Raw genomic sequence first — 57671 nt, 5'->3', positions numbered from 1 at the left:
ACGTCGTGGACCACAAGGGGCAGCCGACGATCCGCCGGCGTGGCGACTGGGTGCCGGTGGCCCGCCAGCGCGGCATCGAGCAGGCCGTACGCGCCTTCCTCGACGCCGTACGCGACGGCAGGACGGTCAGTGCCCGCGACGCCCTTCGGACTCACGAGCTGTGCGAGCGCGTGGTGCGCGAAGCACTGGCCCAGGCCTCCTGAGCGCCCCCATGCCCTCGGCGGCGCTGAGCGCGGCCAGGACGGTCAGGGCGCCGTACAACGGCCAGTCGCCGTACCGGACATAGCCCGTGGTCGACCGCGACAGCGGAACCTCGTAGACGGCCGCGGCGCTCCGGTCGGTACCCAACTGCGTGCCGATCCGGCTGCCGTCCGGCCCGTACACGGCGCTGACGCCGGTCAGCGTCGCGTGCACCATCGGGCGGCCGGACTCGGCCGCGCGCACCGCCGCCAGCGAGGCGTGCTGGGCGGGCGCCCAGCTGTCCTGGAACGTCGAGGTCGCCGACTGGGCGATCAGCACCTGGGCGCCCTCACGGGTCAGACGACGGCTCATGTCGGGGAACGCCGACTCGAAGCAGACCACCGGACCGATCCGCAGCGGGAGACGGCCCTCCTCGGCCGGCAGGGTCATCACCACCGGTTCCGTGCCGCGGCGCCGGTCCTCGGGGGCCGCCTTGCCGACCGAGGTCACCCAGCCGAGGACCGGGCGCAGCGGGATGTACTCGCCGAACGGCACGAGCCGCATCTTGTCGTACCGGTCGCCGGTCGGCCCCCGTTCCCCGATCAGCACGCTGCTCTTGAAGATGCCCGGCCGGTCGGCGCGCCGCGCGTCCACGTTGACGAGGATCGGCGCGTCCACGGCACGCGACAGGGCGGCCAGCCGGGCCGCGAGGTCGGGACGGGTGGTCAGATCCGCGCCGACGCTGCTCTCGCCCCAGACCACCAGGTCGAGGTCCCGGCCGACGAGCTCCCGGGTGAGTTCCTCACCGCGGGCGAACCTCCGCTCGGCGCCGCCCTCCCCGCCGTACACCCCCGGCTGGACGACGGCGATCCGCGCCGTGCCCTGCTCACGTGGTGGTGCGACACCCCACCACACCGTGCCGAGAGTGAGTGCGCACACCACGAGGCCGACCAGCGCCGTGAGCCGTACGGCGGCCGCCGACACCACAAGGAGTGCCACGGCCGTGTTGACCGCCACCACCAGCAGGGACGCCAGCCACACGCCTCCCACGGAGGCGAGCCGCAGAACGGGCGCGACCTGCCACTGACTCGCGCCGAGGAGACCCCAGGGCCCGCCCAAGCCCTCCCAGGAACGGGCGAGTTCGATGAGCAGCCAGCCGGAGGGCACGACGAGCATCGCGGCGGCGGCGCGCGGGCCGGACGGCTCGTTCCCGAGCATCGCCCGCACCAGCCAGCCCCACGGCAGCCACAACAGCCCGAGCAGCGCGGAGAGGACGAGAATGAAGACGTGCAGGTTCGGCATCAGCCACTGGTGGACGGCCAACATGAACCCGATGCCGCCCAGCCAGCCCTCCAGGGCCGCGCGGCGCGCGGTGGGCGCGGTGCGGAGCAGCAGCAGCCAGGGGACGAGCGCGACATAGGCGAACCACCACAGCGCGGGGGCGGGGAACGCGAGCGCGGGCAGGGCACCTGCGGCGACCGCGAGCACGGCGCGGGCGGCGCGGTGGGGCGTCGCGCCGGTGGTGTGCGCGGCGTCGCTGCCGCCACGGCCGAACGGGTTCCGCATGCCGCGTCGCCTCCAGATGTCGCCTCCAGTGTGCGCCGTACGACCGATGGAGCCGTACGACCGCTACAGGCGGCGCCATTTCTCCTCGACGACCACGGACCGCAGCCGCCAGCCGGCATCCGTCCGGTGCAGGGAGAACGTATAACGGCCGCCGCAGACGAAGTCCTCGCCCGACGCGAAACGCATCGGGTTCACATAGTCGGCACGGACGTCCGCGCTGTCGCCCGGGTAGCCGCCGAGGTCCTGGATACGGACCCGCCGGTTCACGATGAGGTGCTGGCGCACCGGGAAGAGCCGCATCGTCTCGGCGAGCCAGTCGGCGACCTCGGCCACCGGGCCCTCGACACCGCCGGAACCGCGGTAGTCGGCCCGGCCGTCGCGGGTGAACAGCGCCCGGTAGCCCGCCCAGTCGGAGTCGTCCACGGCCACCGCGTACCCGGTGACGAGGTCGTCGATGGCCAGCCGGTCCATCACGGTCGCGAGATCCACGCGCTGCGTCATCGCTTCAGTGTCGGGCAGCGGAGGCGGGGCGCCAAGAGCCGTGCGGCGTAGGCGTGGTCGGATACCGGTCATACTTCTCGGCGTCGGCGTCCCGTGAATCGCGCGGCCGTGCGGGCTACGCGGCCTCCCAGCGGTGCGGGCGGCCGCCGCGCCACTCCACCAGGTGCGGATCGTCGAGGATCATGTCGGCGTCCTCGAGTCCGGCTCGGCGCAGGAACTCGACGAGGTCGGTGTCGTTGTGCGCAAGGCCCACGATCTGTCCGCGGACGGTGACGCGCCGCCCGCCGCCGGGGGACGGGCGGTGCACGACGATCGGTGCTTGCCAGGCCATGGTTCCAGGGTGCGACGGGCACCCGAAGATCGCCCGGCGGCGGTCGTCCGGGGTCAGCCCGCGGACTCGCCCGCGTGGGGGCTGAGGGCGTCCGTGCCGACCAGGACGAAGAGCAGGATGCCGAGCGCGATCCGGTAGATCACGAAGGGCATGAAGCTCTTGGTGGTAATGAAGCGCATGAACCAGGCGATGACCGCGTAGCCGACGCCGAAGGCGATGATCGTCGCGAAGATCGTCGGACCCCACGACACATGGCCGCCCTCGGTCGCGTCCTTCAGCTCGAAGAGCCCCGAGGCCAGTACGGCGGGGATGGCGAGCAGGAACGAGTAGCGGGCCGCCGCCTCGCGGGTGTACCCCATCAGCAGGCCGCCGGAGATCGTCGCGCCCGAGCGGGAGACGCCCGGGATCAGCGCCATCGCCTGGCAGACGCCGAAGATCAGGCCGTCCTTCACGCCGAGGTCCTTGAGCGTCTTGCGCTCGCGGGCCGCGCGGTGCCGGCCGCCGGCCTCGTCGCGGGCGGCGAGCCGGTCCGCGACGCCCAGGACGATGCCCATCACGATGAGGGTCGTGGCGATCAGCCGCAGATCGCGGAAGGGGCCCTCGATGTGGTCCTTCAGCGTCACGCCGAGCACACCGATCGGGATCGAGCCGACGATGACCAGCCAGCCCATCTGGGCGTCGTGGTCGCTCCGCATCGACTTGTCGCCGAGCGAGCGGAACCAGGCCGAGACGATCCGCGCGATGTCCTTGCGGAAATAGATCAGGACGGCGGTCTCCGTGCCGATCTGGGTGATCGCGGTGAAGGCCGCGCCCGGGTCCTCCCAGCCCGCGAACGCGGCGGTGAGCCGGAGGTGCGCGCTGGAGGAGATGGGAAGGAACTCCGTCAGCCCCTGGACGAGTCCGAGGATGAATGATTCGAACCAACTCATGGGGCTAGGGCCGTCCCGAATGTGCTCGTGCCGTCAGAAAGGGGCGGTCGGATCTCGGATCGGAGATCAACCGCCGGTCGCTGCGCAGCGTACCGTCCCGACGTGACGGCCCCGATCTCAGGTCTCCGCAGGACCCTTCGTCGTCCAGCCGGCCGACCGCACATGGTGGGTCAGGCTCGCGGGGGCCGCCTCGTCGCCGCAGTGCGCGCACACGACGCGGGGGCTGAGCACCTCGCCGCAGCTGTGCTCCAGGATCACGGGGCGGTCCTCGGCGTTGAGATGACGGTCGCCCCAGGCCATCAGCGTCAGCAGGACGGGCTGCAGTTCCTCGCCGGCGGGAGTGGCCCGGTACTCGTGGCGCACCGGACGCTCGCTGTACGGCACCTTCTCGAGGATCCCGGCCTCCACGAGCCGCTTCAGGCGCGCGGTGAGGATGTCGCGCGGGGCGCCGGTGTTGCGGGCGATCCGGTCGAAGCGACGCACGCCGAGTGAGATCTCGCGCAGCACGAGCAGGGAGTACTTCTCGCCGACGAGGGCGAGCGCGTCGGCGATCGAGCAGGGGCGGGGGGCGGCCTTCATGCGCCCCAGCCTAAGGCAGGGACGAGGGGAGAGTTTGAAAACCCAACCGACTGGGCTATGTTACTCGCAGGTGTTGGTCCAGATATCCAACTCACCAGGTGAGCGAGGAGCCGTCATCATGCGCGACGCCGTCATCGTCGAAGCAGTCCGTACGCCTATAGGCAAGGGGAAGCCCGGCGGGGCCCTGTCGCAGGTCCACCCCGTCGCCCTGCTCTCCCACACCCTCAGCGCCCTGATCGAGCGCAGTGGCATCGACCCCGCCCTCGTCGACGACGTCATCGGCGGCACGGTCGACCAGGTCGGCGAGCAGGCCATGAACACCACCCGGTACGCCTGGCTCGGCGCCGGCTTCCCCGAGTCCGTGCCCGCCACCACCGTCGACCGGCAGTGCGGCTCCTCGCAGCAGGCCGTGCACTTCGCGGCCCAGGGGGTGCTCTCGGGGGCGTACGACATCGCCGTCGCCTGCGGGGTCGAGTCGATGAGCCGGGTCCCTATGTGGTCGAACGTCCCGCCCGGGGCCGACCCCTTCGGTCCGGGTGTCGCCGAGCGGTACCCCGAGGGCCTGGTGCCGCAGGGCATCAGCGCGGAGCTGATCGCGGCGAAGTGGTCGATCGGGCGCGAGGCCATGGACGAGTTCGCCGCCGCCTCGCACGCCAAGGCCGCGATGGCCTGGGAGGCCGGGCTGTTCGACGCCGAGGTCGTCGCGTACGGAGACGTCCGCCGTGACGAGTCGGTGCGGCCCTCGACCACGACCGAGATCCTCGCGGGGCTGCGGCCTGCCTTCCAGGACCCCGGCTTCGCCGAGCGCTTCCCGCAGATCGACTGGTCGGTGACGGCGGGCAACAGCAGCCCGACCAACGACGGCGCCTCCGCCGTCCTCGTCATGGCGGCCGAGACCGCCGAGCGTCTTGGCCTCCGCCCGCTCGCCCGGCTGCACAGCTTCGCGGTGACCGGTTCCGACCCGCTGCTCATGCTGACCGGCGTCATCCCCGCGACGGAGAAGGTGCTGCGCCGGGCCGGGCTCGGCCTCTCCGACATCGATCTCTTCGAGATCAACGAGGCGTTCGCGAGTGTCGTGCTCGCCTGGCAGCAGGAGACCGGCGCGGACCCGGCCAGGGTCAACGTCCACGGCGGCGCCATCGCCCTCGGCCACCCGCTCGGCGCGAGCGGCACCCGCCTGACGACCACCCTGGTCCACGCCCTGCACGCCCGGGGCGCGCGCTACGGCCTCCAGGCGATGTGCGAGGCGGGCGGCCTCGCGAACGCGATGATCGTCGAGGCGCTCTGAGGGCGGTGAGGGCGGGCCGCGGCGCCTGGAGCACCTCCGGCGCCCCGGCCTGTGCCCCGCGGGTGCCCGTGGACGGCCTGTGGCCCGAGGTGCCTGCGGACGGACCGTGGACTCCGCCTTCGCTAGTGCTGCTGCAAGGTTCCCGCGCCCGACAGGGGGCGCGGCTCGTCCTGTTGGTCCGCCGCCGCGGGCTTCGCCCGTAGGCCGTGGCGCTTGTGCCAGGCCACGGCTGCCGCGGCCAGGCCCGAGACGACGATGAAGCCCGTCGAGATGAGGAACGCGGGCGAGGTCGGCGACGCGGCCTCGCTGCCCGCCACCACGTACGCCGCCGTGTTCGGGATCGACCCGAGCCCTGTGGCCAGCAGGAACGGCGCGTACCCCATGCGGGAGACCGCCGCGCAGTAGTTGGCCGCCGCGAACGGCACCCCGGGGAAGAGCCGGATCGCCAGGATCGAGCGGAAGCCGTGCCGGCTCAGCTGCCCGTCCGCCGCCTTCAGCCAGCGGCCCCTGAGCAAGGGCCGCAGCGCGTCCTGCCCCAGCAGCCGCCCGAGCGTGAACGCGATGCCCGCCCCCAGGACCGTCCCGGCCAGGGCCGCCGCCACTCCCGCCTGCGTGCCGAAGAGCGCACCCGCCGCCAGGTTCAGGATCGGCCGCGGCACGAAGGCCGCGGTGAACACCCCGTACGCAAGCCCGAACAGCACCACCGCGCCCGCGCCGCTCGCCTGCGGCGGCCAGCCGGCGGCGAGCAGCCGCTGGGGCTCGTACAGCACCATGGTCGTCGCCGCGGCGAGCAGGAGCGCGGCGAGCAGGGACAGGCGCGACCAGGGCGACAGCAGAGCCCGGGAGCAGCGCAGAGCGAGGGAGCCCGGCGGCCGGGTGACGGGGTCGAGCATCCGGGGAGAGTAACCGACGCACCGGTGTGATCGCCGTAATGTCCGTCATCCGCCGTACTGCCATCCGATGAACAGTGATCCGCCGTACCGTGAGCCGTATGACGTCCGCGCCGCCGCCCGTCCCCGCCAGCCCACTCGCCGACACCGTGCTCGCCCGCCTCACCGAGGTCTACCCGGCGGCCGGCGACCCCTTCCGGGCCCAGGAGATGGTCGCGTACATGAAGGGCATCGCCCCCTTCCTCGGCATCCGCACCCCCGCGCGGCGCGCACTGTCCCGTGCCGTCCTGGACGGCACCCCACGCCCCGACGAGGCCGACTGCACCGCCGTCGCCCTGCGCTGCTTCGCCCTCCCCGAGCGCGAGTACCACTACTTCGCCGTCGACTACCTGCGCCGCCACGTCGGCCGCTGCTCGTCCGGCTTCCTGCCCGTCGCGCGGCACCTCGTCACCACCGACTCCTGGTGGGACACCGTCGACCATCTCGCCGCCCATGTGGTCGGCGGGCTCGTCGCCGCCGATCCGGCGCTCGCCGGGCGGATGGACGAGTGGATCGAGGACGACGACCCGTGGCTCGCGCGCACCGCGCTGCTGCACCAACTCCGGTTCAAGGGCACCACCGACACCGAGCGGCTGTTCGCGTACTGCCTGCGCCGCGCCGGGGACACCGACTTCTTCCTCCGCAAGGCCATCGGCTGGGCCCTGCGCGAGTACGCCAAGACCGGCCCGGACGAGGTGCGCGCGTTCGTCGACCACAACCGGGAACGCCTCTCGCCCCTTTCGGTGCGCGAGGCGCTCAAGAACCTCTGAACTCTCGCTCACGAGAAAATCGTTCGACGTCCGGCACGCCGCGGCGGATGATCGTGGGCATGTTCCGGTACGCCTTCCTCGCAGCACGGCCCGCAGTCGCGGCCGCGCCGAAGGCTGCCGTCCTCGACCTCGCTCCCACCGCCGCATTCGACGGCGCCCGAAGCTGACCCTCCCCGGATCGTCCGGCGGACCCCGTAGGGGGAGGGTCGGTCCGGCCCCGGGGTCCCCTCACACGCTTCGAGCTCAAGGAACGAGCGAACCATGCCCAAGACGGCATACGTGCGCACCAAGCCGCACCTGAACATCGGCACCATGGGCCACGTCGACCACGGCAAGACCACCCTCACCGCCGCCATCACCAAGGTCCTCAGCGAGCGCGGGACCGGCACCTTCGTGCCCTTCGACCGCATCGACCGCGCCCCTGAGGAGGCCCAGCGCGGCATCACCATCAACATCGCGCACGTCGAGTACGAGACCGGCACCCGCCACTACGCCCATGTCGACATGCCCGGCCACGCCGACTACGTCAAGAACATGGTCACCGGCGCCGCCCAGCTCGACGGGGCGATCCTCGTCGTCTCGGCGCTCGACGGGATCATGCCGCAGACCGCCGAGCACGTGCTCCTCGCCCGGCAGGTGGGCGTGGACCACATCGTCGTCGCGCTCAACAAGGCCGACGCCGGGGACGACGAGCTGACCGACCTGGTCGAGCTGGAGGTACGGGAGCTGCTGACCGCGCACGGCTACGGCGGCGACAGCGTCCCCGTCGTCCGGGTCTCCGGACTCAAGGCCCTGGAGGGGGACACCCGGTGGACCGCGGCGATCGAGGCGCTCCTCGACGCCGTGGACACGTACGTACCGATGCCGGTGCGCTATGTGGACGCGCCGTTCCTGATGTCCGTCGAGAACGTGCTCACCATCACCGGCCGCGGCACCGTCGTCACGGGCGCCATCGAGCGGGGCACGGTCCGGGTCGGCGACCGCGTGGAGGTCCTGGGGGCCGAGACCGAGACGGTCGTCACCGGGGTCGAGACCTTCGGCAAGCCCATGGAGTCCGCCGAGGCCGGCGACAACGTGGCGCTGCTGCTGCGCGGGGTCCCGCGTGACGCGGTCCGCCGCGGGCACGTGGTGGCGGCGCCCGGCAGCGTCGTGCCGAGCCGGCGCTTCACCGCGCAGGTGTACGTCCTGTCGGGCGCGGAGGGCGGTCGCACCACCCCCGTCTCCACCGGCTACCGGCCGCAGTTCTACATCCGCACCGCGGACGTCGTCGGCGACGTCGACCTCGGTGCGGCGGCCGTCGCCCGCCCCGGCGACACGGTCACCATGACCGTCGAGCTCGGCCGTGACGTACCGCTGGAGCCCGGTCTCGGCTTCGCGATCCGCGAGGGCGGCCGTACGGTCGGCGCCGGCACGGTCACGACGGTGGACTGAGCACCGGCTCCTCCTGTCGTGGAGCTCCTCGGGCCGGGGCTCCTCGGGGGCTCGGGGTTCCTCGGGCCGGGGCTCCTCGGGCCGGGCGGAGGTCGCCGCGGAAGCGGCGGCCTCCGTGTGGGCACAATGAGAGCGTGAACGAGGCCAACGAGCAGATCCCCGTCGTCCGCGACGTCGACGGAGGCACCGCCCGGCTCATGCCGGACATCGACCGGGAACGGGCCTGGCTGCTCACGGTCGACGGCGCACCGCAGTCGTACGTCGACCTGGACGAGCCGACGCACCTCGAGTTCGAGTACGCGCGCCGGCTCGCCCATGTCGTCGACGGCCTCGCCGACGAGGGCGCGCCGCTGTCCGTGCTGCACCTCGGCGGCGGGGCGCTCACCCTGCCCCGGTACGTCGCGGCCACCCGCCCCGGTTCGCGCCAGGACGTCGTGGAGGCCGACCAGGGGCTGCTCGGCCTGGTCGCCGAGCACCTTCCGCTGCCGGAGGGCTCCGGGGTCACCGTGCACGGGGCCGATGCCCGCGCATGGCTGGAGAGCGCGCCCGCCGCTTCCGTGGACGTGCTGATCGCCGATGTCTTCGGAGGCTCGCGGGTCCCCGCGCACCTGACTTCCGTGGAGTACGCGCGCGAGGCCCGGCGCGTGCTGAAGCCGGGCGGGACCTACGCCGCCAACCTGGCCGACGGCGCCCCGTTCGCCTTCCTCCGTTCCCAACTGGCCACCCTGGCGACCGTCTTCCCCGAGCTGGCGCTGATCGCCGAACCGGCCGTGCTGCGCGGCCGCCGCTTCGGCAACGCCGTCCTCGTCGCCTCCGACCGGGACATCGACACGGCCCGTCTTGCCCGGCGCACGGCCGCGGACGCGTTCCCCGCGCGCGTGGAGTACGGGGAGACCCTCACGCGCTTCACCGGGGACGCCCGTCCGGTGGGCGACGCGGACGCGGTGCCCTCTCCCGTACCGCCGGACGGGGCGTTCAGCATCGGGTGACGGTCAGCGGACCGTACCGGCGCTCGCGTCCTGCTCCGACCGTACGGAGGGACCGGACGCGACCTCCTTCGTACGGCGCGTCAGGTTCCGTACGTCGGGGACGAGCAGGACCAGTGCGGTCACGACGACGATCAGCGTCGCCGAACCCCACAGCGCCTGACTCCGGCCGAAGAGGCTCTCCGCCGGGCCCGCGAGGGCCGTGGACAGCGGGAGCATGGCCGTCGAGCCGAACCAGTCGTACGCCGCGACGCGGGACAGCTTCTCCTCCGGGATCTCCTGGTGCAGCGTCGTCATCCACGCCACACCGAACACCTCGATGGCCACGCCGCTGACGAACATGGCGGCCGAGAGCCCGACGACGTCGAGCGGCACCGCGAGCGCAGCCGAGGGGAGGGCGATCGGGAAGACGCCCAGGGTGCCGACGAGCAGCATCCTGCGCGGCTTCCAGCGCATCATCAGCAGCGCGCCGGAGAGCGTGCCCACACCGAACGCGGCGAGCGCCAGCCCCCAGGGCCGGGCGCCGCCGAGCTCGTCCCGGGCGACCAGCGGTCCGTACACGGACTCGGCCGCGCCGACGAGGGCGACCACGATGGAGAACTGGGCCACGATCGACCACAGCCAGGGCCGCCCGATGAACTCGTGCCAGCCCTCGCGCAGATCGGAGAGCAGCCCGCCGCCCGCCGTGCGCTCGGCGATGTGGCTGACGTCGAGGAAGGCCCGGAGCGCGCCGGCGACGGCGAACGCGGCGGCGTCGACGGCGAGGACCCAGCCGGGGCCGACGGCGGCGATCATCGCCCCGCCGAGCGCGGCCCCGCCGATCCCGGCGCCGTGCATCGCCATCCGGAAGAGGGCGAAGGCGCGGCTGACCTGTTCGCCGCTGACGCTGGACATCAGCATGCCCTCGGCCGCCGGGCTGAAGAAGGCCTGGCCCGTTCCGCACAGCGCCGTCAGCAGCATCATCTGCCACAGCTGCGGGTCGCCCGCGAGGACGAGGACGGCGAAGACGGCCTGCGAGAGGCAGTTCAGGGCGTTGGCGGCCACCATCACCCGGTGCCGGGGTATCCGGTCGGCGACGGCGCCGCCGATGAGCAGGAAGAGGACGAGCGGGAGGGTGCGGGCCGCCGCCACCAGGCCCACGTCGCCGCCGTCGCCGCCGGACTCGATCACCGCGAACGCCGCCGCGATCAGGGCACCGTGGGTGCCGAGGTTGGTGACGATCGCGGCGGCGGTCAGCAGCAGGTAGTTGCGGCCGGCCCATTCGGGGCGGCGGGAGCGCGGCGGGGTGGGGGAGGAGGCGGCGGGAGTACTCACCCCGGGACTATCCCTGGCGCCGCCGCCTCCCGCCAACCCGATGACCCGTCAGGACGAGGCCGGGGCCAGCCGTACCGTCGAGAGGATCTGCTGGATCGTCGCGTCCGGCAGCTCGTCCTTCACGCCGTCGGCCCCGTAGAGCACGAAGCTCGAGAAATCGCCCTGGGCGTTCTTGAAGGAGAAGGCGAGGGACTTGCCGTCCGACTCGCACGCGTTCCGCTTCTTGATCCCCGGGGCGGTGGCCGTCGCGACGCTGCCGGTGAGGCCGGACTTGGTGGTGTACGGCACGGCCTTGGTGATCTTGATGGTGCCCTTGGGCATGTGCTGGGCGTAGCCCGCCCACACCCAGTTGCCGGCCTCGTTGTACGCCGCCTCGGCGGTGTCCTTGGCGCCCTGGCCGCCCTTGGTGCCGGCGCTGCTCAGGCCCCAGTGCTCCTCGGAGCCGTCCTTGTTGGTGTCGAACGTGCACCACTTGCTCTTGTACCGCGTGGGGCTCGACATGGTGACGACCGGAGAGCCGTCGCCCTTCTTCTCGTCCTCGAAGAAGGTGACCGTGCCGGGCTTCAGGACCTCCCACTCGGGCGGTACGTCGAACAGCGTCCCGTACTTCGGGTTGTGGACGACCTTCCAGCCCGGGATCGTCGGCTGCTGCGCGGCGTCGTCGCGCGGGTTGTCGATCGGCGGGGAGGACGCGGCGGAGCCGGAGCTGGAAGCGGAGACGGAGGGCTTCGGGTCGTCGCCCGCCTTGGTGCCCTTGTCGTCGTCCTTGCCGAGGACCAGGAAACCGGTGACGCCGGCGGCGACGACCACGGCGGTCGCGGCGACGATGGCGATCAGGGTCGTCTGCTTCTTCTTGCCGTCACCAGGTCCGCCCGGCCCGCCCTGCGGCGCTCCCGGCATCGCGTACTGCGGAACGGTCGGCTGCTGGTACGGGTTGGGCTGCTGGTAGCCCGGCTGCGCCGGCTGCTGGGGGTAACCCGGCTGCGTGGGCGGCTGCGGCGGCTGCTGCGGGTACCCGGGCTGCTGCTGGTAGCCGGGTTGTTGATAGGGGTTCGGCTGCTGGTACCCCGACTGCTGGTAGGGGTTCTGGTTCTGGTCCTGCGGGTTCTGCTCGCCCCCGGGCGGCTGCTGTCCTGGCCACATGGCCAGTAACCATAGAGGTGTGGCGAGAACGCTGCCACGCCCGCCCCCGCGCGGGCGGGGTGGCGCAGGGATGGCCATCCCTGCTACTCGCGGGTAACATCGCTGCATGAGCGCAGACCAGATGTCCGTCGGCGAGATGCTCGCCGCCACGGTTCCCATGGCCAGGACCCTCAACCTCGAGTTCCTGGAGACCACTTCCGAGCGTGCCGTCGTCCGGCTGCCGGACCAGGCCGACTACCACAACCACGTCGGCGGCCCGCACGCCGGAGCCATGTTCACCCTGGCCGAGTCGGCCAGCGGCGCGATCGTCCTGGCAGCCTTCGGCGACCAGCTGAACCGCGCGGTGCCGCTCGCGGTCACCGCCGAGATCGGCTACAAGAAGCTGGCCATGGGCGTCGTCACCGCCACCGCCACCCTGGGCCGCCCGGCCGCCGAGGTCGTCGCGGAACTGGACGCGGGCGATCGCCCGGAGTTCCCCGTCCACATCGCGATCACGCGCGAGGACGGCGCGGTGACGGGCGAGATGACGGTCCTCTGGACGCTCCGCCCGAACGGCCAGGGGAAGTAGCGGGCCGCTGAGCCGCCGGCGGCCGGGGTTGGGGCGCTCCCGGTCACCGGCGGCTTTCGGCTGCCGGCGGCTCTTCCTGGCGCTGTCCTCCCGGCGGCTCCGGTCGCCGGCGGCTCGTCCTGGCGCTTTTCTCCCCCCAGCTCCGGTCGCTGGCGGCTCGTCCTGGCGTCTTCGGTCCCGCGGCCGCGGTCCCGGGCGTTCCCGGCCCGGGCCACGTCCCGGGCGTTCCCGGCCCGGGCCACGTCCCGGGCGTTCCGTCCCGGCCGCCCCGTCGCCGGGCGTTCCGTTCCGGCCGGCCCCGTTCCGGGGTTTCTGTGCCGCGGCCGCGAGCGGCGGGTGCTTAGCCGATGGCGACGACGCGTGCCCAGGCGGGCGGGGAGTCCGGGACGTAGTCGGGGTTCTCCTCGTTGTTCGACCGGGCCGACCCCGCGCGGGAGAAGAGGCCCACCACCGTCCGGCACGGTGGTGGAGTGCTCGGCCAGGGGGTCTGGCCGTCGGTCAGGGCCACGATCACGTCCGGGCGGGGATGGGTGCGCAGGGCCCGGGCGAACCCCGTGCGCAGATTCGTACCCCCGCCGCCGACCAGCGGGATTCCCTCCGCACGGCACAGCGGGTGCGCGACCCGGGCCGCCGCGTCGCACGGCAGCACGGTGACCAGGTCGCGACGGCCGCCCACGGCGCGGGAGATCGCGGCGACCTCGAGCAGCGCGCTGCCCAGCTCGGCATCGCTGACCGAGCCCGAGGTGTCGATGATCACGGAGACCCGAGGCGGCCTGCGCCGCAGGCTCGGGAGCACGACCCCGGGCAGCCCGGTCGAGCGCCGGGACGGACGGCCGTACGTGTAGTCGTCGCCCGCGCCCGGTCCCGACGCCGCTGAGCGGACCGCCGCTCCCAGCAACTCCCGCCAGGGCTGCGGCGAGTGGAACGCCTCCTCCGCCCACCGCCGCCACCCCTTCGGGGCGCTCCCCGGACGGCCGGCGATGCCCTGGGCCACGCGGAACCGCACCGTGTCCCGCTCCTGTTCGCTCAGGCCGTGCGCGCCGTCCGGTCCCAGGTCCCACTCCCGTTCCCGGCCGTCGGCGCCACTGCCGCAGTCCAGCCAGGCGAGGTCCTGTGTCCACGGGCCGAGCCGGAAGTGCCGTAGGTAGTCCTCCATGAGCATGCCCGCGGGCAGACTCAAGGACCCTGGCACGACAGCCCCTTCGGGCAGGACCAGGCCGTCGCCGAACACGTCGTCGTTGATCTCCATGTCCGCGGCGATGTTCATCCGCAGCCGCTCCCCGGGGCCCGTCAGGCCGCGCTCCCGCGCGACCCGGTCGCCCCGTCCGTGGTGGTCGCGCAGCAGGTGCGACACCTCGTGCACCCACACCCCCGCCAGCTCCTCGACCGGGGTACGGTCCACGAACCCGGGCGAGACGTAGCACCGCCAGTGCCGGTCGACCGCCATGGTCGGCACCTGCCGCGACTCCACCGTGTGCAGGGCGAACAGCGCCGTCGCCAGGTAGGGCCGGGCCCGGGCGGCGTGCAGTCGGGCCGAGAAGAGCTTGTCGAGATCCAGCGTCCCCGGCGCACCGGAGGTCATCGGTGGCCCTGCGCGGCCGCAGCGGTCATGGCGGCCGCCCGGGCCGCCGCGTCGTCCGCGCGCCGGGACAGGGAGACCACGCCCGCGAGCCGCTCGATCGACGCCGGAACGTCCCAGTCCCCCTGCCGCAGCGAGGCGAGCGTCGTCGCCGGGACGACCACCAGGTCCGGGGCCCCGGTCTCGAGCGCCCGCACCAGGAGCGCCCAGGCCGCGTCCCAGCGCGCCTTGTCCGGCCGCCCGCGGACCGCCGCCACCACTCCGTCCAGTACGGCCTGGCGCAGATCCCCTCGCTCGGGCAGCTCCGCGGCCGCCGGGTCGGCGAGCAGCACCTCGGGGTCGGGGAGCTCCATCCGGTCCAGGCTCGCCAGGAGTTCGAGGCCCGGACCGTCACCCACGGTGCCCCGGACCAGTTGGGACAGTACGTCGCGGGAGGAGCCGGCCGCGGTCGCGAAGGCGATCAGACGGAGGGTCATGTCCCAGCTACGGGGCGACGGCCACGGGCCGCCCCGCCGCGTCTCGTTGCTCGGCAGCCGGTGCACGAGCGTGGGGCGGGCGGAGAGGAGGCCGCACACCGCGCGGCGGGCGTACTCCACGGCAGCCGGCAGCTTCTCCGGGTCCAGCCGGGGCAGGGTTGCCCGGGGCCAGGTCCCGCCGAGACCGCGGACCACGACCTCCTGGTCGTGGGTCCATTGGAGATGGACGAACCGGTTGGCCAGGGGCGGGCTCAGCTCCCAGCCGTCGGCCGCCGAGGAACGCGGGTTGGCGGCGGCCACGATCCGTACCCCCGGCGGCAGTTGGAGCGCGCCGATCCGCCGCTCCAGGACCAGGCGGAGCAGCGCGGCCTGCACGGACGGCGGCGCGGTGGACAGCTCGTCCAGGAACAGCAGGCCACGGCCGGCCCGGACCAGTCGCACCGCCCAGTCCGGCGGGGCCATCGGGACGCCCTGTTCGGCGGGATCGTCGCCGACGATCGGCAGCCCCGAGAAGTCGGACGGCTCGTGCACGCTGGCGATGACCGTGGTCAGCGGGAGGTCCAGCTCCTCGGCGAGCTGGGTGAGGGCCGCGGTCTTGCCGATCCCCGGCTCACCCCAAAGGATCACCGGCAGGTCGGCCGCCACGGCCAGGGTCAGGGCCTCCAGTTGGGTGTCGGGGCGCGGTTCGGTGGTGGTGTCGCTCAGCAGGGCCAGCAGCGCGCCGGCGACATCGAGCTGGGGAGTGTGGGCAGGGGCGTATGTGGGCATGGTGATCACCTTTGGGTTCGTGGTCAGACATGGGTGCGGCAGAGCGCCGGGGCGGGAGCCCCGAGTTGGGAGCCCGGCGACGAGAGCCTCGGGTCGGCAGCCCGGCGACGAGAGCCTCGGTCGGGAGCGCCGGGTCGAGCGCCTCGGGTCGGAGCGTCAGTGCGCGAGGCGCGGGCGTGAGCGGTGGTCGCGGGGCCTGGCCGGGGCCGGGCAGACGCGGTCGGGCCCGGGGCCGGCGAGGCCCGCCCGGAACAGGCCGTAGGCGATCCGCCGTTGCGCGGTCGCCTCAAGGGCGTCCCGGAGCGGGCCGCCCCGCAGCGTCGCGTCCGGCCCGAGCAGGCCTTCGACGACGGCCAGCGCTCCGGTGATGTCACCGTGGTGGAGTCGTTCGCGGACGCCGACGAGGCAGTCCGGGCGGCGGTGCGCCTCGTCGATCGCCTGCAGGCAGGGGAGCGGGGTACCGCTCAGCGCCACGAGCAGCTCCTCCCGGCGGATCTCGTCCGCGCCGTGGTCCAGCGGAACCAGTACGCCGTCGACCAGACCGATCCGGTGCCGGGCTCCCCGGCACTCCACGAGACGTGGTCCGGCGACCTGGTCCTCCCGCGGGGAGACCGGACCGGGAGGCGCGTGATCCGGTACGAGTGCTGCGGCGACCAGCGGGTGCAGCCGGTCGGCCTCGATCGCGCCGGTACGGATCAGGTCCAGATCGGGCAGCACCCAAGTCGCCGCGTCCGGCAGGACCGGCACCCCGGGGCCGCCGGGGCCCGGGGAGGCCGAGGCGATCCGCCACCCGGGCGGCGCGCCGGGGCCGACCGGATCCCCGTCCGGGGCCAGGTCGAGGCGCACGTCCAGGATCAGTCGGTGCCGGGGCCCGATGCGTACGGTCACAGGGCCACCGGACCTGCCCTCGGCCTGGAGCAGGTGCCCCGCCTCGGCCGCCCATCGGTCGACGGCACAGCGGTAGCCCTCCGGCACCGGCAGGTCGGGCGCACGCGTCGGTGGCCCGTCGGCCTCCGAGCGGACCCGCAGCTCGTCGGTCCTGCGCGCGTCCCACAGGTGGCGGTGCAGGTCGAGACGGAACCGCCGGCTGGGACGGGGGTGCGGATGGCGGCGGGCCGCGGCCGCCTCGCGAGGAGACCCGTCCCAGAGCGCGAGGCTGATCCGCTGACCGCCGTCCGCCCAGGCCGGGGGAGTCCGGACCACGAGATGCAGCGTGCCCGTACGCCCGGGCTCCGCGGTGCCGTTGCGGGCCGACGTGTCGCCTCGGGCCACCGTGTCGTACCGGGCCACGGTGTCGCCCGGGGCCACCGCGTCGTACTGGGCCACCGTGTCGCCCCGGGCCACCGTGTCGCCCGGAGCCACCGTGTCGCCCGGAGCCACCGTGTCGCCCCGAGCCACGGTGTCTCCCCCGGCCACCGCGTCGTACCGAGCCAACGGAATCGTCAGCCCCGGCCGCAGCAGCCCGTACGGAGCGATCCTCGGCATGTGCCAGCGCAGCAGGTCAGGAGCCAGATGGCGGAGATCACGCCGGATCCGCCCGGCGAGTTCCCTGCCGTGGGTCCGCGCCACGGAACGGAGGTCGAGATCGACATCGACGCGCGCGGCGGCGCAAGCCCCGGCCCAGTCCCCGGCACGGCGGCGGGCGGTCGCGGTCTCGATCATGGAGGGCGGCACGGCGAACTCGCGCACGCGCGGCCAGAAGGACAGGAAGGAAGGGTGGGAATCCCCGTACGCAGTGTGAGTGGACATCAGCACTCACCTTGCGCGGACGGGACCCCCCAACACGGAATGTAGTGAGTTGTCATCGCGGCGGAGCGTATCGCCTCGGCTCCCGGGCCGACCAGTCATTTACGTCCCCGGCAGTCGGCCGGGCGTCGGGGCGGGACCAGGTAGGCTGCCCCGGCGTGCGCGACGCGGCGCGCGCCTCGACACGGGAGGAATCCGCGTTGCACGTCCAGGAGTGGCTGGAGACGATTCCGCCGGTCGCGATCTACGCGCTGGTGGGTGTGGTGATCGGGCTCGAGAGCCTGGGGATCCCGCTGCCGGGCGAGATCGTGCTCGTCAGCTCGGCCCTGCTCGCCTCGCAGCACGGTGACATCAATCCGTACGTCCTCGGCGCCTGCGCCACCGCCGGTGCCATCATCGGCGACTCGATCGGTTACGCGATCGGTCGCAAGGGCGGGCGGCCGTTGCTGGCCTGGCTGGGCAGGAAGTTCCCCAAGCACTTCGGCGAGGCCAACATCGCGCTGGCGGAGCACTCCTTCGAGAAGTGGGGCATGTGGGCCGTCTTCTTCGGCCGCTTCGTCGCCCTGCTGCGGATCTTCGCCGGACCGCTCGCGGGCGTGCTGCGGATGCCGTACTGGAAGTTCCTCATTGCCAACGTCTTCGGCGGCATCCTCTGGGCGGGCGGTACGACCGCCGTCATCTACTCGGTGGGCATCGTCGCCGAGGCATGGCTCAAGCGCTTCTCGTGGCTGGGTCTGGTGCTCGCCGTCCTGATCGGTGTGGCCTCGATGCTGATCCTCAAGAACCGCGCCAAGAAGGCCGCGGCCAAGACGGAGGCGGCCGCCGAACCCGCCGCGGAGCAGACGCCGGTGCCGGTGGCCGACTGATCCGGAGCGCTCGGACAGGCAACGGAAGGGCGCGGTGGCCGAACGGCCGCCGCGCCCTTCTGCGTACCCCGTGCGCCGCTCAGTCCTTGAACGCCTCGGCGTGGCCCCTCGCCAGGTGGAGGTACATCTCCGCGTTGAGGCGGATGCCCGCCTGCTCCTCCTCGGTCAGCGGGCGCCGGACCTTGGCCGGGACGCCCGCCACCAGCGAACCCGGCGGGATCTCCATCCCCTGCGGGACGAGCGCCTGCGCGGCGATGAGCGAGCCGGCGCCCACCCGGGCCCCGTTGAGGACCGTGGCGCCCATGCCGACCAGGACGTCGTCCTCGATCGTGCAGCCGTGGACGGTCGCATTGTGGCCGACCGTCACGCGGTCGCCGATCGTGACCGGGAAACCGGGGTCGACGTGGACGGTGCAGTTGTCCTGGATGTTGGAGTCCTCGCCGACGACGACGGGACCGCAGTCCGCCCGCAGCACGGCGTGGTACCAGACGCTGGCACGGGCGCCGAGCGTGACGTCGCCGAGCACGACGGAGGTCGGGGCCGTGAACGCCGTCGGATCGACCCGCGGCTCCTTGCCGCCCACGCTCTTGATCAACGCCTCTGTCATCGTCCGCTCCTGATCCCTCATGCTTGCGTCACGCCTGCACGGCACCCTAGCCCCGGTTCATGGCGGACATCACAGGGCACCCCCGGTGATCAGGTACGACGGTGCCGACTACCGTGTGCGGGTGCCCAGGAACAGAAACACGTTCTCCTCTCTCACCGCCTGGCGGCGCCGCGTCATCGCCCGGGCCGTGCAGGGCGGGTGGCGCTGGATGCAGGAGGCCGGGGCCGTGACCGCCGACCGCCCCGGGCGGCTGCGCTTCCGGCGCCTCGGCGCGGGCACCCGGCTCGCGTTCCCGCAGGGCACCGTCTTCGGTGAGCAGTGGATCGAGATCGGCGAGTGCTGCATCATCGCCGAGCAGGTCACCCTCACCGCCGGAATGCTGCCCGGACTCGACCTCGGCCCCGACACCGTCCTGACCCTGGGCGACGGCGTCGTCCTGGGCCGCGGGAGCCACGTGATCGCCGACAGCCGGGTGACCATCGGCTCGGACACGTACTGCGGGCCGTACGTCTACATCACCTCGACCAACCACAGTTACGACGATCCGGACGAGCCGGTCGGCAGGCAGTGGCCGCGCTCCGAGCCGGTCGAGATAGGCCGGGGCTGCTGGCTGGGCACGGGCGCCGTGATCCTGCCGGGGGCCCGGCTCGGCCGCAACGTGGTGGTCGCGGCGGGCGCCGTCGTACGGGGCGAGGTGCCGGACCACTCGGTGGTGGCCGGTGCGCCGGCGAAGGTCGTACGCAGCTGGGACACCGAGCGGGGCTGGCAGCCGCCCCTGCGGACGCCGGCCCCCGTGCCGATCCCGGACGGCCTGACGGCCGAGCAGCTCGCCGGACTCGCGCAGCTGGACCTGGCCGAGGGCTGAGCCGGGGGCCCGCGGCCATCAGCCTGTCGCGAGCTGCTGAGGGCTGAGCCGGGGAGCCCACGGCCGTCATCCCGTCGCGAGCCCGCGGCGGTCAGCCCCGTCGCGAGCCCGCGGCGGGTCAGCCCATCGCGAGCCGCCGAGGGCTGAGCCGGGGGCCCGCGGCCGTCAGCCCGTCACGAGCAGCACCATGCGGCCAGCGACCCTCAGCCCGTCGCGAGCAGCACCGTGCCGAAAAGGGCGAGGCCGGCGCCCGCTGCCTGGACCGCGCGCAGCCGCTCCTTCAGCACCCCGCGCGCCGCCAGTGCCGTGACGACCGGGTAGAGGTTGGCCAGGACCGCGGCGACCGTCACCGGACCGTTCTGCGCCGCGATCGAGTACGTACCGTTGGCGGCGACGTCCGCGAGGCCGACGAAGGCGAGCGCCGGAAGGGCCGCCCACACGACCTTCATCCCGCCGCCGTCCGCGGGCAGCGCCCGGCCACCCCGCCGCACCGAGACGTACAGCGCGCCGCCGCCCACCGCCACGTTGGTCACCCGCTGCACGAACAGGGCGAGGAACAGGCCGGTGAGGGTCGAGGACGCCTCGGCGATCAGCGCCATCACCGAGCCGAAGCCGAGGGCCGCGACCAGGGTGAGGAGCACCGCCTGACGCTGGACGGGCGCGCCGCGCAGCTCGGGCCCGCCGGCGAGGACGACGCCGACGATCGCCACGCCGATCCCGGCGAACTGGAGCAGCCCCGGCCGGTCGCCGATGAGCAGGCCCACCGAGACCGGCACGACGACGCCGAGCGAGCCGAGCGGGGAGACCACGCCCATCGGGCCGAGCGCCAGGGCCTTGTAGAAGCAGAGCATCGCGACCGGACCGACCACGCCGGCCGCGACCGCGTACCAGAGCTCGGGACCGGCTTCGTGCCAGCCACCGGTGGCGATCACGATCGCGCCGAGGACGACGACCGCGACGATCTGCGAGGCCACGACCACAGTGAGGGCGGGCATGCGCCGGGTGAGCAGCCCGCCTCCGAAGTCGGCCAGGCCCCAGAGCAGGGCGGTGGCCAGGGCGAACAGCGCAGTCATGGGTCCTCACAGGGTGGTGGTCTCGCAGTACAGTGCGGTGTACAGCTGAGTACACCGCGGTAGACCCCACCGTAGTTCAGTCTGTTGAACTCTGTCATCCAAAATATTGGACGGAATGTGTCGGACCTCGATCAGCTCACGCAGTCGCTCGCGCGGAACCTGAAGCGGTGGCGCAATGAACGCGGTTTCACGCTGGACGCGCTCGCCGCCCGGGCCGGTGTCAGCCGCGGCATGATCATCCAGATCGAGCAGGCCCGGACGAACCCCAGCGTCGGTACCACCGTGAAGCTCGCGGACGCCCTCGGAGTCTCGATCACCACCCTGCTCGACTACGAGCAGGGCCCCCACGTCCGCCTCGTACCGCCGAGCCAGGCCGTCCGCATGTGGTCCACCTCCACCGGCAGCCACACGACCCTGCTGGCCGGCACCGAGGCGCGCGGTCCGCTGGAGCTCTGGGCCTGGGCGCTGATGCCGGGCGACGGCAGCGACTCCGATCCGCACCCCGACGGCACGACCGAGCTGCTGCACGTCACGACCGGGGAGCTCACCCTCGTCGTCGAGGGCGAGGAGCACCACATTCCGGCCGGCACGTCCGCCGTCTTCGAGGCCAACGTGCCGCATGCCTACCGCAACGACGGTACGGAGCCGGTCGAGATGACGATGGCCGTGTCCATCCCGCCCGTACGCTGAGACGTCCAAACCCGGGCAGGGGGCGGCTTGTTAACGTGGCCGGTATGCGTGCACCCATCGGAGACTTCGACAACGCCGTTCCCGCCCCCGAGTGCCTGGACCAGCTCACGGAACCGGTCGCCGCGGCCGTACGCGCCTGGCAGGGCACCATCCCGGCCGATCAGCTGCTGTACGTCGACACGGATCCGGAGATCGCCGACACGGCCGCCTTCGTGGAGAACCACGGCCGTGAACTCCTCGAGCAGTCGGCGAACTGCGTGATCGTCGCCGGGAAGCGGGGCGAGGTGACAACCCTGGCGGCCTGCGTGGTGCGCTCGGACACCCGGGTCGACGTCAATGGTGTCGTCCGCAGGCAGCTGGGCTCCCGCAAGGCGAGTTTCGCGCAGATGGAGACCGCGACCAGGGAGAGCGGAATGGAGTACGGCGGCATCACTCCGCTCGGACTCCCGGCCGACTGGCCCGTCCTCGTGGACGCCACCGTCGTCGACACCCCGTGGGTCCTCATCGGAAGCGGCCGGCGGCGGGGCAAGCTGATCGTGCCGGGAAAAACCTTCGCCCAGCTGCCCGGCGCCGTCGTCCTGGAAGGCCTGGGCGTCGCCTGAGGCTGGTCCGACAAGCCCCGGGGCGTCAGCTGAGCCGGGGGATCTCGATCGCGGGGCAGCGGTCCATGACCATGTCGAGGCCGGCTGCGCGCGTGCGCTCCTGTGCCGCCTCGTCGATCACTTCGAGCTGGAACCAGACCGCTCTGGCACCGATGGCGACGGCCTCGTCGGCGATGGGGCCGGCGAGGTGGCTGTTGACGAAGACATCGACGACATCCACCTTGAACGGAATGGCCGAGAGGGAGGGGTAACCCTTCTCGCCGTGTACCGTCTCGGCCTTCGGGTGCACGGGCACGATCCGTTTGCCGTACTGCTGCAGAACACGCGCGACGCCATAGGCGGCGCGGCGCTGGTTGGAAGACAGCCCGACGATGGCCCAGGTGTCGCCGAGCTCTGTGAGAATCCTGCGGACCGCTGCCGAGTCGTCGTACACCGCTGCCCCCTGTGAGTCGTTGTGTCATGGGGGAGAACGGGCACAGGACGCAGGAAATTCCGTCCGGTAGCCCTGGACTGTGAGACAGGCGCGGGGCGGCGGGCGGAGGAACCCGGAGTCTGCTGGCGCGTTGCGAGTCAGCGAGCGGTGGGTGGAGCGGCGGCGGCGCAAGCGGCGCGAGCGCGGCAGGGGGGGGGGGGGGGGGGGGGGGGGGGGGGGGGGGGGGGGGGGGGGGGGGGGGGGGGGGGGGGGGGGGGGGGGGGGGGGGGGGGGGGGGGGGGGGGGGGGGGGGGGGGGGGGGGGGGGGGGGGGGGGGGGAGGAGGGGAGGGGGGGGGGGGTGTTGGGGAGGTACCCCCCCCCCCCCCCCCCCCCCCCCCCCCCCCCCCCCCCCCCCCCCCCCCCCCCCCCCCCCCCCCCCCCCCCCCCCCCCCCCCCCCCCCCCCACCGGGCGTCATGTCACGTTGCGGGGACGCCGACGTCATTGAGCGTCTTGCACTCGGTGACGTTGTCCGCGGTGCCGGGCTTGGCCACGGCGCGGATGGTGGTGAAGTTGTTCAGGTAGGCGCTGTAGGAGGCGGAGTCCTCGATCTTCAGCAGGGCCTCGTCGTTGGTGGTGAGCGCCGGGGAGGTGTAGTTGTGGCTGCCTGTCCAGATGAGCTGGGCCTCGCGGCCGTTGTACCAGCCGTCGATCAGCAGGTACTTGGAGTGGACGATCTGCGACTGGGTGTTGGCATCGCCGTCGTCATTGAGGTTGTGGCAGCGCATCTGCGGGCCACCGGTGAAGTGGAGGGCGTTCCAGGTGCCGTCGTCGGTCCGCGTGTAGACGATGTCGACGGCGCAGCCGGCACGCTGCAGGGCGGCGAGCTTGTCGGCGACGGCTTGGCGGGTGAGCTGATACATGGCGACGCGGACCACGCTCTGGTGGGTGCCGGAGATGTCGGTCCAGGAGCAGCTGAGGTTGTCGAGGATGCCGACGATCGTGTCGTTGGCGGCGTCTCCGCCGGGGCGCGGGAAGAAGTATGCCTTGTAGGGGCCGGAGCTGGAGTAGGCGTAGGTCCATCCCGCCGGATTCTTGGCGGCCAGCTGCTTGAAGTACCAGTCGTACGCGTTGTAGAGGCCGAGGTTGTCCGCGACCACGGAGGCGCTGTTCCACAGCTTGTCGTAGCTCGACGGCGTGAGGTTCGACGACGTCTGCACCACCACATTGGTCGCCCCGTTCACACTGGAGAAGAGTGCGAACTTGTTGTGCATGATGCCGGCCACGGTCTGATCGCCCAGGCATGAGTGGCCCGCGGGACAGAGTGTGATGAAGGAGCTCTGGGTGGTGTCGGTCCCCAGCGCGTTCTTGAGGGTGTTGTAGGACACCAGGTCGGCCTTCGCGTGGCTGACAGCGCTCTCGTCCTCGATGACCTGGACGTTGACCCGCCGGTTGGGGTCGGTGTGCGCGTTCGCGAGTGCGTTGGCGACGGTCTGCGACCACAGGTGGAACATCGCGATCTTGATCGTGGAGTCCGGGTTCGCCGTGTCGATGAGGCCGACGATCCGGTCGCGGATGGCGTTCCGCTCGGCGCTGCTCGTGGAGGTGGGCGTGTTGAAGACAGCGCCGCTCGCGATCGCCGCCGTGGGCGTTGCGGCAGCGAAGTTCAACGACAGCACGGAGATTGCGAGCAGCAGGGGCAGCAGGACCGCGACCGCGCGGCGCCGGGGCGTGCTGGGTATGTGAGGTATTCGCATGGGCCTTTCTCCGGAAGCTGCTCGCCGACACGCCGGGTACCAGCGGGCTACTGCACGTGAACACTTGTCCGACGCGGACGGGATCATGCCACGGCTGTCAAGCGTCGAGGAAGCTCGGCTGTGGTGGAGGACACAGTTCCGTTTCATTCGTGGGGAGCTTGGAACTGTTCGCCAGATCTGTCGGATTTCGAGAGTTGAGCAAGGCATGGCCAGCCCCTACGGTGCACCTCCGCTGGGTTCTTCCAACAGGAGCGCGTTGTCCAACGCACCCACATGGGCAGTGCGCTGACGAACCAACAAGGACTGTCGGTCCCGCCCTGCGTCGAATCGGACGCGCCCGTTCCGTATCAGCCCTTATTGGGGAGTTCTTGGTGACGTCTCGTAGGCGCGCCCCGCGCAGCAGCTGGGCGCTGGTCGTTTCCGGCTGTCTTATGGCCGGCTTGCTGGCAGGGGCCAGTGTGCTGCCGGATTCCCGGCACGATCTTCCAAGTGTGTCCGCCCGTGAAGGGATGCAGCCTCGCCTGCCGGAGGCCGAGCACTCGGTCCAGCTGGCACGGCCGGTCTTCCCCGAACCCGCCCGGGCCCATGTCGATCTGACCCGGTCCACGAAGGGCAAGGCCCTTGCGGTGGCCCCCTCCGGGGCCGTGATCGACACGGCCAAGGACAGCGCGAGGGCATCGAGCGCGGTGGTGTCGGTGGCTCCGGCTCCGGTACGCCACCCGTCCCCCACCTCGGCACCGCCGGTGTCCGAGGTCGATGTGCGGGTCCTCGACCAGAACCAGGTCAAGGCCGCCGGCGGCGTCGGTGTCGCGGTGCGCCTGACGCGCACCGACGGAGTCGCGGCGCCGGGTGCGCTGCGCCTCTCCATCGACTACGACAACTTCCGCCACCTCCATGGCGGTGAATTCGCCTCGCGTCTGCGGCTGGTGAAGCTGCCGGCGTGTGCGCTCACCACCCCGCGGGCCAAGGGCTGTTCCGAGCGCACCTCCATACCGGTGGCCAACGACGTCAAGAAGGGGACGCTGACCGCGACCGTGGACGCCGACCCGGCCTCGTCGGCGGAGGGGGAGGCGGATACCGGCGGGATGAGGACGAACTCCCTGGACCGGACGCCGATGGCCGCGGCCACCACCGGAGGCACCGTCTACGCCCTGACCTCGGGCTCGTCCTCGGACAGCGGCGACTTCCGGGCCACCCAGCTCAGCCCGTCCGGCTCCTGGGATGTCTCCACCGGTTCGGGCGCGTTCACCTACTCCCTGCCGATCCAGCTCCCCAAGCCCCCGATGGGCACAGCGCCGTCGCTGGCGTTGGGGTACAACTCCCAGGAGGTCGACGGCCGTACCTCGGCGACGAACAACCAGGGCTCCTGGGCGGGCATGGGCTGGAACCTGGGCGTCGGTTTCATCGAGCGCAAGTACCGCAACTGCTCCGAGGACGGTCTCGCCGGCCAGAGCATCTACGACCTGTGCTGGGATTCGCCGAACTCCACCGTGGAGCCGGACGGCGCGGTCTACACGATCAACCTCAACGGTGTGACGTCGCAGCTCATCCAGGACCGCACCGGTGACGGCTCCTACCACGTCCAGGACGACCCGGGCTGGCGCGTGCAGCACATCACCTCCGGCGGCCATGGCTCGGTGGACTCCTACTGGGTGGTCTCCGCTCAGGACGGCACCCGTTACTACTTCGGCTGGGGCCGCTCCGAGCGCACCCTCAACGCCACCAACTCCATCTCGACCGTCCCCGTGGTCAGCAACAACGCGGGCGAGCCGTGCTGGAGCGGCAGCATCGAGACCTCGGTGTGCACCATGGGCTGGCGCTGGGGCCAGGACCGTACGGTCGACCCGAGCGAGGTCGAGACGTCGTACTTCTACGACAAGGAGAAGAACTGGTACCGCTCGACCGTCGGTGCCGACAAGGCCCGTGAGTACGACGCGTCGTCCTACCTGTCGCGGGTCGAGTACGGCTGGGCCTCGCAGATCACCGACGCGAAGCTGCCGGCCCGGGTGGTGTTCCAGCATGTGAACCGGTGCACGGAGCGCACCTCCGAGCCGGACCCGCTGGCCAACCCGGTGACCACGGACTGCCCGTCGATCTCCAGTTCACCATCCTCGTACCCGGACGTACCCACCGACCTGATCTGCGACGGGTCGGCGGATCCCACGAACGCCTGCGCGGGCAAGACGTACTACCCCACGTTCTTCCACCGGGACATGCTCTGGGACATCAAGACCCAGATCTGGGACGACGCGACCGCCACGTGGCTGTCGGTGATGCAGTACCAGATGAAGTACGCGTTCACCAACGGCACCGGCGCGGGCAACACCATGCTGTGGCTGGACTACGTCCAGCGGAAGGCGTACGGCAACGACCCCAACGTCACCCTGCCGACCATCGACTTCCATGGCGTCGACAAGGACAACCTGGTCGGCGCGAGCACCCTGCAGTTCCGCCGTATCGACCGGATCTACGGCGACCTCGGCGCGGTCACCGATGTGACCTACGGTCGGCCCAACCCGTGCGACAGCGCTCCGGCCAGTCAGTCCTCCAACACCAAGGACTGCTACTGGCAGAAGTGGATCCCCGAGGGCCAGACCGACGAACGCACCGGCTGGTTCCACAAGTACCTGGTCACGAAGGTCCAGGCCGACCCGGGCGTGGGCGTCGGAGCCGGTCATGACGGTGACCCGGTGATGACGACCACGTACGACTACAAGGGCGGCGCCGGCTGGCGGTTCACCAACGACCCGCTGGTCCCGGACGCCGACGAGACGTGGTCCGACTGGCGCGGTTACGGCGAGGTCACCATCTCCAAGGGGGCAGGCGACAACGCCTCCTCCGTCCACCACTGGCTCTACCGGGGCCTGGACGGTGACCGCACGTCCAAGACGGATCCCACGCTGAAGCGTTCGGTGACCATCACGGACACCTTCGGCGGCAACCACACCGACTCGGCCTGGCTGGCCGGCCGCGAGCTGGAGACCAGCACCCGCGACCACAACGGTGAGCCGCAGGAACGGACCGTCCACGACTACTGGGTGTACACGACGGCCAGGTACGACGGCCTCCCGGACGCCCGGTTCGTCCGGGAGAACAAGACCACCACGCACACCAAGGTCTCCACCACCATCGACTCGATCGAGTCCACGTGGCGCGAGCACATCGTGACGAACGACTTCGACACCGCCGAGGCGGCCAGCACCACCTTCGGCCTGCCCATGCGCAGGCACGACTGGGGTCAGACCGGTGTGTCCGACAACCAGTGCACGGTCTACGGCCGCGCCTACAACCGCAGCAAGATCGGCACCACCCCCATCGAGCGGTTCATGGCGCTGGAGGACCACACCCGGCACTACGCCGCGGGGTGCACCACCACCAACCTCGAGTCCTACAAGGACGCCGAGACCATCATCCTCTTCGACGGTGCGACCTCGCTCGCCGCGAACGTCCCCATCGACGGCAAGCCGACCGAGGTCCGCTCCTACACCGCCGAAGGCCAGTACCGCTACGTCAAGCACGGTTACGACAAGGCCGGCCGGATCGTCTCCGACTCCGACTCGCTGGGGAACACCACCACCACGACCTACCTGCCGAACAACACCTGGCCGACCGACGGCGTCGTGACGACCACCGCCGACCCCGACGGCACGGGACCGCTCACCCCGCAGACCATCACCAACTTCTACTCCCGCTTCTGGGGAGAGCTCTGGAAGACGGTGGACGCCAGCAACAGGACGACGAAGATCGACCTGGACGGGGCGGGCCGGACCGAGGCGGTGTGGCTGCCGTCCGAGTACGGCGGTGCGAACCCCTCGATGAAGTTCAGCTACAGCCTGCCCACCTCCACCAAGAGCGACGGTGTCCCGAGGGTGGTGGACCGGGCGCCCAAGGTGACGAGCCAGACCCTCCAGTCGGGCTCCACCTACTCCACCAGCACCGAGTTCATCGACGGTCTCGGCCGTACCCGGGAGAGCCAGACCCCTTCCCCCGACAACTCCGGGCTCACCGTGGTCTCCACCCGGTACGACTCCTCGGGCAATGTCACGGGTACCTCGTCGCCCTTCTACCACTCCAACACGCAGCCCCTGCCCGCCGACGGCATGGTCAAGCCGACCGTCTCGGACCTGCCCTCCTACAACGACGTGATCGTGGACTGGGCCGGTCGCACCTCCGAGTCCCGGATCCTGGTCAACGGCCAGGCGCAGAAGGCCGGCCGCACCACGATCCGCTACTCCGGGGCCGACCACACCGCCACCTTCCCGGCGCTCGGCCAGCCCACCGAGACGTACACCGATGTCTACGGGCATCCCACCAAGGTGATCGAGCACACCGCCACCCAGGCGTTCACCAGCACCTTCTCCTATCCGCACGGCGGCCAGCTCACCGACATCCAGGACGCCCAGGGCAACCACACCCGTCGCACCTACGACTGGTCCGGCAACCTGGTGACGACCGACGACCCGGACACCGGGCTCACCCGCACGACCTACAACGCCTTCGGTGAGATCGACACCACCACCGATGCCAACGGGACCGTGCTCAGCTACGACTACGACAATCTCCACCGGCCGATCAAGGTCCGGCAGGGCACCACCGTGCTGAGCACCCGCAGCTATGACACCGCCCCCGGCGGCAAGGGCCTGCTGGCCTCCGCCACCTCCTACGACGGCGCCAACGCCTACACCACGTCCATCGGCTCCTACGACGACCACGGCAGGGCGCTGAGCAAGACCGTCACCGTCCCCAGCGACGGCTCCGGGCTGGGCGGCCAGTACACCTTCCAGTACGAGTACGACGCCGCCGGCCACATGACGGCCGTGACCTACCCGGCTGTCGCCGGACTTCCCTCGGAGAAGGTGACCGCCACCTACACCGACCAGGGCCGCGCGTCGCGGCTGACCGGCACGCTCGGCACCAGCGTGTACGTGAACAGCACGTCCTACGACAACTACGGCCGCCTGACCGGGCGTGCCTACGGCGCGGCCGGCGCCGCCGCCAACCGCGTCTACACCTACAACGACGCCAATGGCACCGGCTGGCTGAACAACATCACCACCAGCACCACCACCGGGGGCACCGTCCAGAACGACACCTACAACCGCAACGACAACGGCAGCATCACCGCCCTCGTCGACAACACGGCGGCCCAGCGGCAGTGCTTCGACTACGACGACCTGCACCGGCTGACCGCCGCCTGGACCACGGGCTCGGCCACCGTCTGTGCCAGTAGCCCCAACCCTGACTTCTCCGCCGGGCCGGACCCGTACCAGCAGTCCTTCAGCTACGACAGCATCGGCAACCTCACCTCGCGGACCACGGCGACCAGCGCGACCAACGCCGCCACCTGGACGTACCACTACCCGGCGGCCGGCTTGCCGCGCCCGCACGCGGTCACCTCGGTGGACCGAACCGGCGGCAGTGACTCGTACGGTTACGACACCGCCGGTCAGATGACGTCCCGGACGGTCCGGGACCAGGCCACCGGCACCGACGTCCCGGCCGACCTCGTCTGGAACGCACAGCACCACCTCGTCCAGTTCACCGCGAAGCCGGTGAGCGGCAACAAGGTCACGCGTTACGTCTACGACGCCGACGGCCAGCTGCTGATGCGTACCAGCCCGGACGACAACGTCCTGTACCTCGGCGACCAGGAGATCCACAAGAGCCCCAGCGGCACCCCGGTGGCAACCCGCTACTACAAGAGCGGTGACAGCACCGTCGCCATGCGGGTCGCCGACGGCGCGAACGGCAAGCTCACCTGGCTGATGGCCGATCACCAGGCCTCCACCCAGGTCGCGGTCGACGCCACCACCGGCGCCGTCACCCGCCGCCGCTACCTGCCCTTCGGCGGTCAGCGCGGCAGTACGGTCCTCCCGGCCGGGACGACCCGCGGCTTCCTCGGCAAGCCCGAGGACGCCTCGACGGGCCTGAACATCCTCGGTGCCCGCGCCTACGACCCGGTCCTCGGCCGCTTCCTGGCCGCCGACCCGGTCCAGGACCCGGCCCAGCCGCAGCAGTGGAACGCGTACGCGTATGCCGGTAACAATCCGGTCAACAGGTCGGACCCGAGCGGGTTGTTGCCCGTTCCGGATCCGGGGGATCCGCTGTACCCGGCGTTCGACGCCGCCCGCAACGTATTCGCCTCCCACTTCGTCCCTGCTGTGGACATCAGCTTCCACGCTCTCGGCACCATGGCCAGGCCCTGGGACCCGGTCGTCCGCACGGTGGTACCCGAGAGCGTGATGGGCACCGACAGCGATCCGACGGCCGTCCGTGTCGGCTGGGAATGGGCCACCAATACCGGCCCGAAGAAGCGGACGCTGAACTTCGACAACCGGTTCACCAGGACTCTGCAGCGGCACCGGCACGTCCAGGACGTGCGGGAGATCATCGCCACCAAGGTCAAGAACGGATCGCTCGAGAAGGGAGACGACGACAAGAAGAAGTACAGCCTCAGTAAGTACGGCCTGGAAGGGCTCAAGAGTGACTTCACGTCGAACCTGAGCGCGGCGTTCCTGGGCTCGTACATGCTGCACTACAAGATCACCGGAATGGACGAGAAGACCGGCGAGGTGACGGTCGAGTTCACGGTGTCCAACGACAGCACGATCAACTCGGCCGTACACACCGCTCCCCAGCTCGGCGGCTACGGAGATTGGTGGGAACAGAACATCAAGGTCCAGCTCGACGACAGGTTCGGCACCGAGGGTGTGATGTCGCTCAAGAAGCAGGAGATCCACTGGACCGAGACCTTCCCGCTCGATTCCCCGGGTCAGTACTACTCGGTCCCGCCCAGTGGCGGCCGCGGAGGCGGCATCTACGTGGGCGGTGTAGAAATGATCCCCGACCCCGTGGACGGGCTGATCCTCATTCCCGCGATCATGTCGACGTAGGAACGTACTGGTCAGGCGCACCTGTTCCTTGGTGACTTACACCTGAACCGACGCCTCGCACCACCGACGGGTGCTCCCGGCATTTCGCGGAAATGCCGGGAGCACCCGGTCGTTCTGAGTCCACAGAGAAAGGCCATCGTGAATCCGACCAGCCGAGGAATCCTCGTCGTCGCCGGCGTGGCGGCGCTGTGGCCGGCGAGCGCGTGCGCGCCGCCTCCGCCACCACCCCAGGTGACCGCGGCAGATCTGGTCGGCGCCTGGCAGAGCGACTGCCAGGCTGTTCTCGCGGTCGGCGCCGACCAGAAGTTCAGTTTCAGCCACTTCCCGACCGAATATTCCGTAGAGTCCGGCTCCGTGACGCGAAGAGTCTCCGGGGACGGCACGTGGTACCTCTTCGCCGGCGTCAAGGACGTCGCACCGCAGACTCTCGATCTCAAACGTGACCACACGCTCTATTCACTGGACTTCGCCCGCACGAAGAGCCGGCTGGTGCTCGAGTGGACAGTGGGCGACCCTGACAACGGTCTGGAGTGCGCCTTCTCGCGATCGGCGTGAGGGGGTGCGGCCGTCGCGTGACGGCCGCATACCCCTGCGCGCCCCCGCATCGGTGCCGCGCCTGGTGTGCTCGTCACTCCGGTCGCCGGATCGGGATGCTGAACGACGCCGAGCTGGAACCAGACCGCCTTGGCATCTTTGGGGTGCGTCACGGCTTGATCGGCGATCGCGCCGTCGTCTTCGACACCCTGCCCCGGCCCGGGGCGGCCGCGCTGACCGGCCCGGACGCCCCGAGGGAGCTGGCGGCACGACGCCTACCGCCTCACCCGGCTCGAGATGCAGAGCCGCCAGGACGCCCGCCGGGTCGCCTCTTCGAGGCCCTGCTCGACGGCCGCGCCGACGACCCGGCCGCCGCGGCCGCCTACGCCGCGCTCGGCGTGCCGCAGCATGACCGGTACGCCGTCGTGGTCGCGGCCCAGGACCCGGCCGCCGCGCCCCACCCGGCACCCGTCCTGGAGGTGCGCGGCATGTTCTGGCGCCCCCGCGCCAAGCCGCTACGCCGGCATCGTCCGGCTTCCGCGCGGCGCGGACGCCACACGCACACGCACCCTGCTCGACCAGCTCCGGCACCGGACGGTGCGACCGCCGGGGTCTCCCTGGAGTTCGACCGGCTCGCCGAGGTGCTGCTCAGCAATAGGGGCGACATCGCCGACCGGATCGGCACCGTCCATCTCGGACCGGTCCTGGCCATCGGCGGCGAGCGCGCCGCCCTGCTCGAGACCCTCCGGGTCTGGCTGGACAACGGCTGCTCGGCCGCCCGGGCCGCCGAGCTGCTCTACTGCCACCGCAACACGGTCCTCAACCGCATCAGCCGTATCTCGGAGCTCACCGGCCGCTCCAGCGAGTGGGCAACACCCGCCTCGGCTGGTCCCTGGCCCTGAGGGCGCTGCCCTTCGCCGTCCCCGTCGACATCGCTGACCTCGGGAGGAACTGGAGCCGCCGGGGGACTGAGGGCGGAGGCGCGGTCCCGGGCGCATAGGGTGGCGGGATGCAGGAGCAGTACCGCACGCTCGCCCGCGAGGGCGTGCACGAGACCGAGATCAACCGCTCGCGCTTCATCTGCGCGCTGGCGCCGGTGGCGACCGAGCAGGAGGCGCAGGACTTCGTCGCGCGCATCCGCAAGGAGCACCCGACGGCCACGCACAACTGCTTCGCCTACGTCATCGGCGCCGACGCGTCCGTCCAGAAGGCGAGCGACGACGGCGAGCCCGGCGGCACAGCGGGCGTCCCGATGCTCCAGATGCTCATGCGCCGCGAGGTGCGGTACGTCGTGGCCGTCGTCACCCGCTACTACGGCGGCGTGAAGCTCGGCGCGGGCGGTCTCATCCGGGCCTACGGCGGCGTGGTCGGCGAGGCCCTCGACGCGCTCGGCACGCTCACCCGGCAGCGCTACCGCCTCGCCACCGTCACCGTCGACCACCAGCGCGCGGGCAAGCTGGAGAACGACCTGCGGGCCACGGGCCGTAGCGTGCGCGAGGTGCGGTACGGCGAGGCCGTCGCGATCGAGATCGGACTCCCGGACGCCGACGTGGACGCCTTCCGCGCCTGGCTCGCCGATGTGACGGCCGGCACCGCGCGCGTGGAGCTGGGCGGCGAGGCGTACGGCGATGTGTGAGCGGAAGGCCTGGGGATTCACCGAAGCCCCGGCCGTTGTCCGACCCCACCGATACGCTCCTGGATCATGAGATTCCTGCATACGTCGGACTGGCACCTGGGACGGTCGTTCCACCGGGTGAGCCTGCTCGACGCCCAGTCCGCGTTCCTGGACCACCTGGTGGCGACGGTGCGCGAGCGCGACGTGGACGCGGTCCTCGTCGCCGGGGATGTCTACGACCGGGCCGTGCCGCCGCTCTCCGCCGTCGAGCTCTTCGACACCGCCCTGCACCGGCTCGCCGAGGCCGGAGTGCCGACGGTCATGATCTCCGGCAACCACGACTCCGCCCGCCGCCTGGGCGTCGGCGCCGGGCTCATCGAGCGGGCCGGCATCCACCTCCGTACGGACCCGGCCGGAGTCGGCACCCCCGTCGTGCTCGCCGACGCCCACGGAGAGGTGGCGCTGTACGGCCTGCCGTACCTCGAACCGGCACTCGTGCGCGAGCAGTTCGGCGCCGCCAAGGCCGGGCACGAGGCCGTGCTCTCCGCCGCCATGGACCGCGTCCGCGCCGACGTCGCCGCGCGGCCCGCCGGCACCCGGTCGGTCGTCCTCGCGCACGCCTTCGTCGCGGGCGGCGAACCGAGCGACAGCGAACGGGACATCACGGTCGGCGGCGTCGCGGCCGTCCCCGCCGGAGTCTTCGACGGCGTCGACTACGTGGCCCTCGGCCATCTGCACGGCAGCCAGACCGTCACCCCGCGCGTGCGCTACTCCGGCTCGCCCCTCGCGTACTCCTTCTCCGAGGTCCACCACCGCAAGAGCATGTGGCTGATCGACCTCGGGGCGGACGGCGGGATCGAGGCGGCCGAGCGCGTCGACTGCCCCGTGCCGCGGGCCCTCGCCCGGATCCGGGGACGGCTCGACGACCTGCTGGCCGACCCCGCCCTCGTACGGCACGAGGAGTCCTGGGTCGAGGCGACCCTCACCGACCCGGTGCGGCCCGCCGAGCCCATGGCCCGGCTCACCGAGCGCTTCCCGCACACCCTGCACCTGGTCTTCGAGCCCGAGCGCACCGAGAGCGACCCGCACGCCTCGTACGCCCAGCGGCTGCGCGACCGCAGCGACCAGCAGATCGCGGAGGACTTCGTGGCCCATGTGCGCGGCGGCGCCGGACCCGACGACACCGAACGGACTGTGCTGTACGGCGCGTTCGACGATGTCCGGGTGGACGCGACGGTACGGGAGCGCGAGGTGGGCGCCCGGTGAGACTGCACCGCCTCTCCGTCACCGCCTTCGGACCGTTCGGCGCCACCCAGGAGATCGACTTCGACGCCCTGTCCGCCGCGGGCCTCTTCCTCCTTCACGGGCCCACCGGCGCCGGCAAGACCTCCGTCCTCGACGCCGTCTGCTACGCCCTGTACGGAGCCGTGCCCGGTGCCCGGCAGTCGCCCGGCACCTCGCTCCGCAGCGACCACGCCCCGGCCGGCACATACACCGAGGTGACGCTCGAACTGACCGTGGGGGAGCGGCGCTTGGAGATCACCCGGCGGCCGGCCCAGCCCCGGCCCAAGAAGCGCGGCGGAGGCTTCACCACCGAGAAGGCGCAGAGCTGGCTGCGGGAGTACGACTCCGGTACCGGCGAGTGGGCCGCGCTCAGCCGCTCCCACCAGGAGATCGGCGAGGAGATCACCCAGCTCGTCGGCATGAGCCGGGAGCAGTTCTGCCAGGTCGTGCTCCTGCCGCAGGGCGACTTCGCGCGCTTCCTGCGGGCGGACGCGGAGGCGCGCGGCAAGCTGCTCGGGCGGCTCTTCGACACCCGCCGCTTCGCCGCTGTGGAGGAGCGGCTCGCCGATCTGCGGCGCGCCGCCGAGCAGCAGGTACGGGACGGGGACGAGCGGCTCCTCGCGCTCGCCCATCGGACGGCGCAGGTCACGGGCGGCGCGGTCGTCGAGGAGCGGCCGGGCGAGCCGGGGCTCGCCGAGGCCGTCCTGACGCTGGCGGCCGTGGCCCGCTCCGAGGCGCGCGAGGCCCTGGACATCGCCGGCTCGGCCGTCTCGGCGGCCGAGTCCAGGCAGGCCGCCGCCCGCCGGGCGCTCGACGAGGAACGGGACCTGGCGGCCCGTCAGGCGCGGCACGCGGAGACGGAGCGGCGGCGGGTGGCGCTGGAGGCGAGCAGGCCCGAGCGGGACCGCTGCCAGGCGGTGCTCGACCGGTCCCGCAAGGCCGACCTCGTGGCCCCGGCTCTCGGCATGCGCGCCGACGCGGAGCGCGAGCACGCCACGGCGCACGCGGCCCGGGAGCAGAGCCGGGGCCGACTGCCGGCCGAGCTGGCCGACGCGGGCGCGGAGCAGCTGTCCGCCCTGGAGCGGCGGCTGCGCGAGGAGCTGGGCGGGCTCGAGTCCGCACGGCGTGCGGAGCGGCGCAGCGCGGAGATCGCCCGGGAGCGCGCGGACCTGGAGCGGCAGGCCCGCGCCGACGAGGAGATCCTCCAGGACGCGGCCGGCTGGCTCGCCGGGTGGGAGCCCCGCCGGGCGGACCTGGCGGCCCGTATCGAAGCCTGCCAGGAGGCGGCGGCCCGCGCCGAGCACCTGGCGGGACGCCTGGAACCGGGCCGGCGTCGGCTGTCCGCCGCCCGCCGCCGGGACGCGCTCGCCGAGCAGACGGCCGCCGCCGAGTCCCGGCTGACGGCCGCCCGCGAGCGCCGCAACGAGGCCCACGAGGCCTGGCTCGACGTCAAGGCCCGCCGCCTCCAGGGCATCGCCGCCGAACTGGCCGCGGCCCTCACGCCCGGCGCCCCCTGCCAGGTCTGCGGCTCCGCCGCCCACCCGGCCCCGGCCCGCACGAGCGCCGACCACGTCGACCGCACCACGGAAGACGCCGCCTACGCCGCGTTCACCCGCGCGGAGGAGTCCCGCACAGCAGCGGAACGCGACACGGCGGCCACCGCCGAGGCATGGGCCGCCGCGCGCGCGGAGGTCCTGGCGGGCGCGACGACCGAGGGAGAGACCGCGGCTTCCGCAGGCCAACTGATGGCAGTTGGCGAGCCCACTGTGAGCGAACTCGCCCAAGAAGTCGACGAGTTGGCGCGGCAGCACGCCGAGGCACATGCGCTTGCCGCGCAGACGCACAGCGCGCGCGAGGCGCTTGCTCGGGGTGAGCGGGAGGGCGAGAGCAGGGTCGCGGCGCAGCGGGACGCCGAGCGGCGGGTTGCCGGGCGGAACTCGCAGCGAGAGGCGCTCGACCGGGAGCAGGCCGGGCTCGACGCCGAGGTGGCCCGGGGGCGCGGGGAGTCCGGGAGCGTTGCCGAGCAGGCCTCGCGGCTGGAGCGGAAGATCGCGATCCTGATCGACGCCGCCGAGACCGTACGGACCCTGGAGCTCACCGCCCAGCGCCTCAAGGAAGCCGACGACCGGCTCGCCGACGCCGCCTTCCGCGCCGGGTTCGACACCCCCGCCGAGGCCGCCGCCGCGCTCCTGGACGACGGCGAACACCGCACGCTCCAGCACCGCCTGGACGCCTGGCAGGCGGAGGCCGCCGCCGTCGCCGACCGGCTCGCCGAGCCGGAGACCCGGGCCGCCGCCGAACGGCCCCCCGCCGACCCGGCGAGCTCCGAGGCCGCGTACGCAGCGGCCGAACGGGCCCTGCGGGACGCCACGTCCGCCCTCGCCGCCGTACGGGACCGGTGTGCCGAGCTGGCCCGGCTCTCCCGCCAGGCCGACACCGAGGTCCGCCGCCTGGGACCGCAGCGCGAGGAGTACGACCGGGTCGCCCGGCTCGCCGGACTCACCGCGGGCACCTCGGCCGAGAACGAGCGGAAGATGCGCCTGGAGTCGTACGTCCTCGCCGCCCGGCTCGAACAGGTCGCGGCCGCCGCCACCGCGCGGCTCCAGCGCATGTCCTCCGGCCGCTACACCCTCGTCCACTCCGACGCCCGCTCCGGCGGCAAGCGCGCCGGCCTCGGCCTCCATGTCGTCGACGCCTGGACCGGCAACGAGCGGGACACGGCCACCCTCTCCGGCGGCGAGACCTTCTTCGCCTCCCTGGCCCTCGCGCTCGGCCTCGCCGACGTCGTCACCGACGAGGCCGGCGGCGTCCGGCTCGACACCCTCTTCATCGACGAGGGCTTCGGCAGCCTGGACGACCAGACCCTCGACGAGGTCCTCGACGTCCTCGACTCCCTCCGGGAACGGGACCGCAGCGTCGGCATCGTCAGCCACGTCGCCGACCTGCGCCGTCGTATCCCGGCCCAGCTGGAGGTGGTCAAGGAGCGCCACGGCTCGGCCGTGAAGCTCCGTACGGGAGCGGGGCTCAGCGGCTGACGGCGCGCCGGGGGAGGGGCGAGGAGTAGACGACGCTCGTCGTCACCGAACCCAGCGTGCCGACCTTCCCGGAGATCTCCTCCAGGTGCTTCATGGACCGCGCGGCGACCTTGAGCACGAAGCAGTCGTCGCCGGTCACATGGTGCGCTTCAAGCACCTCGGGGGTGGCCGCGATCAGATCGTGGAACGGCTTGTAGTTGCCGTTCGGGTACCGCAGGCGGACGAAGGCGAGGATCGGCAGCCCGAGTCGCTCCTGGTCGACGACGGCCGTGTAGCCGGTGATCACCCCCGCCTCCTCCAGCCTGCGTACGCGCTCTGTCACGGCGGAGGCCGACATGGACACGGCACGGGCCAGCTCGGTGAAGCTGGCCCGGCCCTGGGCCTGCAGGGCGTCGAGGATGCGCCAGTCGGTGGCGTCCGGGGTGTACCCGCTCATGACGGTCATGACCGAGATGGTGCAGGGGAATCCCCGGGCGATCAAGCGATCCCCAGGGAGATCCCACGGTCCGGAACGCGGAGCGGGCCGGAATCCCGCCGGACGCCGTCATCAGAGGCGGGAGATCTCCTCCACGAGGTCGTCCAGGCCCAGCGGGCCCTGAGACAGCGCCGCCATGTGCCACGCCTTCGCGTCGAACGCGTCGCCGTGTGCCGCCTGCGCGTTGGCGCGCCCGAGCAGCCAGGCCCGCTCGCCCAGCTTGTAGCCGATCGCCTGCCCCGGCATCGAGAGATAGCGGGTCATCTCGCTCTCGACGAAGGCCGCCGGACGGCTGCTGTGCTGCTGGAAGAACTCCTGGGCCAGTTCCGGCGTCCAGCGCTCGCCCGGGTGGAACGGCGAGTCCGCCGGGATCTCGAGCCCCAGGTGCATGCCGATGTCCACGATCACCCGGCACGCCCGCATCATCTGCGCGTCCAGGTAGCCGAGGCGCCGCTCGGCGTCGGGCAGGAAGCCGAGCTCGTCCATCAGCCGCTCCGCGTAGAGCGCCCAGCCCTCCGCGTTGGCGCTGACCCCGCCGATCGTCGCCTGGTAGCGCGACAGCTGGTCCGCGACGTGCACCCACTGGGCGATCTGCAGATGGTGGCCGGGGACGCCCTCGTGGTACCAGGTCGACACCAGGTCGTACACCGGGAACCGGGTCTGGCCGTCGACCGGCAGCCAGGTGCGGCCGGGCCGGGAGAAGTCCTCCGAGGGGCCGGTGTAGTACGGGGCCGCGGCGCCGCCCGGCGGGGCGATGTGCGACTCCACCTTCCGTACGCGCTCGGCGAGTTCGAAGTGGGTGCCGTCCAGCGCCTCGATCGCCTCGTCCATCAGGCTCTGCAGCCAGACCCGGACCTCTTCGACGCCCTCGATGTGGGTGCCGTGCACGTCGAGGTGCGCGAGCGCCTCCCACGGATCGGAGCCGGGCAGGATGCGCTCCGCCTCGGTGCGCATCTCGGCGTGGAGGCGGTGGTACTCGGACCAGCCGTACGCGTAGGCCTGGTCGAGGTCCAGGTCGGTGCCGTTGAAGTAGCGCGACCATCGCTGGTACCGCTCGCGGCCCACCGTGTCGGGCGCACCGGCGACGGCGGGGGTGTACACGTCCCGCATCCAGTCCCGCAGCGCGACGACGGCCTCGGTGGCGCCCCGGGCGGCCGAGGCGAGCTCCGTACGCAGCTCGGCACCGAGGGACTCCGGCCGCGCGGCGGCGAACTCCTCGAACCAGCCCCGGCCTTCGCCGTCCCCGCCCGCCCACTCCGTCAGCTGGCCGACGAATGTCGCGGTCGGCCGGGGTCCGCCCAGGAGCTTGCGCTCCAGACCGAGGGCGAGCGAGGCGCGGTAGCCCTCCAGGGCCGCCGGAACCGCGCGCAGCCGCCGGGCCACGGCCTCCCAGTCCTCCTCGGTCTCGGTCGGCGTCACGGTGAACACCATCCGCACGCTGTGCGCGGGGGACCGCATATTGCTGACCGCACAGAGGCCCTCGTCGGCCTCGTGGACGGCGAGCTCGGCCGTCAGGCGCTCCCGCAGCAGTCGGGCGCAGCGCCGTTCGGCATCCGTGTCCGCGCCCGGCCGCCGCTCGGCCTCGTCGAGCCGTGCGAGGGTGCGGCGGGCGAGATCGGCCACCGCCTCCTGGCCGGCCGGCGAGAAGTCGGGAAGGAGGCCCGCGCTCTCTTTGACTCCCAGGTATGTACCGGTGATCGGGTCGAGTTCGATGAGTGCGTCGACGTAGCTGTCGGCGACCTGGCGGGGCAGCGGGCTGCTGGAAGTCTCTGGCATGGGGCTCATCCTCGTGCCTTCACCGTCCTCGCGTCATCCCCAATCGATCTCACACGGCTGACAAATGAGCGCCCGGAACGTGCCCTCCGTGGGCCTCGCGCGGGACGTCCGGCCGGGCTCTACGCGGGTCACGCGTGCATGCGCTCGACGGACGGGCCGACCAGTTCGCGCCGGTGCGGGCGCACCCGCAGAAGCCGGAGCATTCAAGCCCTGGACGGAGTTTGGCCGGATCCCGTCGGAGGCGGGGCCCGGGCGGGTGGCGGGCGCCACGCCCGCCTCGGCGCCGAGCTCGGGGTGGGCGGCCCGGGTGTCGTTCCGCGGGAGGCGGAGAACGTACGGCCCGGCCCGGTTCGGTACGACGGATCCGGCCATCCGCCTGCGTTGCCTTTCGGGCAGTGCCGTCAGCGTTCGCCCAGCGGCAGACGGCTTCGCTTCGGGGCCGAGGCGAGACGGGCGGTGATGACGAGGGTGCCCTCCTCGATCTGGTAGTCGAGGGGGAGGTTCAGGGCGCGCATCGCGGCCACCATGCCGGTGTTGGACGACTGCGTCACGGCGTAGACGCTCTCGCAGCCGGCCTCGACGGCCATCGCGACCAGCCGGCCGAGGAGTTCGGATCCGATGCCCCGGCGCTGCCAGTCGTCCTCGACCATCAGGGCGACCTCCGTCTCGTCGCCGTCCCAGAGCAGATGGCCGAGGGCGACCAGCCGGCCGGAGGTCGTCTGCACGGCGAGGGTGCGGCCGAAGCGCGGGCTGAGGAGGTGGTCGAGGTAGCGGTCGGCGTCGCCGACCGGGCCGTGGTACCGCAGGTCGAGCGTCCGCGCGGAGCAGCGGTCGTGCATGGCGCGCGCGGCGACGAGGTCGCGCTGGTCGGCGCGGCGGACGGTGATCTCGTTGCCCTCGGGCAGGGTGAGGACGTCCTGGCTGCGCGGGATGCGCGGGCCGAGGCGGGCGTCGAGCTCGACGAGCGCCCGGGCGCGGGCGAACTCGGTCGGGGTGAACGGCAGATAGGGCCGCTCGATGGTGATCACGCCGCCGTTCGGGTCGCGCAGGCGCATCACCGTCTCCTCCAGGACGCCCTCGACGGGGGCGGTCTCGCCGGTGGGACGGCCGCTCAGGGAGACGGCGGGCAGCGAGTGGATGGTGCAGCGGCCGAGGAGCTGGCGCAGGGCGAGCGGGAGTTCGGCCGCGTCCAGCGCGGTCCGGGTGGCGAGTCCGAGCAGCCGGGTGGGGGTGTCCACCAGGTCGTGGGCGTCGGCGCGCTCGATCCAGATGTGGGAGCCGCCGGCCGCGGCGATCTCCCGGGTCAGCTCGCCCGCCTGCAGGGTCGCGGGGGCGCGCAGCAGGAACTCGTCGACGGTGCCCTCGGCGAGCGGGTGGGTCTGCAGCGTCAGAATGTCGACGCCGTGGCGGGCCAGCGCCGTGCACAGCGCGGCGAGACTGCCCGGGGTGTCGCGGACCGTGGTCCGCATCCGCCAGAGGGTCGTCTCGGCGGGCTCGCCGGACGTGTCGCCCTCCGCGCGGGTGTCGGTGGCCGGCGGCAGCGGGGCGGACCCGCCGCCGCCGGGATCACCGGCGGGCGGCGCATGGCTGTGGCGGCGGGCCCACCACGTGTGGAAGGCGGCGGTGGCGATCAGCGCGATCGCGGAGAACACGAGCATGTACGGACCCTCGGCGCCGCGGACGACGGTCTTGGCGATCGTGTCGGCCACCACCACGGCCGTGAAGAGGGCGGCGAGCTCGATGAGGTCCCGCCGCCAGTGGTGGGGACGGCGGGAGCTCTTCGCTGAAGTCACATCGGTCATGACCTCACTGTGACTCAGCGGTGTTGCGTGATCACGAACGCTTTGTGACTGACGGGTTAAGCGGCGATCTGGGAGCTTACTGGCCGATTTCGACCGGTCGTGTCGTGGCCTGACCGGTCCTGTGGAGCGCACTCACGACGCCACCCGGAGTGCCCTCACGACGCGGCCCGGAGCGCTGCCGGAGGTTCCGGCCTGAGCATCGTCTGAGGTGCCGCCCGAAGGGCCTTCCGCAGACGCGCGGCCTGGACGACGAGCTGCGAGGAACCGCTCCGGTCCGCCACCGCGTCGAGGCCCGGTATCTCCCCCGGTATCTCCGCGGGCGTCCCGCACCGCTCCACGCAGTCGGCCGCGACGGCCAGCAGCTCGCCGAGCCCGCGCACCGGCTTCTCCGCCGCGAGCAACGCGGGCAGCAGGGCCGCGAGTACGGCCCAGGTGGTGCCGTACGCGCCCGTGGCCGCGGCCGTACGGGCCGCGTCCGCGAGGCGGTTGGGCTTGACCGTGCCGTCGCCGACCAGACCGGCCAGCGTCTCGCCCAGCCGGCGCGGATCCAGGTCGCCCCGCGCGGCCAGGACGAGCAGCGCGTCCACGGCATCGAGCCGGTCCTCCGCGTGCCGGCAGCCGAGCGCCAACGCCAGGGCGAGATGCGTCGCCGCGCCGACCGGCCCCTCGGACTCGGCCAGGGCCGTCAGACCCCAGGAGACGCCACGCTCGTCCCACTCGACCCCGCCGGCGAGGACGGGTAGCAGCCAGGTCGCCAGAGTCTCCCGGTCGTCCGGAACGACGGCCGGCCAGTTCCGCCGTTCGCCGATCCAGCGATGGCAGCTGTGGCTGGTCTCGGTCTCGGCGCCGCCCAGCCACCGGAACGCGGGCGGGAACTCCTCCCGTATGGTCCGGCGCTCGCGGATCGTGAGGACGATCCGGTCGGCCAGCCACCACACCCCTTCCTTGTGCTCCCGTCCTCGGGTCAGGAACCGCAGTCCCGGGGCGAGGGAAGCGTCCGCCGTGAGCCAGTCCGCGATCCGCTCCCCGGCCCGCGTGCCCAGCTCCGCCGCGGCGGCCGCTGCATCCGGGGCCGACGGGTCGGCCTTACGGACCCGCAGCAGGGCCTGCGCGAGGTCGGCGGGCGTCGGGTGCAGACCCATGTCCCGGTAGGCGCGCAGCCGTTCCACCAGCACGGACGGCTCGATCGCTCCCGTGTGCCAGGTGGGGGCGGCGAGCAGGAGCGGCAGCCGCTCCGTGCCGATGTGGGCCGCCGTCTCCCACAGGCGGGCGTCCACCACCGCGTCCAGGGCCCCGTGCACACAGGCGGACGGGGCCTGACCCCGTACCCGGGCAGCGTGGATACGGGACGGCCTCACGCGGCCCATGAGCGCGGCGAGCACCACGTGCACGCCGTGCGTCCCGTGGACGAAGTGGTCCGGCAGCGGACCTTCCGTGCCCGCCCACCAGGCGTCCCCGAACGCCTCGGACACCGCCGCGACCAGCTCCTCGCGGTTCTGGTGCGCATGGCGGACCAGCCCGTCCAGCACGCGCTCGAACTCCTCGGGCGGCGCCTCCGTACGGCCCTTGGACACGGCCACCAGATCCTCGACCAGCTCCGCGACCGTGGCGGCCGGGGCCGGCACCCGCCTCAGCTCGGGCACGGGAGGCAGCGTCTCCTCGTACGGAAGGCCGTCCGCGAGGTCCGTGGCGCCGAACAGCTCCTCGGCCGCCTGCCGGTGCGCGGGGCTCAACACGGCGGCGGCACCCGCCAGTTCCTCCCGCACCTGCTCGTCCACCTCGGGCAGGTACCGTCCGACGAGCTTCAGCGCCCGCTCCTGGATCCCCGTGTCCGGGTGCCCGAACGCCTCCGCGACCACAGGCAGCAGCTCGACCGCCGTGCCCGGTGCCTTCCGCAACTCCTTCGTCAGAAGCGACAGTTGCGCCCGCACCAGCTTCTTCTCCGTACGGAAGAGGACCTGGCCGGACATCTCCGCCAGCTGCGGCGCCGACAGCTCGCCCCGGGCGGCGAGTCCCGCGAGGACCTCCTGCGCGTACGCAGCGACCGGCGACGGCGCGTCCGCGGCCATACCGATCCAGTCCGCCGTCCGGCCGCTTCGCTCCTCGGGCGTCGGATCGAGGAGCTGGAGCAGAGCGAGCGGGAAGCGCAGATCCCGCGGCCGGCCACCGCGCAGCAGTCGGGCCACACAGCCCTCCACCAGGGACGCGCGGTCGAGCACGCCCTCCGCGGTGAGCGTCGCGAGCGCCGTCGGCCAGTGCGTGGGGGCCTCCGGCCCCAGGGTCCAGATGAGCGGGTCCGGGGTCTCGATCATGTCGAGGATGCGGGGGACCAGAATCGGCGTGTGCGAGTCCGCGCGAAGGTCGTCCACGAGCCTCCGCCCGGCCACTGCGCGCGTCCAGCCGAGGATGTAGCCGTCGGTCGTCGGCACGGCGCAGCCCGAGCGCCCCACCAGCTCGCGCACCAGCCGGTAGTCGCCCTCCGCCACGGCCGGCCGCTCCGCGAGCCGCTGCGCCACATCGCCCAGCCAGGCCGGATCGCGGTCGGCGAGCACGTCCAGGACGAAGAGGCTCGTGCTCCGGCCCCAGTCGGTGAGGTCCCGGCCCCCGATCCAGGCGGCGGCCGCCGCCGCGCCCGTGTGGCACCCCGCCCCGGCGACCCGCAGCGCCTTCTGGATCGGCACCTGCTCGTTCCAGCGCTCCCAGCCCCAGCCGCGGACCTCCGCCCGCAGGGCCTTGAGCTCCTGGAGGGCCGCCTTCCGTTCGCCTGGCCCCATCTCCTTCAGCAGTCCGGGAACGGCGTCGACCCGTCCCTCACGGACCGCGGCCAGCAGGCTCCTCACCATGATCTCCCCGTTCCCGTCGCTCATCGCACACCTCCGACGGCTACGGCCACGGCTACGGCCTCGGCCGACGCGGCGACCGCAGCGCGCCGGGCCATCCGCACCGCGAGCGCGTGCTTGCACGGACCCCGGCGGCCCCGGTAGTCCGCCCACCACTGGCAGGTGCAGCTCAGCGCCCCGCCCGACTCCCGCACCTGGTAGCGCCGTTCGCCCGACACGACCGTCGCGAGCGTCCCGTCGAGGGCGACCGCCCCCTCGGTGACCAGGGCACGGGCCGCCACGAGCCGGGGATTGTGCCGCTCCGCGCGATCCGCGTCGTACGGCAACTCCCGGTGGAAGTAGGCCGCGTCGGCCACGTCGTACCCCACGCGTCCGGCCGTGCCCAGGCGGGTCAGCGCGGCCCGCACCCGGTCCACCGGGAGGCCCGCCTGAGCGCCCAGCTCGGCCGGATCGATCCTCGGCTCCCAGGCAAGGAGAACCGAGATCAGCTCGGCGTCCTGCGCGGCCTCCTCCGTCGCCAGGGCCTCCAGGACCCCGCCCTCGCCGGAGAAACCCCGCGAGGCGTCCGGCGAGAGGGTGAGCGTCAGCCGCATCCCGGGCAGCGTCACCTCCCAGGCGCTCGCCGTGGCGGCCCCGTCCGGCACCGGCCCGTACACCCGCAGCGCCGTCGCGTGGCGCAGCACCCGCTCCAGGGCGACCAGCCGCTCGGGCCCCGGCAGACAGACCGCCCCCGCCACCGGCCGCGTCGTCGGCCGCAGCGTCCTGCCGGCCTGGACCACCCAGAGCGGCCCGCGCCGCCCCGCCCCCTGCGAACGCGGCAGCGAGCGCAGGAAGCGTACGGCCTCCGGGCCCGTCAGCTCCGCCCGCAGATCGAAGCCGGCCGAGGCCACCTGGGCCTCCGCGAAACCGCGCAGCCATCGGTCCGGCAGCGGAACCTTCTTCTCCACGACCGCGCCGTCGAGCGTCGTCACCGCGAGGTCTTCCGGCCCGACCCGCAGATGCAGCGGATCGCTCCCGGTCATGCGCGACAGGGCCTCGCGCAGCGGGTTGTTGACATCGACGTTGGTGGTGCCGTGGCCGGTCGTGGCCCCGTCGAGCCCCTCGCTGAGCACGTCGAGCCGGGCGTACACCCCGCCGCAGCCGGAGAACGACTCGAACCGCAGCCGGTCGCCGTTCCCCGTCACGACCGGGTCCAGCGAACCCGGCCGTATCCGCTGGTAGTAGCGGGCGGCCGCGACGTCCGCCACCGCGAGCAGACCCCGCGCGGCGATCTGCGGGGACGTCAGGAAGCCGCTGAAGAACCGGGGATGCGCCTCGGCCCCGGCGGGCGTGAGGCCCCCGGAGGTCTCCAGGCCGAGGAGCCGTCCGTCCCCGGAGGAGCGCAGGGCGGACGGGCGTGAATAGGCGAGCGCCTGTACGGATCGCGTCATGGGAAAGACGCTAGGACCCACCACTGACAATCGGCTCCGGCCGGCCTCCGGGGGCCGGCACGGCGCCGCTACTGACCGACGCGCCCCGGCTGAAGGACCTTGCTGAACACCTGGACACGCGATTGACAGTCCACATGAGTGACCCCGGCGACGCGTCAACGTCCCGGGGTCCGACACCAGGAGCTGACACTCCCAGTGCGTGTGCAACGTACCTGGCATGACCGGGACTTCACCGTCATCCCCGACGTCCTTGCGCGTAACCGCTCCCTGTGTTCGCCATCGTCCCACTGGGTCGTGAGCGGATCTCGGAGCAGACGGCCTCGAACCAGCCGTGCGGGTCTGTGGCCCGGTCCAGAAGCGGGTTCTGCAGTGTGCCGTCCGGGATGCCCGGCCAGATACGATCAGGCACGAACAGGTCGCGAGGTACTGCCCTGAACGTGGTCAGCCAGTCGGATTCGAGTGCGCCCGCAGCGACGAGCGCGGAGGCGAGCCCCGAGGGACCCACCTCCTCTGTACGCGCGATCACCGGCTACTTCTTCGAGGGGCCGGAGCCGTCGGAGGAGTTGCCCCCCGCTGGTCTCAGTGCCGCCTCCACCGTGCCCGCGCCCGCTACTGCCGTCGTCCTGCCGGCTGCCGCCCTGGCCACTTCCGCTCCCGCCCCCGTGCTTCGCCATACTGTTGACTCCTTGGTAGTCGGGATACCTCGAACCTCCGCAGTGATGCTCGCCTTCAGCGGAAGGCCTAGGTCGTGTCCGTAAAGTCGATCGCTGGTTACTCCGTTCGTGGTGCGTCGACATGAACTGACTGATGAGTCGTGGGCGTTGATCGCCCCGTTGCTGGCGCCGGGCCGGATGGGCAGGCCCGTGCGGGACCGGCGCCAGGTCGTGAACGGGATCTTGTGGAAGCTGTCCACCGGGGCCGCCTGGCGTGACCTGCCCGAACGCTACGGGCCGTGGAAGACGGTCTACGAACGCTTCCGTTACTGGTCCGCCGACGGCACCTGGGACCGTCTTCTGGCTCATGTCCAGCAGCACTCCGACGCCGTCGGAGCCGTCGACTGGACGATCGTGTGCGTCGACTCGACCACGGTCCGCGCGCATCAGCATGCGGCCGGGGCCCGAAAAGGGGGCCCTGGGAAGGCGAGGCCCTCGGACGCTCTCGCGGCGGGCTGACCAGCAAGATCCCCTCGCCTGTGACGGCCAGGGCCGCCCTCTCTCATTCACGATCACGGGCGGGAACGTCAACGACTGCACCCAGTTCGAAGCCGTCATGAACCGTATCCGCGTCACCAGGCCGGGTCCGGGTCCGGGCAGGCCCCGGACCCGGCCCGACCGCGTGGTCGCCGACAAGGGCTACTCGGCCCGGAAAATCCGTGCCTACCTGCGACGACGCGGCATCGCGTCGACGATCCCGGAACGGATCGACCAGATCAACGGACGCATCCGCCGCGGCGAAACCCGCTGCCGCCTCGACAAGGCCGCCTACCGGCGCCGCAACGTGGTGGAACGCTGCTTCAGCCGGCTCAAGCAGAACCGGGCCCTGGCCACCCGCTATGACAAACGCGCCGCCCACTACCAAGCCATGGTCACCCTCGCCTGCCTCAGGCTCTGGCTCCCATGACTTTCCGGACACGGCCTAGGGGCGGCGGGCCAGCAAGTGTGCGTCGAGCAAGCCCCGCTCGGAGGCCGGGTCGTGGAGCAGCCGGGCGAACGTGACGAGCCCGGCCCCGGCCAGCAACTCGGCGAACCGGTCCGCCGGCCAGCTATAGGCGGGCGTCACCTTGTGGTCGAAGCGGACCGGCTCCGGGCCATCAGTTGCGAAGAACGAGGCCAGGAGCAGACCTCCTGGCGCCAGAACACGCACCTGCTCGGCAAGCAGCGCGGGCAATTCCCCAGGCGGGGTATGGATCATCGAATAGTGGGCCAGCACGCCGCCGAGCGCGCCGTCCTCGACCGGCAGGGCCTCCATCCGCGCCTCGTCGAACCGCAGCGCCGGATGGGCCCGCCGGGCATGGTCGACCATGGCCGGGGAGAGGTCGAGCCCGAAGGCGTCCAGCCCCAGGTCGTGCAGCATGGCCGTCAGATGTCCAGGTCCGCACCCGACGTCGGCTGCCCGGGGGTTCCCCGTCCCACGCACCAGCTCGGCGAAGGTACCGATCATGTTTCGCGCGAACGGCTGCGTCTCCAACTGATTGGCGAACATCGACGCATACAGCTCGACGACCCCGTCGTAGGCCGCCCTGGTCTCATCCTGATGCCCGATCACGGGAAGGAAACTAACACCCGCGCCGTTCGCAGCCGTTCTCCGGCCCCGTACCGACCCCCACCTCCAGGAACTGACCTTCCCGTGTCTTGAGCGGTACTGGCGCAGAGCACTTGTTCCGCAGCTGTCGTATTCCTGAGCAAGAAGGTCCATCAGCCCTTCTCCGTGGCCCTGGGCCGTGCGAATTCGCTGGTTGAGACCGGGGCCCATACGGGATGCTGCACGCGTGATTGAGCGAGAAGCCGCAGTTCAGGCTGGTCGAAGAACAGCTGGAGCGTGACTACCAGGAGTGGCGAGCTGCGGGTGTGGACGCGATGGTCATGGCCGCGGCCGCAGTGCCGCGGCGGCCGCTCAGAGGTGGCCGTCCAGGAGCTCCCGTACCTCGGCGATGGTCATAGGCCCCGTGCCGTGCGCCACCACCTCGCCCTCCTTCAGCAGGACGTAGGACGGGGCTCCGGTGATCCCGTATCGCTCGGTTGCGGCCGGACAGCGCGTGATGTCGGTGCGGACGGCCGTCAGGCGGCCCGTGTACTCGTCGGCAATGCCGCCCACGACGAGGTCCATCGCCCGGCAGGGCTCGATTGCCTTGGGCCATGTCCCGATGAAGTATGCGAGGACCGGGACTCCGCTCATCCCGAGGATGAAATCGAACTCCGCGTCCTCACGGGGTTGGTGAACCCGCTTCGCCATGGAAGCTCCCGACCTCGTGTTCCGTCTTTCCATCCCCATCATCCCCCGCGCCGTGCGCCAGGCCGGCCCGGCGGTACCGGCCGCCTCCTCGTCACCTCCCTGGGGTTCCAACGGCACGGGCGTCGCCGGCGCGGCCCGCAGACACGACGCTGGGGCCGTAGTCGTCCTTGTCCACCACGGTGAGAACGTCCTCGGACGCTCCGCCGCCTGACCAGGCGAGTGTGTCGACCGGAAGGGCTCGAGGGGCGAACTCGCCGGCGGGCCGCGTAGTTCCTCGACGACCTCGTCATGCGCAGGCTGTCTCATAGCCCCTGAGACGCAGGTTGCCGCTGTCGCAGTGATCGGCAAGGAACGGCCGAGCCGCGCCGGAGCCCGCCGTCTGCCTACTGAGGAACCGAGTGGACATAGGCGAGGGCCGGGTTCCCGAGAGCTCCGCGCGCGGCCTCACGCAGCTCCTGCTGCTTGGTGACATCGAGTGTTTCGACACTGGCTCAGCTGGAGCCGTCGACGGGGCGTGGCGCAGGCGTGGATGGCACGGGTCGGCCGGTCGGCCTACGGTGTCCCTCCGAGGATGTCGTGCGGGTAGTGGGCGCCCAATCATTAACCGCGACGCTGCCATGGCCAGCGCGCAGGGCCTGCGCGCTCGCTCACCCCGACGAGCTCGGGCGGTCCGCTGACCATCCAGACGTGCCGGGTGCACAGCGGTCGGCTGCTGCTTCGCTTCGAGCGCCTACGGGCCGGCGGCGCCGGCGGCGCCAGCGGCGCTGCGACGGCCAGGCCGTCCCGGGGCACCGTGCCCCCGGTACCGAGGGGCGAAGGCCTGACCGATTCGGCCGAGTTCAGGGAGATTTACTCCTTCCTGTATCGCGGCGAACAAGGCGATACAGGGCCAAAGTGGACTGATTCCCCGTGGCGTAGGCTCCCGAGCTTCGGACGGGTATCGTCTCGGCCGCTCGGTCGGCAGGCTTCGGGCCCGTACCGAAGACGCGCCGCGGAATTCTTCCGCGTTTCCTGTTATCCGGAGGATGCCCTGCGGTCTCCCAGCTGCTGGGCATCGACAACAGGCGGGACAGGCAGAGTGAATCAGGGCATGGGTACACAGCACGGTACGGAGCTGGTGAGGGCGGCACAGAGCGGCGACCTGTGGGCGCAGGACCAGCTCGTCGCCGCCTATCTGCCCCTGGTGTACAACATCGTGGGCCGGGCCATGAACGGCCACCACGATGTCGACGACGTCGTGCAGGAGACGATGCTGCGGGCGCTCGACGGGCTCGGCAGCCTGCGCGCTCCGGACAGTTTTCGGTCCTGGCTCGTGGCCATCGCCATGAACGGGATCCGCAGCCACTGGCACAGGCAGCAGTCCAGCCCCCTCACTGGCGTCCTCGACGACGCCAGTGACCTTGCTCACCCCGGTGCCGATTTCGTGGACCTCGCCGTCGTCAAGCTGCACCTGTCCGGGCAGCGGCGCGAGACCGCCGAGGCGACCCGCTGGATGGAGCCGGACGACAGCGCGCTGCTGTCGCTGTGGTGGCTGGAGTGCGCCGGTGAGCTGACCCGCTACGAGGTGGCGGCCGCCCTTGAGCTGTCCACGCAGCACACCGCGGTCCGGGTGCAGCGGGTGAAGGCGCAGCTCGACACCGCCCGCGTCGTCGTACGGGCCCTGGCGGAGAACCCGCTGTGCCCCACCCTCCGGTCCGAGCTGGGCACGTGGGACGGCCGCCCCTCTGCTCTGTGGCGCAAGCGCATAGCCCGGCACGCCCGAGGCTGCGCGCACTGCGCCTGCCTGTGGAGCAACCTCGTCCCCGCTGAAGGACTGCTGGCCGGACTGCTTCTGGTGCCCCCGTCGGCGCTGCTGCTCACCGCCGTCCGGGAGAGCGCCGGGAACGCTGCGGTCGCCGCGCAGCAGTACGGCTCCGACACCGTCTACGGGGCGTCGGAGCCGTACACGGCGACGGGAACCTACGAGACGGCGGGCACGTACGGGACCCCGGGGCCTTATGAGACGCCGGGTGTGTACGGGACGCACGGAGCGTACGAGACCGCGGGCACGTACGGCATACCTGCGCCGTACGGCATACCGACGCCGGTCCCGTTCGAGGCGACGGCGCCGTACGGCATACCCACGCCGGTCCCGTTCGAGGCGACTGCGCCGTACGGCATACCCACGCCGGCCCCGTATGAGGGCGCGGCATCGTACGGATCGAGCGAGCCCTACGGGGCCGACGCGCCGTACGACCCGTCGGGGCCGTACGGGATGAGCGGGCAGGGCGAGCCGGGCGGGCCGCACGAACCCTTCACGCCGGGCACGTACGAGACCGAGAGCACCGTCATCCCCGTCGCGGCGGGGGCCCGCAGCTCACGGAGTGCACGAAGGCGTCGAGAGCAGGAACGGCGGCGCGGTCGTCGCAGGGCCGTCGTCGCCGCCGGGATGGCGGTCGTGGCGGTCACCGGCGGGGCCTTCTACCTGAGCACCGGACCCAACGGGGACGGGGAGGCGCTGGAGGCGAACCGTGCCGCGGCTCCCGGTCCGGACCTGCCTCTCACGCAGCAGCCGACCACCCTCCTGGAGACGCCGTCGTCCTCGCCCTCGCCCTCGGCGTCGACATCGGCCAGCGCCGGCGCGACTCCTACCGCCCGTCCGAGCCGCACCGCGACGGCGGCGCCGTCGAAGACGGCCACCCCCCGTACCTCGTCGCCCTCGCCCAAGCCGAAGGTCACCGGCAGCTCGGACTCTGGCTCGCAGGGCGGATCCGGCTCGGAGTCCACCGCCGACCAGGTGATCAGGCTGGTCAACGCCGAGCGGGCCAAGGCGGGATGTGGCCCGCTGACGGCGAACTCGCAGCTGACCAGGGCGGCGCAGGGTCACTCCGACGACATGGCCGCGCGGGACTTCTTCGACCACACCAACCCCGACGGCGAGGGCCCGGGCGAGCGCGTCACGGCCACCGGGTACCCCTGGTCGACGTACGGCGAGAACATCGCCATGGGGCAGAGCAGCGCGGAGCAGGTGATGGAGTCCTGGATGAACAGCCCGGGCCACCGCGCGAACATCCTCAACTGCTCCTTCAAGGAGATCGGGATCGGCATCCACGACGAGGGCGGTCCGTACTGGACCCAGGTCTTCGGCGCTCGCTGAGGGCGCGGGCGGTTCTGTGAGGCCGAGCCGCGGGACATCGCCGACTGCGCTGAGGCCCGGCGATCAGTCGGCAATACCTCTGCCGTGGGCAGGAGGTAGTGAGATCCCCGGTCGGCGGCCATCTAGAGGATGGTGATCAGGTCCCGCTCGGCTCCGTTGAGCACGCCCCACTCCGAAGTGCGCAGGGAGTCGGCGGAGGGAGCGGTGAAACTGCATGGGCGCCGGGGTATCCGACCAAGACGAGGCGTCGTGGGTCGTGTTGACGGGCGACCTCTTTCGGCGCCGTCAACCGCGACCGACGGTTGAGACGCCTGCACCCATCTACCCGGTCGGTTGGTCCGCGGGTCAGGCGGTCAGCGCCGCGAGTTCCGCGTTGGCGCGCTCGGTGACCAGGGCGAGGACGCGGCCGGCGGCGGCCAGGTCCTCGGCGGGTATCCCGCCCCGCCCCCGCCGCCGGCCGTGGGCGCCGAGTCGTCACCCCGCCCCGCCGCCCGGCGCGAGCACCCACCCGTACCCCTCAGTCCTGCCGGACCGCCTCCGCCGCCAGGCGTACACCTCGCGCGATCTCGGACGGCGTCAGATGGGCGTAGCCCAAGACCAGCCGTACGGCGCCGTCCGTCGGGCGTGCCGTGCCGAACTCCTCCAGTGGCCGCAGGACCACCCCCGCGGCCGCCGATCGCTCCACGAAGCGCGCGGTCGGGCCGTAACGCGGCTCCACGCGCGCGATGATGTGCAGCCCGGCCGCGATCCCGCTCACCGACGTGCCCGGGAAGCACTCCGTGAGCGCCGCCACCAGGGCGTCCCGCCGCTCCCGGTACGCGCGCTGACACCGGCGCAACTGCCGGTCGTAGGCGCCGCGCGTCACGAACTCGGCCAGCAGCGCCTGGTCCAGGGCCGGGTTCCCGAGGTCCATCGTCCGCTTGCGCTCCACGACCTCCGCCAGCAGCTCACGCGGTACGAGCATCCAGCCGAGCCGCAGCCCCGGGGCCAGCGACTTGCTCACCGACCCGGTGTAGACGACCCGCTCCGGATCGAGGCCCTGAAGGGCACCCACCGGAGCCCGGTCGTAACGGAAGTCCCCGTCGTAGTCGTCCTCCAGGACGTACCCGTCCACCGCCCGCGCCCAGTCGAGAATCGCGGCCCGGCGACGCGCCGAGTACGCGATCCCGGAGGGGAACTGGTGGGAGGGCGTCGTCACCACCGCCCGTACCCCCGACGCGGCGAGCGGACCCGGCAGCAGCCCCTCCTCGTCCACCGGCAGCCACATCGTGTCCATGCCGGTCGAGGCGAACAGCCGCCCGTGCTCCGGGCTGCCCGGGTCCTCGATCCCGACGGCCCGCATTCCCCGCGCCCGCAGCACGAAGCCCAGCAGCGTCGACGCCTGGGCGACCCCCGAACACACCACCAGACGTTCCGGATCGGCCACCGCCCCGCGCCGCCGCGTGAGCATCCCGGCGAGCGCGGTCCGCAGCTCCGGGAGCCCGCGCGGGTCCGGATAACCGAGCGCCCGGTGGGGCAGCGAGGCCAGCACCGTGCGCTGCGCCGAGGCCCAGGCCGCGCGCGGGAAGAGGGCGAGATCGGGCGTCCCGGGGCGGAAGTCCACCCGTACTCCCGGCGTGGGCGGCTCCGGGGCCCGTACGGTCCGGTCCGTGGCGGCCCGCGCCGCCTCCCCGACCCAGGTGCCCGAACCCCGGTCGCTGCGCAGATACCCCTCGGCGGTCAGCTGCTCGTACGCCTCTGTCACCAGGCCGCGCGAGACCCCCATGTCCGCGGCCAGTTCACGGCTCGACGGCAGCCGGGTCCCCGCCGTCAGGCGGCCGGTGCGCACCGCCTCGCGCAGAGCCTCCTGAAGCGCCCGGCCGCGCCGCCGGGCCGGGGCGGCGGCCGCCGGCAGCAGCAGCTCCCAGGCCGGCTGCCCGCCGCCGTGCGACGCGAGCGACGCGTGCGAAGTGGTCCCCGAAGACGTCATGGAAGTGGACCTTAAACCGGGCCGGTGCGCTTCCTAGCGTCGGGACCATGAACGCGAACTCCCTGCGAGGAACGCTCCTCGTGACCGTCGCCTACGCGCTCGTGGGCGCCTCCTTCACCGCCAACAGCCTTCTGGGCGACTATCCGTACGCGGGCGGCCAGGCCCTGCGCTACGGCGCCGCCTGCCTTCTCCTGCTGCCCCTCCTCGGGCCGGGCGGCCTCACCCCGCTACGCGCGCTGGGCGCCCGTGGGTGGACCCGCCTGGCCGTGCTCGCCGCCGTCGGCATGGTCGGCTTCAATCTCGCGGTCCTCGCCGCGGAACGCACCGCCGAACCCGCCGTCCCCGGCGTCCTGGTCGGCTGCGCCCCGGTGGTGGTCGCCGTGATCGTTCCGCTCCTGGAGGGACGCAGGCCCTCCCGGCCCGTGCTGTACGGCGCACTCCTGGTGGCCGCCGGGGCCTTCACCGTCCAGGGGTGGGGCCGTACCGACCTGGCCGGCCTCTCCTACTCCGTAGGAGCACTGGCGGGCGAAGTCGGGTTCACCGTCCTCGCCGTGCCGGTGCTCCGCCCCCTCGGGCCGAAGCTGCTGACGGCCGCCGTCTGCGGGATCGCGGCCGTCGAGTCGGCGCTGATCGGGCTGGTCGTGGACGGCGGTACGTTCCTGCGGACGCCGACGGCCATGGAGACGGGCGCCCTGTTGTGGCAGGCCGTCCTCGCCACGGTCGTCGGGTTCGTGCTCTTCTACATGGGCGTCCAGCGGATCGGCATGGAGCGTGCCACTCTCTTCACCGGCGCGATCCCGGTCGCCGCGGCGTTGACCGCGGCGCTCGTGTCCACCGGCGGCTTCGGCCTCCCGCAGGCCGCCGGCAGCCTCCTGGTCGGCGCCGGAGCGGCCCTCGGGACGGGACTCTTCACGCGCCGTAACCCGTCGACGGCTCCGTCGGCGGCACCGACAGCGGCACCGTCAGCGGCTGCCGTCGAGGATCACCCGCGCGACGAGAGCCGGGTCGTCGCTCATGGGGACGTGCCCGCAGCCGGGCAGCCGTACGAGCCGGGCGCCGGGGACGGTGTGCTTGGCCCGGACGCCCTGACGGCGCAGCAGCAGCCGGTCGCGGGTGCCCCAGGCCACGGTCACCGGCACGGCGGTGATGTCGTCGCCGAACCGCACGGCCCGGCCGGCCTCCAGGGTCTCGCGGAAGCCGGTGGCCTCCCGCAGCGCGAGCGTCTCGGCGACCACCGCGTCGGGTGAACGGCGCCCGGGGCGCGCGTAGATGGTGCTCGTCAGCGCCGTCCGCCCGGCGGCGCTGCGGGACAGCCGCTCGATGAGCGGCACCGGCATCGAAAGCGCCGCCGCCCGCATCGCGCGCAACGTCCAGAAGGCGTAACGCCGTTCGCTCTCCGACCAGAATCCGGCCGGGGAGAGCGCGGTGACCGACCGCACCAGCTTCTCCCGGCCGAGCTCCAGGGCGAGCAGCCCGCCCAGCGAGTTGCCGGCCACATGCGGCCGTTCGATGCCGAGGGCCGCACAGAAGGCGCCCAGCACCGGAACGACCGTCGAGACGGCGTAGGCGCAGCCGTCCGGCAGCGCGGGGGAGGCGCCGAAGCCCGGCAGGTCGACCGCGACGACGTCGCGTTCGGTGGCGAGGATGTCCAGCACCGGCTCCCAGGCCTGCCAGTGGTGACCGATGCCGTGCAGCAGCAGGAGCGGCTCGCCCGCGCCCCTGCGTTCGTACGTCACGGAGACCGTGCGCGGACCCTCGGGGGTCTCGATCGGGTACGAGATCTGTGCGGACATACGGCTGCTCCTTGACGTAGACACCCTGTCAGCAAGGATTACCGGTCAGTAGGTACGAGTTCAAGAGTCCGGACGGAACTGGACAGAGACCAACTCGTCGGCTGGGATGGGGGAGTGGCGACCGACACTCTGACCGATGTCTTCCAGGAGCACCGGCCGATGCTCATCGGCGTGGCCTACCGCATGCTCGGCCGCGTCGCCGACGCCGAGGACGTGGTCCAGGAGGCATGGCTGCGCTGGTCCTCCGCGGACCGGGACGACGTCCGCGAGCCGCGGGCCTATCTCGTACGGATCACGACTCGGCTTGCGCTCGACCGGCTCCGCCAGGTCCAGTCGCGCCGGGAGACCTACGTCGGGCCGTGGCTCCCCGAACCCGTCGTCACCGACTTCGGGCCGTCCGTCCCCGACACGGTCGAGCGCGCGATGCTCGCCGACTCCGTCTCGCTCGCCGTCCTCGTCGTCCTCGAGTCCCTCTCGCCCCTGGAACGCGCGGTGTTCGTGCTCCGCGAGGCGTTCGGCTTCCCTTTCGGGGAGATCGCCACCGCGCTCGACCGCTCCGAGGCCGCCGTCCGTCAGCTGGCCGGCCGTGCCCGCCGCCATGTCGACGAGGGCAGGCCCCGCTACGACGTCGACCCGGCCGAACGCCGAGACCTCACCGAGCGCTTCCTCGCGGCGGCGGCCGGGGGCGACCTGGCGGGACTGCTTGCGCTGCTCGCGCCGGACGTACGGCTCGTCGGCGACAGCGGCGGCAAGTCGAAGGCGCCGCTGCGGGTCATCGACAGCGCGGACAAGGTGGGCCGCTTCCTCCTCGCCGTCGCCCAGGGCGGCGAGGCGGCCTTCGAGTTCCGCTTCACGGAGGTCAACGGCGGCCCCGGGCTGCTCGTCCTGGCCGACGGGGAGCCGGACTCGGTCTTCCAGATCGAGGTGCGCGACGGACGCATCCAGTGCGTGTACATCGTGCGCAACCCCGACAAGCTCCACGCGGTCGCCGCCGTCGCGCTCTGAGCAGCCCGAAGCGCCCGCCTCCGCCCCGCCTCGCCCGCCTCGCCCCGCCTCCGCCCGGAGGCGGGGCACTTTGCTGCGCAGGGCACACAACGGTGCGAACGTCCTGTGAACGATCTACGCCAGAGGCCCGCAAACGGGGGCACCCGGGTCAGGATTGGTCTTGACCAAGGGGGTGCGCCGCCTTATGGTCGCAGAGATAGTGCAGGAACCTTTAATAAACAAGGGCGCGGAAAACCGCCGCGGGACACGGCGAATTGCGGAGGATCAGGGTGGGGACCACGCAGCTGGAATCGGCGCCGGAGCCGAAGTACTGGCATCTCAAGACCGTGATCGGCGAGGCGCTCGACTCCGACTTCGCGGTCGGCGAGATCCTGCCCAACGAGCGCGAACTGGCCGCGCGCTTCGGCGTCGCCCGGGCCACGCTCCGCCAGGCCCTTGAGCAGCTCGAGCTGGAGGGCCGCCTGCAGCGCCGCCGTGGCGTCGGTACGACCGTCGCCCCGCCGCGCGTGGGCGTCGACGTCTCCACGACCCAGCATGTCTGGCCCGGCGTCTCCGAGGAGACCTGGCAGTCCGTGGACTCCGCCCGCGACACGGCGCCCGCCGCCGTCGCGCGCCTCCTCGACCTCGCCCCCGGCGAGCAGGTGCACATCGTGCGCCGGCTGCGCGTCACGCAGGGCCAGCCGGTCGCGGCCGAGCTCCTGTACGTGCCGTCCGGCTCGGTCCCCGAGCTGACCGCGATCGACACCCCGACCGGCCCCGCCCGCGCCCGCGGCGTCCTGCGCGAGCTCCAGCGCCTCGCCCTGGACGGCCAGGACCGCGCCGTCGAGCTCGGCTCGGCCCGCGCGGACGACGCCAAGGAACTGGACCGCCTCCCGGGCGCCCCTGTCCTCGTCGTCACGACCCGCTACCTCTCCGAGGGCCGCACGGCCGCGGTCTCCGTCGCCACGTACCGCGCCGACACCTGCCGCCTGACCTTCGGCGACTCGGGCGACCTGGTGATGGCGTCCTGACGGACACACCGCCGACCCGACTGTGGCCGCAGCGGGGGGGGGGGGGGGGGGGGGGGGGGGGAGGGGAGGGGGGAGGGGGGGGGGGGGGGGGGGGGGGGGGGGCGGGGGGGGGAGGGGGGGGGGGGGGGGGGGGAGGGGGGGGGGGGGGGGGGGAGGGAGAAGTGGTG

General features: G+C 72.3%; 43 protein-coding genes and 3 pseudogenes (1 of these 46 running past the window's edge). 21 read left to right on the top strand and 25 right to left on the bottom strand.

Going from position 1 to position 57671, the window contains the following annotated elements:
• A protein-coding gene (locus ACZ4VI_RS26970) for a Gfo/Idh/MocA family protein (protein WP_468003249.1) crosses the window boundary here: on the top strand, positions 1-203 show its 3' end. The gene continues 703 nt to the left of window position 1, outside the view; only the last 203 of its 906 coding nucleotides appear in the window; the start codon falls outside the window, past its left edge; it ends in the stop codon at positions 201-203.
• Here the strand turns inward: ACZ4VI_RS26970 and lnt are convergent.
• From lnt to ACZ4VI_RS26945, 5 genes are all read right to left on the bottom strand, one after another.
• Complete coding sequence (gene lnt / locus ACZ4VI_RS26965; RefSeq protein WP_468003248.1) at positions 127-1746, bottom strand: apolipoprotein N-acyltransferase; 1620 nt, start codon at positions 1744-1746, stop codon at positions 127-129. The genes ACZ4VI_RS26970 and lnt overlap by 77 nt on opposite strands.
• A 63-nt stretch (positions 1747-1809) precedes the next feature.
• The gene (locus ACZ4VI_RS26960; protein WP_468003246.1) at positions 1810-2247 is read right to left on the bottom strand and encodes a nuclear transport factor 2 family protein; all 438 of its coding nucleotides are present in this window, start codon (positions 2245-2247) and stop codon (positions 1810-1812) included.
• 115 nt (positions 2248-2362) lie between these two features.
• Positions 2363-2578 carry a hypothetical protein gene (locus ACZ4VI_RS26955; RefSeq protein WP_137990668.1) on the bottom strand — a complete coding sequence of 72 codons (216 nt, stop codon included), beginning with the start codon at positions 2576-2578 and terminating at the stop codon, positions 2363-2365.
• 53 nt (positions 2579-2631) lie between these two features.
• On the bottom strand, positions 2632-3507 hold the full coding sequence (locus ACZ4VI_RS26950) for an undecaprenyl-diphosphate phosphatase (RefSeq protein ID WP_468003244.1): 876 nt from the start codon (positions 3505-3507) through the stop codon (positions 2632-2634).
• A gap of 117 nt (positions 3508-3624) precedes the next feature.
• Positions 3625-4086 (bottom strand): winged helix-turn-helix transcriptional regulator, encoded by a 462-nt coding sequence (locus tag ACZ4VI_RS26945; protein WP_468003242.1) that lies wholly within the window; start codon positions 4084-4086, stop codon positions 3625-3627.
• Between the two features lie 118 nt (positions 4087-4204).
• Here ACZ4VI_RS26945 and ACZ4VI_RS26940 point away from each other — a divergent pair, with 118 nt between their 5' ends.
• Entirely contained in the window at positions 4205-5374 is a 1170-nt protein-coding gene (locus ACZ4VI_RS26940; protein WP_468003240.1) for a thiolase family protein, read from the top strand.
• Positions 5375-5496: 122 nt separating this feature from the next.
• Here ACZ4VI_RS26940 and ACZ4VI_RS26935 read toward each other — a convergent pair whose 3' ends face one another.
• Entirely contained in the window at positions 5497-6267 is a 771-nt protein-coding gene (locus ACZ4VI_RS26935) for a TVP38/TMEM64 family protein (RefSeq protein ID WP_468003238.1), read from the bottom strand.
• Positions 6268-6365: 98 nt separating this feature from the next.
• Between ACZ4VI_RS26935 and ACZ4VI_RS26930 the strand changes: the two genes are divergently transcribed.
• The 3 genes from ACZ4VI_RS26930 to ACZ4VI_RS26920 all read left to right on the top strand — a co-directional run bounded on the left by ACZ4VI_RS26930 (position 6366) and on the right by ACZ4VI_RS26920 (position 9493).
• Positions 6366-7073: a DNA alkylation repair protein gene (locus ACZ4VI_RS26930; protein WP_468003236.1), complete on the top strand. Its 708-nt coding sequence runs from the start codon at positions 6366-6368 to the stop codon at positions 7071-7073.
• A gap of 261 nt (positions 7074-7334) precedes the next feature.
• A complete protein-coding gene (gene tuf / locus ACZ4VI_RS26925; RefSeq protein WP_468003235.1) occupies positions 7335-8504 on the top strand; it encodes an elongation factor Tu in 1170 nt (389 codons plus the stop codon).
• Positions 8505-8701: 197 nt separating this feature from the next.
• The gene (locus ACZ4VI_RS26920) at positions 8702-9493 is read left to right on the top strand and encodes a spermidine synthase (protein WP_468003312.1); all 792 of its coding nucleotides are present in this window, start codon (positions 8702-8704) and stop codon (positions 9491-9493) included.
• Between the two features lie 3 nt (positions 9494-9496).
• Here the strand turns inward: ACZ4VI_RS26920 and ACZ4VI_RS26915 are convergent, their stop codons facing one another.
• Positions 9497-10804: an MFS transporter gene (locus tag ACZ4VI_RS26915; protein ID WP_468003233.1), complete on the bottom strand. Its 1308-nt coding sequence runs from the start codon at positions 10802-10804 to the stop codon at positions 9497-9499.
• Positions 10805-10852: 48 nt separating this feature from the next.
• Entirely contained in the window at positions 10853-11947 is a 1095-nt protein-coding gene (locus ACZ4VI_RS26910; protein ID WP_468003232.1) for a DUF8017 domain-containing protein, read from the bottom strand.
• Between the two features lie 106 nt (positions 11948-12053).
• Here ACZ4VI_RS26910 and ACZ4VI_RS26905 point away from each other — a divergent pair, with 106 nt between their 5' ends.
• A complete protein-coding gene (locus ACZ4VI_RS26905; RefSeq protein WP_468003230.1) occupies positions 12054-12515 on the top strand; it encodes a DUF4442 domain-containing protein in 462 nt (153 codons plus the stop codon).
• A 340-nt stretch (positions 12516-12855) separates the two neighbouring features.
• Here the strand turns inward: ACZ4VI_RS26905 and ACZ4VI_RS26900 are convergent, their stop codons facing one another.
• The 3 genes from ACZ4VI_RS26900 to ACZ4VI_RS26890 all read right to left on the bottom strand — a co-directional run bounded on the left by ACZ4VI_RS26900 (position 12856) and on the right by ACZ4VI_RS26890 (position 17087).
• Positions 12856-14097: a vWA domain-containing protein gene (locus ACZ4VI_RS26900; RefSeq protein WP_468003228.1), complete on the bottom strand. Its 1242-nt coding sequence runs from the start codon at positions 14095-14097 to the stop codon at positions 12856-12858.
• Positions 14094-15338 carry an AAA family ATPase gene (locus ACZ4VI_RS26895; protein ID WP_468003226.1) on the bottom strand — a complete coding sequence of 415 codons (1245 nt, stop codon included), beginning with the start codon at positions 15336-15338 and terminating at the stop codon, positions 14094-14096. Before ACZ4VI_RS26895 ends, ACZ4VI_RS26900 begins: the two co-directional genes overlap by 4 nt.
• 156 nt (positions 15339-15494) lie before the next feature.
• Positions 15495-17087 carry a hypothetical protein gene (locus tag ACZ4VI_RS26890; RefSeq protein WP_468003224.1) on the bottom strand — a complete coding sequence of 531 codons (1593 nt, stop codon included), beginning with the start codon at positions 17085-17087 and terminating at the stop codon, positions 15495-15497.
• A 197-nt stretch (positions 17088-17284) separates the two neighbouring features.
• Here ACZ4VI_RS26890 and ACZ4VI_RS26885 point away from each other — a divergent pair, with 197 nt between their 5' ends.
• Positions 17285-17950 carry a DedA family protein gene (locus ACZ4VI_RS26885; protein ID WP_468003310.1) on the top strand — a complete coding sequence of 222 codons (666 nt, stop codon included), beginning with the start codon at positions 17285-17287 and terminating at the stop codon, positions 17948-17950.
• Between the two features lie 79 nt (positions 17951-18029).
• On the opposite strand, the gene ACZ4VI_RS26880 is transcribed toward ACZ4VI_RS26885, so the two are convergent.
• Positions 18030-18557: a gamma carbonic anhydrase family protein gene (locus ACZ4VI_RS26880; RefSeq protein ID WP_468003222.1), complete on the bottom strand. Its 528-nt coding sequence runs from the start codon at positions 18555-18557 to the stop codon at positions 18030-18032.
• A gap of 121 nt (positions 18558-18678) precedes the next feature.
• On the opposite strand from ACZ4VI_RS26880, the gene ACZ4VI_RS26875 reads away from it, so the two are divergent.
• Positions 18679-19422, top strand: coding sequence for an acyltransferase (locus tag ACZ4VI_RS26875; protein ID WP_468003220.1), 744 nt, complete (start codon positions 18679-18681; stop codon positions 19420-19422).
• A 203-nt stretch (positions 19423-19625) separates the two neighbouring features.
• Here ACZ4VI_RS26875 and ACZ4VI_RS26870 read toward each other — a convergent pair whose 3' ends face one another.
• A complete protein-coding gene (locus tag ACZ4VI_RS26870; RefSeq protein WP_468003218.1) occupies positions 19626-20495 on the bottom strand; it encodes an EamA family transporter in 870 nt (289 codons plus the stop codon).
• A 117-nt stretch (positions 20496-20612) separates the two neighbouring features.
• Between ACZ4VI_RS26870 and ACZ4VI_RS26865 the strand changes: the two genes are divergently transcribed.
• Both ACZ4VI_RS26865 and ACZ4VI_RS26860 read left to right on the top strand, forming a co-directional pair.
• Positions 20613-21185, top strand: coding sequence for a helix-turn-helix domain-containing protein (locus tag ACZ4VI_RS26865; RefSeq protein WP_468003217.1), 573 nt, complete (start codon positions 20613-20615; stop codon positions 21183-21185).
• A gap of 44 nt (positions 21186-21229) precedes the next feature.
• Entirely contained in the window at positions 21230-21787 is a 558-nt protein-coding gene (locus ACZ4VI_RS26860; protein WP_468003215.1) for a YbaK/EbsC family protein, read from the top strand.
• Positions 21788-21812: 25 nt separating this feature from the next.
• Here ACZ4VI_RS26860 and ACZ4VI_RS26855 read toward each other — a convergent pair whose 3' ends face one another.
• Complete coding sequence (locus ACZ4VI_RS26855; RefSeq protein WP_468003214.1) at positions 21813-22220, bottom strand: CoA-binding protein; 408 nt, start codon at positions 22218-22220, stop codon at positions 21813-21815.
• Between the two features lie 457 nt (positions 22221-22677).
• Positions 22678-23955 (bottom strand): phospholipase D-like domain-containing protein, encoded by a 1278-nt coding sequence (locus ACZ4VI_RS26850; protein ID WP_468003212.1) that lies wholly within the window; start codon positions 23953-23955, stop codon positions 22678-22680.
• Positions 23956-24446: 491 nt separating this feature from the next.
• On the opposite strand from ACZ4VI_RS26850, the gene ACZ4VI_RS26845 reads away from it, so the two are divergent.
• From ACZ4VI_RS26845 to ACZ4VI_RS26820, 6 genes are all read left to right on the top strand, one after another.
• Positions 24447-30848: an RHS repeat-associated core domain-containing protein gene (locus ACZ4VI_RS26845; RefSeq protein ID WP_468003210.1), complete on the top strand. Its 6402-nt coding sequence runs from the start codon at positions 24447-24449 to the stop codon at positions 30846-30848.
• Positions 30849-30986: 138 nt separating this feature from the next.
• The gene (locus ACZ4VI_RS26840; RefSeq protein WP_468003208.1) at positions 30987-31403 is read left to right on the top strand and encodes a hypothetical protein; all 417 of its coding nucleotides are present in this window, start codon (positions 30987-30989) and stop codon (positions 31401-31403) included.
• Between the two features lie 155 nt (positions 31404-31558).
• Positions 31559-32284: a helix-turn-helix domain-containing protein gene (locus ACZ4VI_RS26835; RefSeq protein ID WP_468003206.1), complete on the top strand. Its 726-nt coding sequence runs from the start codon at positions 31559-31561 to the stop codon at positions 32282-32284.
• A 107-nt stretch (positions 32285-32391) separates the two neighbouring features.
• Positions 32392-33018: a YigZ family protein gene (locus tag ACZ4VI_RS26830; protein WP_468003205.1), complete on the top strand. Its 627-nt coding sequence runs from the start codon at positions 32392-32394 to the stop codon at positions 33016-33018.
• 66 nt (positions 33019-33084) lie between these two features.
• Entirely contained in the window at positions 33085-34263 is a 1179-nt protein-coding gene (locus ACZ4VI_RS26825) for an exonuclease SbcCD subunit D (protein ID WP_468003203.1), read from the top strand.
• The gene (locus ACZ4VI_RS26820; RefSeq protein WP_468003201.1) at positions 34260-37316 is read left to right on the top strand and encodes an AAA family ATPase; all 3057 of its coding nucleotides are present in this window, start codon (positions 34260-34262) and stop codon (positions 37314-37316) included. The genes ACZ4VI_RS26825 and ACZ4VI_RS26820 overlap by 4 nt, the downstream gene beginning before the upstream one ends.
• Here ACZ4VI_RS26820 and ACZ4VI_RS26815 read toward each other — a convergent pair.
• The 5 genes from ACZ4VI_RS26815 to ACZ4VI_RS26795 form a co-directional block, all read right to left on the bottom strand.
• Positions 37306-37752 (bottom strand): Lrp/AsnC family transcriptional regulator, encoded by a 447-nt coding sequence (locus ACZ4VI_RS26815; RefSeq protein WP_468003308.1) that lies wholly within the window; start codon positions 37750-37752, stop codon positions 37306-37308. The genes ACZ4VI_RS26820 and ACZ4VI_RS26815 overlap by 11 nt on opposite strands.
• A gap of 111 nt (positions 37753-37863) precedes the next feature.
• A complete protein-coding gene (locus ACZ4VI_RS26810; protein ID WP_468003199.1) occupies positions 37864-39567 on the bottom strand; it encodes a DUF885 domain-containing protein in 1704 nt (567 codons plus the stop codon).
• A gap of 401 nt (positions 39568-39968) precedes the next feature.
• Entirely contained in the window at positions 39969-41369 is a 1401-nt protein-coding gene (locus ACZ4VI_RS26805) for a GNAT family N-acetyltransferase (RefSeq protein ID WP_468003197.1), read from the bottom strand.
• 155 nt (positions 41370-41524) lie between these two features.
• Positions 41525-44236, bottom strand: coding sequence for a DUF7824 domain-containing protein (locus tag ACZ4VI_RS26800; protein ID WP_468003195.1), 2712 nt, complete (start codon positions 44234-44236; stop codon positions 41525-41527).
• Positions 44233-45639 carry an SWIM zinc finger family protein gene (locus tag ACZ4VI_RS26795; protein WP_468003193.1) on the bottom strand — a complete coding sequence of 469 codons (1407 nt, stop codon included), beginning with the start codon at positions 45637-45639 and terminating at the stop codon, positions 44233-44235. The genes ACZ4VI_RS26800 and ACZ4VI_RS26795 overlap by 4 nt, the downstream gene beginning before the upstream one ends.
• Positions 45640-46424: 785 nt before the next feature.
• Between ACZ4VI_RS26795 and ACZ4VI_RS26790 the strand changes: the two are divergent.
• Positions 46425-47259: pseudogene (locus ACZ4VI_RS26790) on the top strand (IS5 family transposase).
• A 15-nt stretch (positions 47260-47274) separates the two neighbouring features.
• Here the strand turns inward: ACZ4VI_RS26790 and ACZ4VI_RS26785 are convergent.
• Together ACZ4VI_RS26785 and ACZ4VI_RS26780 are read right to left on the bottom strand one after the other, a co-directional pair.
• Complete coding sequence (locus ACZ4VI_RS26785) at positions 47275-47904, bottom strand: class I SAM-dependent methyltransferase (protein ID WP_468003192.1); 630 nt, start codon at positions 47902-47904, stop codon at positions 47275-47277.
• 348 nt (positions 47905-48252) lie between these two features.
• Positions 48253-48591: a thioredoxin family protein gene (locus ACZ4VI_RS26780; protein WP_468003190.1), complete on the bottom strand. Its 339-nt coding sequence runs from the start codon at positions 48589-48591 to the stop codon at positions 48253-48255.
• A gap of 1090 nt (positions 48592-49681) precedes the next feature.
• On the opposite strand from ACZ4VI_RS26780, the gene ACZ4VI_RS26775 reads away from it, so the two are divergent.
• On the top strand, positions 49682-51727 hold the full coding sequence (locus ACZ4VI_RS26775) for a sigma-70 family RNA polymerase sigma factor (RefSeq protein ID WP_468003188.1): 2046 nt from the start codon (positions 49682-49684) through the stop codon (positions 51725-51727).
• 345 nt (positions 51728-52072) lie between these two features.
• Here ACZ4VI_RS26775 and ACZ4VI_RS26770 read toward each other — a convergent pair.
• Both ACZ4VI_RS26770 and pdxR read right to left on the bottom strand, forming a co-directional pair.
• A pseudogene (locus tag ACZ4VI_RS26770) lies at positions 52073-52165 on the bottom strand (MarR family transcriptional regulator); the annotation flags it as partial.
• Positions 52166-52244: 79 nt separating this feature from the next.
• Positions 52245-53696 (bottom strand): MocR-like pyridoxine biosynthesis transcription factor PdxR, encoded by a 1452-nt coding sequence (pdxR, locus tag ACZ4VI_RS26765; protein ID WP_468003186.1) that lies wholly within the window; start codon positions 53694-53696, stop codon positions 52245-52247.
• Between the two features lie 47 nt (positions 53697-53743).
• On the opposite strand from pdxR, the pseudogene ACZ4VI_RS26760 reads away from it, so the two are divergent.
• Positions 53744-54532: pseudogene (locus tag ACZ4VI_RS26760) on the top strand (EamA family transporter); the annotation flags it as partial.
• Positions 54533-54658: 126 nt separating this feature from the next.
• On the opposite strand, the gene ACZ4VI_RS26755 reads toward ACZ4VI_RS26760, so the two are convergent.
• Complete coding sequence (locus ACZ4VI_RS26755; protein WP_468003184.1) at positions 54659-55489, bottom strand: alpha/beta fold hydrolase; 831 nt, start codon at positions 55487-55489, stop codon at positions 54659-54661.
• Positions 55490-55603: 114 nt separating this feature from the next.
• On the opposite strand from ACZ4VI_RS26755, the gene ACZ4VI_RS26750 reads away from it, so the two are divergent.
• Both ACZ4VI_RS26750 and ACZ4VI_RS26745 read left to right on the top strand, forming a co-directional pair.
• Positions 55604-56494 carry an RNA polymerase sigma-70 factor gene (locus ACZ4VI_RS26750; RefSeq protein WP_468003182.1) on the top strand — a complete coding sequence of 297 codons (891 nt, stop codon included), beginning with the start codon at positions 55604-55606 and terminating at the stop codon, positions 56492-56494.
• Between the two features lie 269 nt (positions 56495-56763).
• Positions 56764-57504: a GntR family transcriptional regulator gene (locus tag ACZ4VI_RS26745; protein ID WP_468003180.1), complete on the top strand. Its 741-nt coding sequence runs from the start codon at positions 56764-56766 to the stop codon at positions 57502-57504.
• The last annotated feature ends 167 nt before the right edge of the window (positions 57505-57671 follow it).

This window comes from Streptomyces sp. NPDC029169, assembly GCF_055563935.1.
The sequence above is the reverse complement of the archived record's forward strand: the minus strand, read 5'-3'. Positions and strand labels throughout refer to the sequence as shown.

What these genes read in the sequence shown, in the direction of transcription:
- ACZ4VI_RS26930 (WP_468003236.1), top strand. Translation starts at nt 6,366, where the DNA reads ATGACGTCCGCGCCGCCGCCCGTCCCCGCCAGCCCACTCGCCGACACC.
- ACZ4VI_RS26830 (WP_468003205.1), top strand. Translation starts at nt 32,392, where the DNA reads ATGCAGGAGCAGTACCGCACGCTCGCCCGCGAGGGCGTGCACGAGACC.
- ACZ4VI_RS26880 (WP_468003222.1), bottom strand. Translation starts at nt 18,557, where the DNA reads ATGACAGAGGCGTTGATCAAGAGCGTGGGCGGCAAGGAGCCGCGGGTC.
- ACZ4VI_RS26805 (WP_468003197.1), bottom strand. Translation starts at nt 41,369, where the DNA reads ATGACCGATGTGACTTCAGCGAAGAGCTCCCGCCGTCCCCACCACTGG.
- ACZ4VI_RS26870 (WP_468003218.1), bottom strand. Translation starts at nt 20,495, where the DNA reads ATGACTGCGCTGTTCGCCCTGGCCACCGCCCTGCTCTGGGGCCTGGCC.
- ACZ4VI_RS26890 (WP_468003224.1), bottom strand. Translation starts at nt 17,087, where the DNA reads ATGTCCACTCACACTGCGTACGGGGATTCCCACCCTTCCTTCCTGTCC.
- ACZ4VI_RS26920 (WP_468003312.1), top strand. Translation starts at nt 8,702, where the DNA reads ATGCCGGACATCGACCGGGAACGGGCCTGGCTGCTCACGGTCGACGGC.
- ACZ4VI_RS26780 (WP_468003190.1), bottom strand. Translation starts at nt 48,591, where the DNA reads ATGGCGAAGCGGGTTCACCAACCCCGTGAGGACGCGGAGTTCGATTTC.
- ACZ4VI_RS26815 (WP_468003308.1), bottom strand. Translation starts at nt 37,752, where the DNA reads ATGAGCGGGTACACCCCGGACGCCACCGACTGGCGCATCCTCGACGCC.
- ACZ4VI_RS26935 (WP_468003238.1), bottom strand. Translation starts at nt 6,267, where the DNA reads ATGCTCGACCCCGTCACCCGGCCGCCGGGCTCCCTCGCTCTGCGCTGC.
- ACZ4VI_RS26755 (WP_468003184.1), bottom strand. Translation starts at nt 55,489, where the DNA reads ATGTCCGCACAGATCTCGTACCCGATCGAGACCCCCGAGGGTCCGCGC.
- ACZ4VI_RS26860 (WP_468003215.1), top strand. Translation starts at nt 21,230, where the DNA reads ATGCGTGCACCCATCGGAGACTTCGACAACGCCGTTCCCGCCCCCGAG.
- tuf (WP_468003235.1), top strand. Translation starts at nt 7,335, where the DNA reads ATGCCCAAGACGGCATACGTGCGCACCAAGCCGCACCTGAACATCGGC.
- ACZ4VI_RS26895 (WP_468003226.1), bottom strand. Translation starts at nt 15,338, where the DNA reads ATGCCCACATACGCCCCTGCCCACACTCCCCAGCTCGATGTCGCCGGC.
- ACZ4VI_RS26900 (WP_468003228.1), bottom strand. Translation starts at nt 14,097, where the DNA reads ATGACCTCCGGTGCGCCGGGGACGCTGGATCTCGACAAGCTCTTCTCG.
- ACZ4VI_RS26795 (WP_468003193.1), bottom strand. Translation starts at nt 45,639, where the DNA reads ATGACGCGATCCGTACAGGCGCTCGCCTATTCACGCCCGTCCGCCCTG.
- ACZ4VI_RS26810 (WP_468003199.1), bottom strand. Translation starts at nt 39,567, where the DNA reads ATGCCAGAGACTTCCAGCAGCCCGCTGCCCCGCCAGGTCGCCGACAGC.
- ACZ4VI_RS26905 (WP_468003230.1), top strand. Translation starts at nt 12,054, where the DNA reads ATGAGCGCAGACCAGATGTCCGTCGGCGAGATGCTCGCCGCCACGGTT.
- ACZ4VI_RS26945 (WP_468003242.1), bottom strand. Translation starts at nt 4,086, where the DNA reads ATGAAGGCCGCCCCCCGCCCCTGCTCGATCGCCGACGCGCTCGCCCTC.
- ACZ4VI_RS26775 (WP_468003188.1), top strand. Translation starts at nt 49,682, where the DNA reads ATGGGTACACAGCACGGTACGGAGCTGGTGAGGGCGGCACAGAGCGGC.
- ACZ4VI_RS26950 (WP_468003244.1), bottom strand. Translation starts at nt 3,507, where the DNA reads ATGAGTTGGTTCGAATCATTCATCCTCGGACTCGTCCAGGGGCTGACG.
- ACZ4VI_RS26850 (WP_468003212.1), bottom strand. Translation starts at nt 23,955, where the DNA reads ATGCGAATACCTCACATACCCAGCACGCCCCGGCGCCGCGCGGTCGCG.
- ACZ4VI_RS26910 (WP_468003232.1), bottom strand. Translation starts at nt 11,947, where the DNA reads ATGTGGCCAGGACAGCAGCCGCCCGGGGGCGAGCAGAACCCGCAGGAC.
- lnt (WP_468003248.1), bottom strand. Translation starts at nt 1,746, where the DNA reads ATGCGGAACCCGTTCGGCCGTGGCGGCAGCGACGCCGCGCACACCACC.
- ACZ4VI_RS26960 (WP_468003246.1), bottom strand. Translation starts at nt 2,247, where the DNA reads ATGACGCAGCGCGTGGATCTCGCGACCGTGATGGACCGGCTGGCCATC.
- ACZ4VI_RS26825 (WP_468003203.1), top strand. Translation starts at nt 33,085, where the DNA reads ATGAGATTCCTGCATACGTCGGACTGGCACCTGGGACGGTCGTTCCAC.
- pdxR (WP_468003186.1), bottom strand. Translation starts at nt 53,696, where the DNA reads ATGACGTCTTCGGGGACCACTTCGCACGCGTCGCTCGCGTCGCACGGC.
- ACZ4VI_RS26955 (WP_137990668.1), bottom strand. Translation starts at nt 2,578, where the DNA reads ATGGCCTGGCAAGCACCGATCGTCGTGCACCGCCCGTCCCCCGGCGGC.
- ACZ4VI_RS26800 (WP_468003195.1), bottom strand. Translation starts at nt 44,236, where the DNA reads ATGAGCGACGGGAACGGGGAGATCATGGTGAGGAGCCTGCTGGCCGCG.
- ACZ4VI_RS26940 (WP_468003240.1), top strand. Translation starts at nt 4,205, where the DNA reads ATGCGCGACGCCGTCATCGTCGAAGCAGTCCGTACGCCTATAGGCAAG.